The organism is Streptomyces sp. NBC_01016 (genome assembly GCF_026341035.1).
Taxonomy (GTDB): domain Bacteria; phylum Actinomycetota; class Actinomycetes; order Streptomycetales; family Streptomycetaceae; genus Streptomyces.
Genome location: NZ_JAPEOQ010000001.1, coordinates 2,497,683 through 2,555,353, shown reverse-complemented (window position 1 = coordinate 2,555,353; position 57,671 = coordinate 2,497,683). Strand labels below are relative to the sequence as shown.

Here is a 57,671-nt window from a genome sequence, read left to right as displayed (position 1 = left end):
GCCGGGGTGTCGAGCGCGGCGACCCGCCCCCTGTCGATCACGGCGATCCGGTCGCAGAGCCGCTGCGCCTCCTCCATGAAGTGCGTGACGAGGAGGACGGTGACGCCGCTGTCGCGCACCTCCTCGATGAGCTCCCAGGTGTCGCGGCGCGAGCGCGGGTCGAGCCCGGTGGTCAGCTCGTCGAGGACGACGACGCGGGGGTTGCCGACGAGGGCGAGCGCGATGAACAGGCGCTGCTTCTGTCCGCCGCTGAGCTTCGCGAAGCGGGTGCCGAGCTTGTCGGTGAGGCGGAGCCGGTCGGCGAGCGGCCGCCAGTCGAGGGGCGCGGGATAGAAGGCGGAATACAGCTCCAGCGCCTCCTTCACGGTCAGCTTCGGCTGGATCTCGCTCTCCTGGAGCTGCGCGCCGAGGATCCCGGTGACCTGTGCGTGGTCGCGTACGGGGTCGAGCCCCGCGACCCGTACGTGCCCCTCGTCGGCCGCGCGCAGTCCCTCGACGCATTCGACGGTGGTGGTCTTGCCCGCGCCGTTCGGCCCGAGGATCCCGAAGATCTCGCCCTCGCCGACGGTGAAGGACACCCCGTCGACGACGGCCCGCCCGGCGTACGTCTTGCGCAGCCCGGCGACCTCGATGAGCGGTGCTGTGGTGGTGGTCATGGCATCAAGCGTCGCCGCGCGGGCCCTGCCGGGGCATCGGCCAACGCGCTCGAGCACGCATCAACCGATCGGTTGATGGGCGGTACGACCACCGGGGCCGAGCGGTACGACCACCAGGGTCGGACGGTACGACCACCGGCCCCCGGAGTCGTACCGTCCGAAACTCGGTGGGCGTTGTCAGTGGCAAACCGTAGGCTCGCCCCTGATGCCGACGACTACACGTGCCACCACAGAGACGACCGGTCAACTCTCCGCCGTGCGGACGCTGTTGCGGCTGTGGCCGTACGTGCGTCCGGTGCGCGCGCGGTGGGCGGGCGCGGCGTTCGTGGCGGTGCTCGCGTCGTGTCTGGCGCTGGTCTTCCCGCTGGTCCTGAAGTGGATCGTGGACGGCCCGGTGACCGAGCGGGACCCGGGCGGGGTGTGGCTGGGCGCCGGGGTGCTGCTCGCGCTCGGCATCGCGGAGGCGCTCCTGTTCGGGCTGCGCAGATGGCTGGTGGCGCGGCCGCTCGCGGGGGTGGAGGCGGCGCTGCGGGCCGATCTGTACCGGCATCTGCAGCGGCTCCCGGTCTCCTTCCACGACCGGTGGGCCTCGGGCCAGTTGCTGTCGCGCGGCACGACGGACCTGATGGTGCTGCGGATGTTCCTCGCCTTCCCGCTGACGTTCCTGATCGTCAACGGGGTGACGATCCTGGCCGGCCTCTCCGTGCTCATCGTCCAGGACTGGGGGCTCGGCCTCGTGCTGCTCGCCCCGGCCGTCCCGCTGATCGCGTTCTGCTACCGCTTCGAGGGCGGGTACGCGAAGGCCTCGCGGCGCGCCCAGGACCAGGTCGGCGATCTGACGACGGTCGTCGAGGAGTCGGTCCTCGGCATCCGCGTCATCAAGGGCTTCGGTCGGCACCGCAGCCAGGCGCGCGCCTTCCGCGACCTGGCGCGCACGGTGCGCGGCACGGAACTGGTCAAGGCGCGGCTGCTCGCCGGGATCCTCACGGTGATCACGCTGCTTCCCGAGGTGGCGCTCGGGGCGGCCCTGGTGATCGGCACGATCCAGGTCTCCGACGGCTCGCTGTCCGCGGGCACGCTCGTCGCGTTCCTGTCGACGGCGCTCGCGCTGCGCTGGCCCATCGAGTCCATCGGCTTCCTGCTCGCGATGAGCCAGGAGGCGGCGACGGCGACGCGGCGGTACTTCGAGGTGATGGACTCGGATCCGGAGGACCCGCGCGTCCTCGCGGATGCGGACGCGGCCCCGGACGCGGGCCAACACGCTGACGACGGGCTGCGGTTCGAGGGCGTCGCCTTCCGCTACCCCGACGCCGCCGAGGACTCCACCCCCACCCTCGCCCGCGTCGACCTGCACATCCGCTCGGGCGAGACGATGGCGCTCGTCGGCTCGACCGGCTGCGGCAAGACCACGCTCACCGCGCTCGTGCCCCGGCTCTACGATGTGACGGAGGGCCGCATCACGCTCGACGGCCGCGACATCACGGCGATGCCGCGCGCCGAGCTGCGCGAGCTGGTGTCCGTGGCGTTCGAGGAGCCCACCCTGTTCTCCGCCTCGGTCGCGGAGAACGTCCTGATGGGCGCCCCCGCGGCCACGGAACCCGCGCAGCTGGAGCAGGCGCTCGACGTCGCGCAGGCCGGGTTCGTGAACCGGCTGCCCCACGGCGTCGACACGGAGGTCGGCGAGCAGGGCCTGAGCCTGTCCGGCGGCCAGCGCCAGCGCCTCGCCCTGGCCCGCTCCGTCGTGGGCACGCCCCGCTTCCTGATCCTCGACGACCCGCTGTCCGCGCTCGATGTGCACACGGAGGCCGCGGTGGAGGCGGCGCTGCGCCGGGTGCTCGCCGACAGCACGGCGCTCGTGGTCGCGCACCGGCCGTCCACGGTGCTGCTCGCCGACCGGGTGGCGCTGCTGTCCGATGGCCGGATCACGGCGGTGGGCACCCACCACGAACTGCTGCGCAAGAACGCCGAGTACAGACATCTGATGTCGGGCGAGCACACCGAGGAGACGGGCTCGGGGACGGAGACGGAACGCGTATGACGACGACCACGAAGCCGAACGACAAGACGGGCACGCAGGGCGAGGCCCAGGACCCGGAGAACATCCAACTCCCCTCCCCCGGCGACCCGTTCGACCAGGACGACCTGCCGACACCCGAGGGCGCGACGGGCGGCCTGCTGCGCTCGCTGCTCGCGCCCCACCGCCGCATGGTGGCCCTCACCGTCCTCGCCCTGCTCCTGCAACAGGCCGCCGTGCAGTCCGGCCCGCTGATCGTCGCGTACGCCATCGACAGCGCGGTCCCCGCGTTCCGGGCGCACGACTACGGGCCGCTGGTCGCGGTCGGCGCGGGCTTCCTGCTCTGCGCGGTCGGCTCGGCGGCCTTCGTGTACGCGTACATCCGGCTCTCCGCCGTCGTCAGCCAGAACGTGCTGGTCGACCTGCGCGGCCGCATCTTCCGGCACGCGCAGGCGCTGAGCGTGGACTTCCACGACCGGTACACGTCGGGCCGGGTCATCTCGCGGGCCACCACGGACGTCGAGGCGCTGCGCGAACTGCTCAGCGAGGGCCTCCAGGAACTGGTCAACGTCGTCGTCGGATCGATCTACATCACGGCGATGCTGCTCTGGCTCGACCTCGGCATCGGCTCGGTCGCGGCCCTGTCCTTCGCGCCGCTGTACGTCATGATCAAGCTGTACCGGCAGCGGGCGGCGCGGGCGTACGCGGAGCGCTCCTCCGCGATCGCCGCGGTCATCGTGAAGTTCGTCGAGACCATGAACGGCATCCGCCCCGTACGCGCCTTCCGCCGCGAACAGGCCAACGACGAGCACTTCGCGCGCCTCAACCACCGGCACGAGCGGTCCAACGGCACGGCGATGCTGGAGATGGCGCGCTACGTGATCGGCTCCCGGCTGCTCGCGAACACGGCGGTGGCGGGCATGGTGCTGTGGGGCGCGTACCGGGTCGCGGGCGGCACGCTCGAACTCGGCGTACTGGCGGCGGCGGTGCTCTACATCCGGCGCCTGTACGACCCGATCGACCGCCTGGCGATGTTCCTCAACGCGTACGAAAGCGCGGCCGCGTCCCTCAAGAAGATCGCGGGCCTCCTCGTCCAGGCGCCCTCGGTACCGGAACCGGCCACGCCGCGCTCCCTGACGGCCCGGGAGAGCGAACAGCCGGGCCGCGAGGTCGACTTCCGGTCGGTCTCCTTCGGCTACCGCACCGGCGGCGAGGTCCTCCCCCGCTTCGACCTGACACTGCCGGCCGGACAGACGGTGGCGGTGGTCGGTTCGACGGGAGCCGGCAAATCGACCCTCGCCAAACTCCTCGCCCGCCTCTACGACCCCTCGCACGGCGAGGTCCTCCTCGACGGCATGGACCTGCGCGAACTCTCCAACACCGAGCTGCGGCGCAGCGTGGTGATGGTGACGCAGGAGGCGTTCCTGTTCTCCGGGACGGTCGCCGAGAACATCGCGATCGGCCGCCCCGAGGCGACCCGCGAGGAGATCGAACAGGCCGCGAAGGCCATCGGCGCCCACGACTTCATCGCGGCGCTCCCCGACGGCTACGACACGGACGTCCGCAAGCGGGGCGGCCGGATCTCGGCGGGCCAGCGCCAGCTGGTGGCCTTCGCCCGCGCCCTCCTCGCCGACCCCGCGGTCCTGATCCTCGACGAGGCGACGAGCTCCCTCGACATCCCCGGGGAGCGTGCGGTGCAAAGGGCCATGCAAACGGTGCTGCACGGCCGCACGGCCGTCGTCATCGCCCACCGCCTGTCGACGGTGGAGATCGCGGACAGGGTGTTGGTGATGGCGGAGGGCCGGGTCGTCGAGGACGGGTCACCGGAGGAACTCATCGCGGGTACCGGCGAGTTCGCGGACCTACACCGGGCATGGCGCGAGAGCGTCGTCGGCTGATCTCGCCACACGTGTGTTGCGGTCTCGGGGCTCTGCCCCGGACCCCGCGCCTCAATCGCCGGCGGGGCTTGATCGGTTCAACGGTTATCGAACGGCCCCCACCGGAGACCGAACGATTTCCGGCCAACATGTTGACGGGCTCCTGACACACCCACCCGCCCAATGCCACGCTTCCGAACCGCACCACTCCGCACTGCGCTCTGCCGGGCCGGCCACCCGCCGCCCGTTCCCCACTGGCCGCACACCCAACTCGCGGCCATGCAGAAGGAGTTCAGCGTTGCGCAAGAACACAGGCTCCCTCAGACCCGGCTCACCCCGACGCCGGGCCACGGCCATCGCCGCCGGCACCGTCGCCGCCCTGCTGACGGTCACCTTCCAGACCCTCCCCGCCACCGCGGACGCGACCGGCGCCGACCCCGGCTCCCTCCCCGCCAAGCTCTCCCCCGCCGAACGCGCCGAGCTGATACGCGAGGCGAACGCCGGCAAGGCCGACACCGCGAAGGACCTCGGCCTCGGCAAGCAGGAGAAGCTCGTCGTACGGGACGTCCTCCAGGACAAGGACGGCACCACCCACACCCGCTACGAGCGCACCTACGGCGGACTCCCCGTCCTGGGCGGCGACTTGATCGTCGAAGCCACGAAGTCCGGCAAGGCCAAGGACGTCACCAAGGCCGCCAAGGCCGACCTCAAGAACGTCGACACCACCCCCGACGTGAAGCCGGCCACCGCCGAGACCCAGGCCCTGAAGCTCGCCAAGGCCGACGGTTCGAAGAAGACCGAGGCCGACAAGGCGCCCCGCAAGGTCGTCTGGCTCGGCCAGGGCGCAACCAAGGGGCAGCCCACCCTCGCGTACGAGACCGTCGTCGGCGGCCTCCAGGACGACGGCACCCCGAACCAGCTGCACGTCATCACCGACGCCACCACCGGCAAGAAGCTCCACGAGTGGCAGGCGATCGAGACCGGCACGGGCAACACCCAGTACAGCGGCACCGTCACCCTCGGCACCGCGCAGTCCGGTTCCTCGTACACGCTGAACGACACCACCCGCGGCGCCCACAAGACGTACAACCTGAACCGCGGCACGTCGGGGACGGGCACCCTCTACTCCGGCGCCGACGACGTGTGGGGCAACGGCGCCGCCACCAACACCGAGACGGCCGCCGCCGACGCGCACTACGGCGCCGCGCTGACCTGGGACTACTACAAGAACGTGCAGGGCAGGTCCGGCATTCGCGGTGACGGCGTCGGCGCATACAGCCGGGTCCACTACGGCAACGCGTACGTCAATGCGTTCTGGGACGACAGCTGCTTCTGCATGACGTACGGCGACGGCACGAGCAACACGCACCCGCTGACGTCGATCGACGTGGCCGCGCACGAGATGACGCACGGCGTCACGTCGAACACCGCGGGCCTCAACTACTCCGGTGAATCAGGCGGGTTGAACGAGGCGACGTCCGACATCTTCGGCTCCACGGTGGAGTTCTACGCCAACAACTCGACCGACGTGGGCGACTACCTCATCGGCGAGAAGATCAACATCAATGGCAACGGGACGCCGCTGCGCTACATGGACAAGCCGAGCAAGGACGGCGCGTCCAAGGACGCCTGGTACTCGGGCATCGGCGGCGTCGACGTGCACTACTCGTCGGGCCCGGCGAACCACTTCTTCTACCTGCTCAGCGAGGGCAGCGGAACGAAGACGATCAACGGCGTGACCTACAACTCGCCGACCTCCGACGGCCTTCCGGTCACCGGCATCGGCCGCGACAAGGCGGCGCTGATCTGGTTCAAGGCGCTGTCCACGAAGTTCACGTCGACGACGAACTACGCGGGCGCCCGCACCGGTACCCTCGCGGCCGCCGGTGAGCTGTACGGGACGACGTCCGCCGAGTACAAGGCCGTGCAGGACGCGTGGGCCGGGGTGGCCGTAGGCGCCCGGTCCGGCGGCGGCGACCCGGGCACCGGCAAGACGTTCACCAACGACGCGAACGTGACGATCCCCGACTCCCCGGGGGCCGCCGTCACGTCGTCCGTCGCGGTCACCGGCGTGAGCGGCGCGGCGCCCTCCACCCTGAAGGTCGGCGTCGACATCGTGCACACGTGGAGCGGTGACCTCCAGGTGGACCTGGTCGGCCCGAGCGGCCGCACATACCGGCTGCACAGCTCGGCGTACGACCCGACGCCCAACATCCAGACCACGTACACGGTCAACGCCTCCGCGGAGACCGCGAACGGCACCTGGAAGCTGAAGGTCCAGGACCTCGGCCCCCAGGACACGGGCTACATCAACAGCTTCAAGCTGACGTTCCCGTAAGCACCAATTGAGCCCCAAGGGGGGCGGGGTCCGGGGCAGAGCCCCGGGCCCCGCCCCCGTACGACCTCACCGCAACAACACCCCGGCCCCCTCCTGCGTCGCCTCCGTCGGCACGGCAACAAGCCCCGTCTCCGCCTCCGACGCGAGCAGCGGATGCGCCGGCAGCACACGGACGGTGTACCCGTAGGGGCCGCTACGGTCGAGGGCGAGCGGCCCCTCGTACGCCCAGCGCCCCTCCCCGTCCGGCCCGCCGACAGGCTTCAGCGGCACCGTCGTCGGCTCGGTGATCCGGTCCTCGGTGTCGACCCGCCCCGCCACGGCCTGCACCTCGACGTCGTCGGGGCCCAACTCACCGAGTGCGACCCGGACATGGAGACCGAGCGTGGCACCCAGTTCGGCGCCGCCCGCCGAGGCCTCCACATGGTCGACGGTGACGCGCGGCCAGGCGGCGCGGACCCGCGCCTTCCACGCTGCGAGGTCCCGTGCCGCGTCCGGGGTGAGGGCGCGCGCGGACCCGGCGGCGGGGGCGTACAGCTGGTCCACGTACTCGCGGACCATGCGCCCCGCGAGGAGCTTCGGGCCGAGGTGCGTGAGGGTCTGGCGGACCATCTCGATCCAGCGGTCGGGCAGCCCTCCGGGGCCGCGCTCGTAGAAGCGCGGCGTCACCCGGCGCTCCAGGAGGTCGTACAGCGCGGCCGACTCCAGGTCGTCGCGCCGGTGCTCGTCGGTGGCCGTTCCGTCGGCCGTCGGGATGGCCCAGCCGTAGTCGGGCGCGAACCATTCGTCCCACCAGCCGTCCAGGACGGACAAGTTGAGGCAGCCGTTGAGGGCCGCCTTCATGCCGGAGGTCCCGCACGCCTCCAGCGGCCGCAGCGGGTTGTTCAGCCAGACGTCGCAGCCGGGGTAGAGCTTCTGCGCCATCGCCATCCCGTAGTCGGGCAGGAAGACGATGCGGTGCCGCACCCGCGGGTCGTCGGTGAACCGCACCAGCTCCTGCACGAGCCGCTTGCCGCCGTCGTCGGCCGGGTGCGCCTTGCCCGCGACCACGATCTGGATCGGCCGCTCCTCGTCGAGCAGCAGCCGCATCAGCCGGTCCGGATCGCGCAGCATCAGCGTGAGCCTCTTGTACGAGGGCACGCGGCGCGCGAAGCCGATGGTGAGCACGTTCGGGTCCAACACGCCGTCGATCCAGCCGAGTTCGGCCGCGCCCGCGCCGCGCTGCCGCCAGGACGCGGCGAGCCGTTCGCGCACCTCGTCGACGAGCTGCCGGCGCAGTTCGCCGCGCAGCTCCCAGATGTCCCGGTCGGCGATCTCGCCGACGGCGTCCCAGCGTGCCGAGCCGCCGACCGACAGGGCGTCCTCGGTGCGCCGCTCCCCGATCTGCCGCGCTCCGAGCCGGTACACCTCGGGGGCGACCCACGTCGGTGCGTGCACGCCGTTGGTCACGGAGGCGATCGGCACCTCCTCGACGTCGAATCCCGGCCACAGCCCGGCGAACATGTCCCGGCTGACGGACCCGTGCAGTGTGGAGACGCCGTTGGCGCGCTGCGCGAGCCGCAGCCCCATCACCGCCATGTTGAAGACGTTCGGGTCGCCGCCCGCGTACGTCTCCATGCCGAGGTCGAGTATGCGCTGCACGTCGAGGCCCGGCAGCTCGGCCGCGGCGCCGAAGTGGCGGGCGACGAGCTCCCGGTCGAAGCGGTCGATGCCTGCGGGTACGGGGGTGTGCGTCGTGAAGACGGCGCCCGCCCGCACCGCTTCGAGCGCGGAGTCGAAGTCCGTTCCCCGCTCGGCGAGTTCGGCGATGCGCTCCACGCCGAGGAAGCCCGCGTGCCCCTCGTTGGTGTGGAAGACCTCGGGTTCGGGATGTCCGGTGAGCCGGCAGTACGCGCGGACGGCGCGGACCCCGCCGATCCCCAGCAGCATCTCCTGCAACAGCCGGTGCTCGCTGCCGCCGCCGTAGAGCCGGTCGGTCACATCCCGTTCGTGGGCATCGTTCTCCTCGACGTCCGAGTCGAGGAGGAGCAGCGGCACCCGCCCCACCTGCGCCTGCCACACGCGCGCGAACAGCCGGCGCCCGCCGGGCAGGGCGAGCGCGAGGTGCACCGCGGTGCCGTCGGGCTCCCGGAGCAGGGTCAACGGCAGCTCGTTCGGGTCGGTGACGGGATATGTCTCCTGCTGCCAGGCGTCCCGGGAGAGCGACTGCCGGAAGTAGCCGTGCCGGTACAACAGTCCTACGCCGATCAGCGGTGCCCCGAGGTCGCTCGCGGCCTTGAGGTGGTCGCCGGCGAGGATCCCGAGGCCGCCCGAGTACTGCGGGAGCGCGGCCGTGATGCCGAACTCGGGCGAGAAGTAGGCGATGCCGGCGGGCAGTTGGGACTGCCGCGCCCGCTCCTGGTACCAGCGGTCGTCGTGCAGATAGCCGCGCAGATCGTCGGCGACCTCACTCAGCCTCGCGAGGAAGTCCTCGTCGCCCGCGAGCCGGGCGAGCCGCTCGGGCGGCACGCTGCCGAGCAGCCGCAGCGGGTCGCCGTCGGACGCGGCCCAGCGGTCGGGGTCCACCGCGGCGAACAGGTCACGGGTCCCCGCATGCCAGGACCAGCGCAGATTGCGCGCCAAGTCCTGTAGCGGAGCGAGGGGTTCGGGCAGGACCGGTCGGACGGTGAATCGACGGATGGCCTTCACGTGCTCACCTCTGCGGTTGCGCGTCGTATGCCTGAGTCGCGTGTCCCCGAGACGGTAGCCGCACGGCCGCGGCGCGGGACAGGGCGCCCGGAACGCGTACGGCGGTCCGGGCACGCGCTGTGCGCGCCCGGACCGCCGTACGCGGGTGCCCCTGGGGGCCGGTGTCAGGCGATCGCCGAACCGGTGCCGCGCGCCCCACCGATGTAGTCGGTGAGTGCCGCGTCGTCGTACACCTCGATGTCGAGGGGCGTGCCCTTCGGCAGGTCGAAGTTCTTCACGACGGAGTCCACGGGGGCCTCGCTGCCGGACGCGGAGTACGTGCCCAGGTTGTGCTCGGCACCGCCCTGCGTCGAGGAGACGTGCACGTAGAACGTGTCGTCGTCGTTCTTGGTGTCCAGGACGCGGAGCTGCTGCGCGGCCGGGTCGAACTCGACCTGGCCGAGGAACGAACCGTCCTGGGTCAGCCCCACCCGGACGCCGACGCTGTCGCCGACCTCCTGATAGGTGACGGCCGCTTCGGGGTTGGGGTCAGCGGCCGCCGCCGGTGCGGCGGCCGCGCCGAGCAGCGCACCCACCGCGAGGGCCGCTCCTGTGAAGATGCGTGCCAGCTTTCGCGGACGTCGGATCGCTGTCATGCGTGTTGCCCCCCAGATCAAAAAACCACATCCAAACCATTCGGACGTCGGTGCAGGAAGTCGTCGCCACTGGTCATCGGCGACCTGCCCACGATGTCAGATTTGATGATCACCCGGAGGCACGCAACGCCCAGAGGCCCTCAGCCGGCCCGAACCACTACGAAAACCCCACGTACCCGTCGCTCGCCCTCCGCCAGCCACTCGGCGGTCACCTCGCCGACGGCGTCGTCCGGCGCCTTCGCGCCCGCCTCCAGGACGCGCACGATCTCGGGCCGGGCGTCGTCGGTGGTGACGTGGGCGTGCACGGTCGGGTCGAGCGCCCCGTCGATGCTCTGCGCGTGCGCGCGCACCTCACCCTTCAGCAGGGCGGTCAACTCCCGTACGAGCAGCGGATCCTTGGCCCCGTCGTACACCCAGCGCTTCCCGAGCACGCCGTGCTCGGTGGTGCCGATGAGCGCGTCGTCCGGGGCGCCCTCCAGCGGTGCCCCGCGGTAGGCCATCGGCACGTGGTACGTCACCGGTTCGGGGCCCGAGGTGTCCGTCGCGGCCATGAACTCGATGCCGACGTCCCCGGCCGGATCGTCGAGCCGGAACCCGCCGGCCTTGGTCAGCTCCGGGGTGCCCGCGCCCTGATACCAGGGCTGCTTCGGCAGCCAGTCCGCGAGGAGTTCGAGCTTGGTGGGCTTGAGTGTGGTGCGGTGAATGATCGACACGGCCTCATCATCGGACGCCGTCGCGCGCCGCGCCAGGGAATTGCGCGCCCCGCCCCGAAGGCCGGAAACCCCAAGCGGAAGTCCGGAATTCGCCGCAACTCAACCGCACAACCCCCACGACCGATATGGCCGATTCCGCCACCTCGTACCTCCTTGTGGTGCTTCACACCACACGAGAGGCTGCCAACTGGCGTGAGAGCGCGCCGAGTTGAGGAGGGGGACTCACCCATGGCAGGGACCGTGCGAGTGACGCGAAAGCGACGGACGCGCTGGGCCGGTGGGCTCACCGCGGTCGCCACGGTCGCGGTGCTTTCGGCCATCACCCTGCCCGCGAACGCCGCCCCCGCACAGGGGCGGATATTCGGCGCCGGCGAGCCCGGCGCCATAGCGGGCAGCTACATAGTGACACTGAAGGGGGACACCAGGGCTCCGTCCGACGAGGGCAAGCACCTCGCGGAGAAATACGGGGCGAAAATACGCCACACCTACAGCCAGGCGCTCAACGGCTACGCGGTGACGCTCGGCGCGGGGGAGGCCAAGCAGCTCGCGGCCGACGGCGACGTCGCGTCGGTCGTCCAGGACTCCCAGGTCACCGTGGACCACAACCAGAAGAATCCGCCCTCGTGGGGCCTGGACCGCATCGACCAGAACGATCTGCCGCTCGACAAGTCGTACACCTGGCCCGAGTCCGCGGGCGCCGGCGTGCACGTCTACGTCATCGACACCGGCATCCGCGCCACCCACGGCGACTTCGGCGGGCGTGCCACGAGCGGCTGGGACTTCGTCGACAACGACGCGACCGCGCAGGACGGCAACGGACACGGCACCCATGTCGCCGGGACCGTCGCGGGCGAGCAGTACGGCGTCGCCAAAAAGGCCGACGTGGTCGGCGTGCGCGTGCTCAACGACGAGGGATCCGGCACGACGGCACAGGTGCTCGCGGGCATCGACTGGGTGACCAAGCACGCCCAGCGGCCGGCCGTGGCGAACCTGAGCCTCGGCGGCTACGCGAACGCCCAACTCGACGCCGCCGTACGGAACTCCATCGCCTCCGGTGTCACCTACACGGTGGCGGCGGGCAACGACGGCATGCCCGCGGAGCTGTACTCGCCGGCCCGCGTGAAGGAAGCGATCACTGTCGGCGCGACCGACAAGAAGGACGCGCGTGCGAGCTTCTCCAATTGGGGTACTCGCCTCGACCTGTTCGCGCCCGGCGTGGACATCACGTCCGCGTCGAACGCGAGCGACTCGGGGAAGGCCACCTTCTCCGGTACGTCCATGGCATCACCGCACGTCGCGGGCGCGGCCGCGCTGTACCTCGCCGACCACGCGACGGCGTCGCCCGCCGCGGTGAGCAAGGCGCTGGCCGAGCGGGCCGTGCCGGGCAAGGTGACGGGCGCGGGCCTCGGCTCGCCGAACAAGCTGCTTCAGGTCAACAACCCTTAGAAGGAAGGTGAGTTAATGTCACGGTCCCGTCGTTTTCGGCGGGGCCGGTCTTATGTGTTCCCTTACGCGCCAGTAGTGACGAGTACTTGGTACGACACGGATTGCCCGCCGATGGAGCGTGGAAGGCTCCATCGGTACGCCCGCACTGCTTCACCGCACGGCCCTCTCCCCCGAATCTCGTTTCCGCACCCCCGATTCCCCGCGGACAGGAGCGGTCATGCCCGCAAAGCGATCTCCTTCGCACGCCTCGCGCACGCCCCGTAAGCCCGCGACACCACGCGCCACGATGGGCCGCATCCCCATCCGCGACGTCCGCCCCGTCGTCGAGGGCGGCCGGCGCCCCGCCAAGGCAGTGGCCGGCGAGACCTTCCTGGTCACGGCCACCGTGTTCCGCGAGGGGCACGACGCCGTCGCCGCGAACGTCGTGCTGCGCGGCCCCGACGGCGAGCCCGGCCCCTGGACGCCGATGCGCGAGCTGGCGCCCGGCACCGACCGCTGGGGCGCCGAGGTCACGCCGGACGCGCCAGGCCGCTGGACCTACCGGGTCGAGGCGTGGGGCGACCCCGTGACGACCTGGCGGCACACGGCGAAGATCAAGATTCCGGCGGGCATCGACTCCGAACTCGTCCTGGAGGACGGTGCGTTGCTGCACGAACGCGCCGCGAAGGGCGCCCCCGCACCTTTTCGCGAAACGATTGCGCGGGCCGCCGCCGCCCTCCGTGACACCACGCGCCAGGCCCCCGCCCGGCTCGCCGCCGCGCTCGCCCCCGACGTCCTGCGGGCCCTCGCCCGCCACCCACTGCGCGAACTGGTCACGCGCAGCGGCAAGTTGCCCCTCCAGGTGGAGCGGGAGCGGGCCCTGTTCGGGTCCTGGTACGAGTTCTTCCCGCGCTCCGAGGGCGCCGTCGTCGAGCCCGGCCGACCACCGGTGAGCGGCACCTTCCGCACGGCCGCCCGTCGCCTTCCGGCCATTGCCGCGATGGGCTTCGACGTCGTGTACCTGCCGCCCGTGCACCCCATCGGCACCACCTTCCGCAAGGGCCCCAACAACTCGCTCTCGCCCGGCCCGTACGACGTGGGCGTGCCCTGGGCGATCGGCTCGCCCGAGGGCGGCCACGACGCGATCCACCCGGACCTCGGCACCTTCGAGGACTTCGACGCGTTCGTGGACCGGGCGCGGGGGCTCGGCATGGAGGTCGCCCTCGACTTCGCGCTGCAGTGCTCGCCCGACCACCCGTGGGTGCAGAAGCACCCCGACTGGTTCCACTACCGCTCCGACGGCACCATCGCGTACGCCGAGAACCCGCCGAAGAAGTACCAGGACATCTTTCCCCTCGCCTTCGACAAGGACATGCCGGGGCTGATCGCCGAGACGACCCGGATCCTGCGCCTGTGGATGGACCACGGCGTCCGCATCTTCCGCGTGGACAACCCGCACACCAAGCCGGTCGTCTTCTGGGAGAAGGTCATCGCGGACATCAACGGCACCGACCCGGACGTGATCTTCCTGGCGGAGGCGTTCACCCGGCCCGCGATGATGCACACCCTCGCCGCGATCGGCTTCCAGCAGTCGTACACGTACTTCACCTGGCGCAATTCGAAGCAGGAACTCACCGAGTACGCCCAGGAATTGAGCGGAGAAGCGGCCTCCTACATGCGGCCGAACTTCTTCGTGAACACCCCCGACATCCTGCACGCGTTCCTGCAGGAAGGCGGCCGCCCCGCCTTCGAGCTCCGCGCCGTCCTCGCCGCGACCCTCTCACCGACGTGGGGCGTCTACAGCGGCTACGAACTCTGCGAGAACACCCCGCTGCGCGCCGGAAGCGAGGAGTATCTCCACTCCGAGAAGTATCAACTCAGGCCCCGTGACTGGGAGTCGGCCGAACGAGAGGGCCGCACGATCGCCCCGCTGATCACCGCGCTCAACGCGATACGCCGCCGCAACCCGGCCCTGCGCACCCTGCGCAACGTGCACTTCCACCACGCCGACCAGGACGCGGTGCTCGTGTACTCCAAAACCGCCGCATCCGCACAGGGCTCGAACACGGTATTGGTGGTCGTGAACCTCGACCCGCACCACACCCAGGAGGCGACGGTGTCGTTGGACATGCCGCACCTGGGGCTCGACCGGCACGCTTCCGTGCCGGTGCGGGACGAACTCACCGGCGACACCTATCACTGGGGCAGAACGAACTATGTGCGCCTAGAGCCGGGCCGCACGCCCGCGCACATCCTCGTCCTCCCGCCACCGGCCACGCCGCGATGAATTCTCAGGATCAGACGGGACATGGGATTCGGAGGGTCACCCACACCATGATGATGAATGAACCCGTCCCGGACACCTTCGAGGACACCCCTGCGAAGGACCGGGACCCTGATTGGTTCAAGCGCGCCGTCTTCTACGAGGTCCTGGTCCGCTCCTTCCAGGACAGCAACGGAGACGGCGTAGGCGACCTCAAGGGCATCACGGCGAAGCTGGACTATCTCCAGTGGCTGGGCGTCGACTGCCTCTGGCTGCCACCGTTCTTCAAGTCGCCGCTCAGGGACGGCGGTTACGACGTCTCGGACTACACGTCGGTGCTCCCCGAGTTCGGCGACCTGGCCGACTTCGTCGAGTTCGTCGACGCGGCCCACCAGCGCGGCATGCGCGTGATCATCGACTTCGTCATGAACCACACCAGCGACCAGCACGAGTGGTTCCAGCAGTCCCGCTCCGACCCCGAGGGGCCGTACGGCGACTACTACGTCTGGGCCGACGACGACAAGCAGTACGAGGACGCCCGCATCATCTTCGTGGACACCGAGGCGTCGAACTGGACCTTCGACCCGGTCCGCAAGCAGTACTACTGGCACCGCTTCTTCTCCCACCAGCCGGACCTCAACTACGAGAACCCGGCCGTCGTGGAGGAGATCCTCGCCGCCCTGCGCTTCTGGCTCGACCTCGGCATCGACGGCTTCCGCCTCGACGCGGTCCCGTATCTGTACGCCGAGGAGGGCACCAACTGCGAGAACCTCCCGCCCACGCACGAGCTGCTCAAGCGGGTCCGCAAGGAGATCGACTCCCAGTACCCGGACGTGGTGCTGCTCGCCGAGGCCAACCAGTGGCCGGAGGACGTCGTCGACTACTTCGGCGCGCCGGAAACCGGCGGCGACGAGTGCCACATGGCGTTCCACTTCCCGGTGATGCCGCGGATCTTCATGGCGGTGCGCCGCGAATCGCGCTACCCGGTCTCCGAGGTCCTCGCCAAGACCCCGCCGATCCCCTCCGGCTGCCAGTGGGGCATCTTCCTGCGCAACCACGACGAGCTGACCCTCGAAATGGTCACGGACGAAGAGCGCGACTACATGTACGCGGAGTACGCCAAGGACCCGCGGATGCGCGCCAACATCGGCATCCGCCGCCGCCTGGCCCCGCTCCTGGACAACGACCGCAACCAGATCGAGCTGTTCACGGCTCTCCTGCTCTCGCTCCCCGGCACGCCGATCCTCTACTACGGCGACGAGATCGGCATGGGCGACAACATCTGGCTCGGCGACCGCGATGCGGTGCGCACGCCGATGCAGTGGACCCCGGACAGGAACGCGGGCTTCTCCTCCAGCGACCCCGGCCGCCTCTTCCTCCCCACGATCATGGACCCGGTCTACGGCTACCAGGTCACGAACGTGGAGGCGTCGATGTCCTCCCCGTCGTCCCTGCTGCACTGGACCCGCCGGATGATCGAGATCCGCAAGCAGAACCCGGCGTTCGGCCTCGGCTCGTACACCGAACTCCCCTCCTCGAACCCGGCGGTGCTCGCCTTCCTGCGCGAGGCCCCCGCGAGCGAGGACGGAGCGGACGACCTGGTCCTGTGCGTGCACAACTTCTCCCGCTTCGCGCAGCCCACCGAGCTGGACCTGCAGTCGTTCAACGGGCGGCATCCGGTGGAGCTGATCGGCGGGGTGCGGTTCCCGGCCATCGGCGAACTGCCGTACTTGCTGACGCTGGCGGGACACGGGTTCTACTGGTTCCGGCTCCGCAAGGACTGACGACGGCACACCTGGGCACTCCACAAATACATCCGGGAAAGGACACGACGCCATGTCGGAAGCCGCAACCCGGCCCGCCGCCCCGACGGCCGGAGAATCCGAACTGCTCATGTCGCTCGATCCGTTGCTGCGCGAATGGCTGCCGCGCCAGCGCTGGTTCGCCGGCAAGGGCCGTCCGGTCACCGGCTTCACCCTGGACTCCGTCACCGAACTGCTGCCGGACGCCGCGCTGTTGCACCTCCTCGTCCGCGCCCACCAGCCACCGGCCGACGAGGAGGGGCCCGGCGACCGCTACCAGCTGCTCATCGGCACCGCAGAGGCCGCCGCCCCGCACCTCGCGCCCGCGGTGATCGGCCACATCACGCACGGACCGCTGGCGGGCCGCACCGCGTACGAGGCGCTCCTGGACCCACGCCACAGCGCCGTCCTCCTGGAGCGGCTCCGAATACCCGGGGCGCTCGGCGCCCTCCGCTTCCACCGCGGGCCGCACGGCGAGGTGCCGCGCGATCTCGCGCCCCGCCCGCTGACCGCGGAGCAGTCCAACTCCTCGGTCGTGTACGGCGACACACTCATAGCCAAGCTGTTCCGCCGGGTCGTTCCCGGCCTCAACCCCGACCTCGAACTGCCGCTGGCACTGGCCCGCGAGGGCTGCGACCGGGTGCCCGCGCCCGTCGCCTGGTTCGAGACGGCCGGAACGCAGCACTCGGAGCCCTCGACCCTCGGCGTCGTCCAGCCCTTCCTCAAGGGCGCGGCCGACGGCTGGGACCTCGCCCTCAAGCACGTCACCAACCAGCAGGACTTCACGGCGCAGGCCCGCGAACTCGGCCGCGCCACCGCCGAGGTGCACACCGCCCTGGCCCGCGCGCTGCCCACGGTCACGTACACGCGCGCCCACATCGACCAGCTCGCCGGGTCGATGACGCGCCGCCTGGAGGCGACGGCCCAGCAGGTCCCGGCCCTGCTCCCCTACGTGGACAGCCTCCGCACCGCGTTCGAAGCACTCGCCCAGCTCGGCGCGGAAGGCCGCACCTGGCAGGCCCAGCGGGTCCACGGCGACCTTCACCTGGGCCAGTGCCTGCGCGAGCCGTCCGGCACCTGGAAACTGATCGACTTCGAGGGCGAACCGTCCCGCCCCCTCGCGGAACGCCGCCTGCCGCACCCCGTCCACCGCGACATCGCCGGCATGCTCCGCTCCTTCGACTACGCCTCCCCTCAAGGCGATTGGTCCCTCTCCTGCCGCGCCTCATACTGCGCCGGCTACGCGGAGGTGGCAGGCACCGACCCCCGCACGGCCCCGGTCCTCCTCCGCGCCTACGAAACCGACAAGGCCATCTACGAGACGTTGTACGAGGCCCGCCACAGGCCGGACTGGCTAGAGGTCCCCCTAACAGCACTAAAACGCCTGGCCTCTTAGGGGCGCGAGGAACTGCGCAATCTTTTTGGGGGGCTAGGGGGCGCAGCCCCCAGGTCTTTTGGGAGGGCCAGGGGCGCAGCCCCCAGGTTTTTGGGGGGGCCAGGGGGCGCAGCCCCCAGGGTTCGGGACGGGAAGGGGAGGAGGGGGCGACCTTCCAAGAACAGCACCACACGAGATCCGACACACATCACCCGGCACACGAGATGGCCACCCAAGGAGGCCCCAACCGTGACCCGCCGCCCAACCCCGACCCCGCCAACACCCTCACCCACACCCCCGTCCCTCGTCCCCGCGGACGACCGCACACGGCTGCTGACCGCAACCCACCACAACCCCCACGGAGTACTCGGCGCACACCCCACCCACACCGGCATCGCCTTCCGCACCTGGCGCCCCTACGCCCAACACGTCACCGTCACCACCCCGGAGGGCCTGCACGCCGAACTCCACGACGACGGCGACGGCTTCTTCACCGCCCTGCTCCAACTCCGCGAGGTCCCACCCGCGTACGAGCTGGAGATCACGTACGGCGACACCACTCAACGGATCGCGGACTCCTACGCCCTGCTCCCCTCCCTCGGCGACCTCGACCTGCACCTGATCAACGAGGGCCGCCACGAGCAACTCTGGAAGGCGCTCGGCGCGCACCCCATGGAGCACCAGGGCATCCAAGGCACCCGCTTCACGGTGTGGGCGCCCAACGCCCGGGGCGTCCGCGTCGTCGGCACCTTCAACTACTGGGACGGCGCGGCCCACAGCATGCGCTCGCTCGGCTCATCGGGCATCTGGGAACTCTTCGTCCCCGACATCGGCGAGGGCGAACTCTACAAATTCGAGATAACCCGCCCCGACGGCAGCAAAACGATGCGCGCCGACCCGCTGGCCACCCGCACCGAGGTGCCCCCGGCCAACTCCTCGATGGTGCACGCCTCCCACCACACGTGGGGCGACGAGGCCTGGCTGGAGCGACGCACCGCGCACCCCGCCCACGAGTCCCCGTTCTCGGTGTACGAGGTGCACCTCGCGTCCTGGCGCCCCGGCCTCACCTACCGGCAACTGGCCGAACAACTCCCGGCCTATGTAACGGACTTGGGCTTCACGCACGTCGAGCTGCTCCCGGTCGCCGAGCACCCCTTCGGCGGCTCCTGGGGCTACCAGGTCACCGGCTTCTACGCGCCGACGGCCCGCCTCGGCAGCCCCGACGACTTCAAGCACCTGATCGACAAGCTCCACCAGGCAGGCATCGGCGTCCTCATGGACTGGGTCCCCGCCCACTTCCCACGCGACGACTGGGCATTGGCGGAATTCGACGGCCGCACGCTCTACGAACACGAGGACCCACTCCGCTCAGCCCACCCCGACTGGGGCACCCTCGAATTCGACTACGGCCGCAAGGAGGTCCGCAACTTCCTTGTGGCGAACGCCCTTTACTGGTGCCAGGAGTTCCACATCGACGGCCTGCGGGTCGACGCGGTCGCCTCGATGCTCTACCTCGACTACTCACGCGAGGAGGGCCAGTGGACGCCGAACCAGTTCGGCGGCCGCGAGAACCTCGACGCCGTCGCCTTCCTCCAGGAGATGAACGCCACCCTGTACCGGGAGGTGCCGGGCGTGGTCACGATCGCCGAGGAGTCGACGGCCTGGGACGGCGTCACCCGCGCCACCCACCACATCGGGCCTGGCGGCTTCGGCGGCCTCGGCTTCGGCCTGAAGTGGAACATGGGCTGGATGCACGACTCGCTCGACTACATGAGCCACGAGCCGGTGCACCGCAAGTTCCACCACAACGAGATGACGTTCTCGATGGTGTACGCGTACAGCGAGAACTACGTGCTGCCCATCTCCCACGACGAGGTCGTGCACGGCAAGAAGTCCCTGGTCTCCAAGATGCCCGGCGACTGGTGGCAGCAACGCGCCAACCAGCGCGCGTACATGGGCTTCATGTGGGCCCACCCGGGCAAGCAACTCCTCTTCATGGGACAGGAGTTCGCGCAGGGCGCCGAATGGTCGGAGGCGCACGGCCCCGACTGGTGGCTGCTCGATCCCGCGTACGGCGCCGAGCCCGACCACCGCGGCGTACGGGACCTCACCCGCGACCTCAACAAGATCTACCGCGAGGCCCCGGCCCTCTGGGAACGGGACACCGACCCGGCCGGCTTCTCCTGGATCACCGGCGACGCGGCCGAGGACAACGTCTTCGCGTTCCTCCGCCACGCAGCCGACGGCACCCCGCTCCTGTCGGTCTCGAACTTCTCCCCGGTGGTCCGCCACGAGTACCGCCTCGCCGTCCCCGACGACGTACCGGCCTGGCACGAAATCCTCAACACGGACAACGCCCGCTACGGCGGCGGCGACATCACAAACCGCGACCCGATCAAACCGGAAGCCGACCAGGGCCCAACCATCCACCTCACACTGCCCCCCTTGGCAACAATCTGGCTCAGCCCCTGATGATCAGGGGCGCGGGGAACTGCGCAATCTTTTAGGGGGGTCCGGGGGCGCAGCCCCCGGTTTCGGGAAGGGGCGGGGTGGGGGAATTCAACCCGCCCCACCCCACCGCACCCCTCTACCGCAACGCCTCCCCCAACGCCCCCGGCAGCGCACCCCCATGCACAACCCCCAGATCCTGCGTGGCCCGCGTAAGCGCCACATACAAATCACTCACCCCGAACTCCCCGGGCTCAACCACGATCACCCGGTCGAACTCGAGCCCCTTGGCCTGCCGCGGATCAAGCAACACAAGATGCCGCGTGAGATCAGGCTCACCCCCGACCTCCACCCCGGGAAGCCGCGCAGCCAACGCCTCACACAGCCTCCGCGGCGCGATCACCGCAAGCCGCCCCTCCTCAGGAACCCGCTCGACCGCCGCCTTGGCCGCCGCCTCCACCACGTCATCCGCCCGCAGCACCCACGGCCGCTCCCCGGTCGACCGCACGGACGACGGCGGCTCGTACCCCGGATACACACCCCGCAGCACCGCCGCCGCAACATCCATGATCTCCGACGGCGTGCGGTAGTTGACGCCGAGCCGGGTGTGCTCGAACCGGTCCTCGACATACGGCTCAAGGATGTCCGCCCACGCGCCGACGCTGCCCTCCTCCGAGGTCTGCGCAGGATCCCCGACGAGCGTCATCGACCGCGTCGGCGACCGCCGCATCAGCAGCCGCCACGCCATGGGCGACAGCTCCTGCGCCTCGTCGACGATGATGTGCCCGAACGCCCAGGTCCGGTCCGCGGCGGCCCGCTCCGCGGCGCTGCGGTGGTCGTCCTCCTCGTACCAGCCGGCGACCCGGTCCGCGTCCACGATGTCGTGCGCGGCGAGCACCTCCGACTCGTCCTCGTCCTCGAACTCGTACGTCTCCGAGCCCTTGGAGAGGTCGAGCACGCCCTGCGCGTACGCGATCCGCTCCTGCTGCGCCGCCTCCGCGGCGGCCCGCTCGGCGCTGTCGTCGTACCCGAGCAGCTCGGCGGCCTCATCGAGCAGCGGCACATCCCCGACCGTCCACTCACCTTCACCCGGCCGGGCACTGCGGATCGCGTCCGCATCCTCCTCCGACACATGGGTGGGCTCGGCCAGATAGTCGGCGAGGAACCCCTGCGGAGTCAGCTGCGGCCACAACTCCTCGATCGCCGCGTGCACTTCGGCACTCGACGCGACGGCCTTGCCCAGCTGGGCGATGTCGTCGGGCCCGAGGAAGTTCGGACCGCCGTACGGGTCCGCGCCGATCCGCTCGGTGAGCTGCTCGGTGAGCGCGTCGATCACCTGGAAGGCGAAGTGCGGACGGGCCAGGTTGTGCGGCAGCTTGGTGTCACGGGCCGCCTGCCGCGCCTCGTAGGCGATCTCCCAGTCAAGAATGAGATCACCGTCGTCGTGCGGAATCACCAGCGGGGCGCCGGGCTCGGGCAGCCGCTGCCGGTCCTCGATGGCCAGCGCGAGGCTCTCGGCCATCGCCGCCGAGCCCTTCACGGTGGCCGCGCGCGGCGTGTCCTTGAGCGTGGCGTGCACGCCGGGGAACAGCTCGCCGACCGTGGAGAGCAGCACCCCGGTCTCGCCGAGGCCCGGCAGCACCTCCCCGATGTACTTCAGGAACGCCGGGTTCGGGCCGACGATCAGCACGGCCCGCTTGGCGAGCAGCTCCCGCTGCTCGTACAGCAGGAACGCGGCGCGGTGCAGCGCCACGGCCGTCTTGCCGGTGCCGGGCCCGCCCTCGACGACGAGCACGCCCGGGTGCGGGTGACGGATGATGCGGTCCTGCTCGGCCTGGATCGTCTGCACGATGTCGCCCATGCGGCCGGTACGCGCCGAGTTCAGGGCGGCGAGCAGCACGGCGTCGCCGGTCGGGTCCTCGTAGCCGGTGCGCTCCGAGTCGTCCAGGTCGAGGATCTCGTCGTGCAGCTCGGTGACCGTGCGCCCGTCGAACGTGAGATGGCGGCGCCGGCGAAGACCCATCGGCGTATGACCGGTGGCGAGATAGAAAGGCCGGGCGACGGGGGCCCGCCAGTCGATCAGCATCGGCGTGCGCTCGGAGTCGTCGGCGCGAATTCCGATACGGCCGATGTGGTGCGCCACACCGAGTTCTTGATCATCGTCGCCCTTGAGGTCAATTCGACCGAAGCAGAGCGAACCCTCGACCGCATTCAACGCGGCAAGCAGCCCCGAACGCTCGACGACCAACAGATCCCGCTCGAGGAGGGCCTGCTGGCCGGTCCCCACCGGGGTGATCGCATCCCGGACGGAGTCCGCGGTGACGCCACGCAGCTCATCGACGCGCCTGTAGAGCGCGTCGATGTATTCCTGCTCTTTCTGCAATTCCAGGCTGTCCCGGCTTGACAAAACAACTCCCTGCCCGGTACCGTGGTTTTTGTTGGCCCCCACTGTGGGGCCTTTTCTGTGGGCACACAGAAACACCGAATATACCCCGGGCGGGGCTGAATTCCAATTACGGGATCGGGACCGGCTGGTGCGGGATCGGTGCTATCGGCTCACGGGCTCCAGCTCGGTCTCCAGCTCCTCCAGCAGCTTCCGCTTCGACCGGGCCCCGACGCGCGACCACACCGGCTCGCCGCCCTTGAAGACCATCAGCGTCGGCATGGACATCACTCCGTATTTCACGGCCGTGTCCGGATTGACGTCGACGTCGATCGCCACGACGTCAAGGCGCTCCCGCTCCTCCTCCGCCACCGCCTTCAGCACCGGCGCCAGCTGCTTGCACGGCCCGCACCACTCGGCCGTGAACTCCACGAGCACCGGCCGGTCGGCCTTGACGACCTGCTCCTCGAAGTCCGCATCGGTCACGTCCCGAAACGCCATCGTGATCACTCCCCTAGTTCACAGCGCGGCGCGGAGTCCTGCTCCGTCGCCAGCGCCTCCATGGCCCGCTCGGCGCGCGCCAACTGCCCGCCGACCTTCTCCCGTACGGCGGTCAACTCACCGATCAGCGCATCGAGTTCGGCCACCTTGCTCCGGTACACGGCCAGCGACGCGGGACACGAATCACCCTCCGGATGACCGGCCCGCAGACACTCCACGAACGGCCGGGTCTCCTCGAGCTCGAACCCGAAGTCCTGCAACGTACGGATCTGCCGCAGGGCCCGCAGGTCGTCCTCGTCGTACGTCCGGTAGCCATTGCCGCCGCGCCGCGCGGGCAGCAGCCCGCGCGACTCGTAGTACCTGAGCGCCCGCGTCGTCGTACCGGCGCGGGCGGCGAGCTCTCCGATGCGCATGTGGAAGACGTTAGACCTTGCCGCTGACGTCAAGGCCAGTCGACGAGTGCGAGGTACAGCACGAACGTCGCCACGACGGCGAACGGCGCCGCCACCGAGAACCCCCGCCTGCGGGCCATGAACCGCTCCTCCCACGGCAGCAGCCAGGCGGTGGCGAGCGTGAGCAGCGCGACGGTCAGCCCCCACCCGAAGACGGTGAACGCCCACTCCGCACCCGCCTCGAACCGCACGGCCGCCGCGTTCACATACGCGAGGAGCGCGACGGGCAGCGTGACCACGCTGGACATCAGCGGGGCGACCCACGTACGGGGACGCGGCGCGGCCGCTGCGACGGAGTCGTCCACGAGTTCGGAGATCATGTCCCCATCCAAGTCGGACAGCCGTTCCCCTACCTGAGTGCGCGTACTCAGCTCACATACTCAGCTCGTGTGCTCGACTCACACGGTCGCCCCGGCCGACTTGATCGGGCACAGAATGTTGGGTCCGCCCATGTGCACCGCGCCTAGCGTTCAAGACGTCAACAGCAGGAACCGGAAGGAGGGGTCGGGTTGCTGGACCGGCTCAATCAGGTCATGGACCACATCGAGCAGCGCCTCGACGAGCCCCTGGACATCGCGGAACTGGCGCGCATCGCCACCACGTCCGAGTACCACCTGCGCCGGATGTTCTCGGCGCTCGCGGGCATGCCGCTGTCGGAGTACGTCCGGCGGCGCCGGCTCACGGTGGCGGGCGCCGAGGTCCTCGCCGACCAGGAGTCGCTCCTGACCATCGCCGTGCGCTACGGATACGGCTCGGGCGAGGCGTTCGCCCGGGCATTCCGCGCCCTGCACGGTGTCGGCCCCGGCGAGGCCCGCCGAACAAAACCGGCACTGGTCTCCCAGCCCCGCCTCTCCTTCCGGCTCACCGTCGAAGGGAACAGCAGCATGCGCTACCGCGTAGTGGACCGCCCCGACTTCAGCGTCGTCGGACCGAAGGCCCGGGTGCCCCTGGTGTACTCGGGCCCGAACCAGGCGATCATCGACTTCGTCCGGTCCGTCCCGCCCGAAACCGTCTCGGCCCTGGAACAGCTCTCGAAGGGCTCCGGCGAGGCCCCCGAGGGCATCGTCGCGGTCTGCGACGACCTGGACCCCGGCCGCGCCGAGGGCAGCGAACTCGACTACTACCACGGGGTCGTGGCCGGCCCGGACGCCCCGGCCCCCGAGGGCTCCACGGCCCTCCCCGTCCCCGCCGGCACCTGGGCGGTCTTCACCACCTCTGGCCCGGCCCCGGAGGCCATCCAGGCACTCTGGGCGACGGTGTACACGGAGTGGTTCCCCGCCAACCCGTACCGCACCCGCCCCGGCCCGGAGATCCTGCGTACGCGCATGTCCCCGGACGGCAAGACGGCGGACGCGGAACTGTGGCTGCCAGTGGAGCGGGAGCCCTCCTGACCTGACGCACCCGTAAATCCCCGGCCGATTGTCAGTGCCTGCCGCTACGTTGCGTCCATGAGCCACGATGCAGGCACACCTCTGTCCGTCGCCCGGTATCTCGACTGCCTGGCCGCCGACTTCGAGCGGCTGAGGGCCGCCGCCACGCCGGCCCCGACGGCACAGGTGCCGAGCTGCCCCGACTGGACCGTCACCGACCTGGTGCACCACGTCGGGCAGGTCTACGCACACAAGACGCAGGCCGTACTGGCGGCCACTCCGGGCACCGAACCGGAGTGGCCGCCGAAGGGCACTGCCGACGAGGAACCGTTCGCCCTCCTGGACCGCGCCTACGCCGAACTGCGGACGGCCCTCGCAGCACACGCGCCGGAGGATCCGTCGGGCACGTGGTACGCCCCGGACCAGACCGTCGGCTTCTGGATCCGCCGCATGGCGCAGGAGACGGTCATCCACCGCATCGACGCCGAACTCGCGGCGGGCGGGCCGATCTCCCCCGTCCCGGACGACCTCGCCGTCGACGGGATCGACGAACTCCTGAAGGTGTTCACGGCCTACGCGGTCACCGAGTGGTCCGACTATTTCCGGGAGCCACTGGCCGCGTCCCCGGGCCGGACGTACGAAGTACGCGCGGAGGCCGAGCACGGCGCGACGTGGCGGATCCGTACGGGACCCGATCCCACCTTCACCGTCGAGGCCGGCACGGCCACAGGCTCCCCGGACGTCATCCTGAGCGGCACGCCTGAGGCACTGCTCCGCGATCTGTGGAACCGCGCGGGCGCTGACGAGATCTCACAGGTGCGGGTCACCGGGGCTCCGGAGGCAGTCGAGGAATTGCGGATCTGCCTCCGAATTTCCACGCAGTAGAAAAGGCCTGAAACGCAGAAAAGCCCCGGACCGTATCCCGGTCCGGGGCTTTTCTTCAAAATTTGTTCGGCGGCGTCCTACTCTCCCACAGGGTCCCCCCTGCAGTACCATCGGCGCTGTGAGGCTTAGCTTCCGGGTTCGGAATGTAACCGGGCGTTTCCCTCACGCTATGACCACCGAAACACTATGAAACTGTCAACCGCACCGTAGTCGTGGCCCGACATACGGGGTTGTTCGTGGTTTCAGAACCAACACAGTGGACGCGAGCAACTGAGGACAAGCCCTCGGCCTATTAGTACCGGTCACCTCCACACCTTGCGGTGCTTCCAGATCCGGCCTATCAACCCAGTCGTCTACTGGGAGCCTTAACCCCTCAAAGGGGGTGGGAATACTCATCTCGAAGCAGGCTTCCCGCTTAGATGCTTTCAGCGGTTATCCTTTCCGAACGTAGCCAACCAGCCATGCCCTTGGCAGGACAACTGGCACACCAGAGGTTCGTCCGTCCCGGTCCTCTCGTACTAGGGACAGCCCTTCTCAATATTCCTACGCGCACAGAGGATAGGGACCGAACTGTCTCACGACGTTCTAAACCCAGCTCGCGTACCGCTTTAATGGGCGAACAGCCCAACCCTTGGGACCGACTCCAGCCCCAGGATGCGACGAGCCGACATCGAGGTGCCAAACCATCCCGTCGATATGGACTCTTGGGGAAGATCAGCCTGTTATCCCCGGGGTACCTTTTATCCGTTGAGCGACGGCGCTTCCACAAGCCACCGCCGGATCACTAGTCCCGACTTTCGTCCCTGCTCGACCCGTCGGTCTCACAGTCAAGCTCCCTTGTGCACTTACACTCAACACCTGATTACCAACCAGGCTGAGGGAACCTTTGGGCGCCTCCGTTACTCTTTGGGAGGCAACCGCCCCAGTTAAACTACCCATCAGACACTGTCCCTGATCCGGATCACGGACCCAGGTTAGACATCCAGCACGACCAGAGTGGTATTTCAACGACGACTCCACAACCACTGGCGTGGCCGCTTCAAAGTCTCCCACCTATCCTACACAAGCCGAACCGAACACCAATATCAAACTATAGTAAAGGTCCCGGGGTCTTTCCGTCCTTCTGCGCGAAACGAGCATCTTTACTCGTAGTGCAATTTCACCGGGCCTATGGTTGAGACAGTCGAGAAGTCGTTACGCCATTCGTGCAGGTCGGAACTTACCCGACAAGGAATTTCGCTACCTTAGGATGGTTATAGTTACCACCGCCGTTTACTGGCGCTTAAGTTCTCAGCTTCGCCACACCGAAATGTGACTAACCGGTCCCCTTAACGTTCCAGCACCGGGCAGGCGTCAGTCCGTATACATCGCCTTACGGCTTCGCACGGACCTGTGTTTTTAGTAAACAGTCGCTTCTCGCTGGTCTCTGCGGCCACCCCCAGCTCATGGAGCAAGTCCAATCACCAGGAATGGCCCCCCTTCTCCCGAAGTTACGGGGGCATTTTGCCGAGTTCCTTAACCATAGTTCACCCGAACGCCTCGGTATTCTCTACCTGACCACCTGAGTCGGTTTAGGGTACGGGCCGCCATGAAACTCGCTAGAGGCTTTTCTCGACAGCATAGGATCATCCACTTCACCACAATCGGCTCGGCATCAGGTCTCACCCTCATGTCTCCCGGATTTACCTAGAAGACGGGCTACACCCTTACCCCGGGACTACCATCGCCCGGGCTGGACTACCTTCCTGCGTCACCCCATCGCTCACCTACTACCAGCTTGGGCCGGCGGCTCCACCACTTTCCATTCCCCGAAGGGTCCGGAACGGCTTCACGGCCTTAGCATCACTGGATTCGATGTCTTTCGCGTCACAGCGGGTACCGGAATATCAACCGGTTATCCATCGACTACGCCTGTCGGCCTCGCCTTAGGTCCCGACTTACCCTGGGCAGATCAGCTTGACCCAGGAACCCTTAGTCAATCGGCGCACACGTTTCTCACGTGTGTATCGCTACTCATGCCTGCATTCTCACTCGTGAACCGTCCACAACTACCTTCCGGTGCTGCTTCACCCGGCACACGACGCTCCCCTACCCATCCATACAGGCGTTGGCCCTGTTGTATGAATGACACGACTTCGGCGGTACGCTTGAGCCCCGCTACATTGTCGGCGCGGAATCACTTGACCAGTGAGCTATTACGCACTCTTTCAAGGGTGGCTGCTTCTAAGCCAACCTCCTGGTTGTCTCTGCGACTCCACATCCTTTCCCACTTAGCGTACGCTTAGGGGCCTTAGTCGATGCTCTGGGCTGTTTCCCTCTCGACCATGGAGCTTATCCCCCACAGTCTCACTGCCGTGCTCTCACTTACCGGCATTCGGAGTTTGGCTAAGGTCAGTAACCCGGTAGGGCCCATCGCCTATCCAGTGCTCTACCTCCGGCAAGAAACACACGACGCTGCACCTAAATGCATTTCGGGGAGAACCAGCTATCACGGAGTTTGATTGGCCTTTCACCCCTAACCACAGGTCATCCCCCAGGTTTTCAACCCTGGTGGGTTCGGTCCTCCACGAAGTCTTACCTCCGCTTCAACCTGCCCATGGCTAGATCACTCCGCTTCGGGTCTTGAGCGCGCTACTAAATCGCCCTATTCGGACTCGCTTTCGCTACGGCTTCCCCACACGGGTTAACCTCGCAACACACCGCAAACTCGCAGGCTCATTCTTCAAAAGGCACGCAGTCACGACGCATTGAGTAAACTCAATGCGCGACGCTCCCACGGCTTGTAGGCACACGGTTTCAGGTACTATTTCACTCCGCTCCCGCGGTACTTTTCACCATTCCCTCACGGTACTATCCGCTATCGGTCACCAGGGAATATTTAGGCTTAACGGGTGGTCCCGCCAGATTCACACAGGATTTCTCGGGCCCCGTGCTACTTGGGTGTCTCTCAAACGAGCCGTTAATGTTTCGACTACGGGGGTCTTACCCTCTACGCCGGACCTTTCGCATGTCCTTCGCCTACATCAACGGTTTCTTACTCGTCTCACGGCCGGCAGACCGTAAAAGAGAGATCCCACAACCCCGCACACGCAACCCCTGCCGGGTCTCACACGTATACGGTTTGGCCTCATCCAGTTTCGCTCGCCACTACTCCCGGAATCACGGTTGTTTTCTCTTCCTGCGGGTACTGAGATGTTTCACTTCCCCGCGTTCCCTCCACACTGCCTATATATTCAGCAGCGGGTGACAGCCCATGACGACTGCCGGGTTTCCCCATTCGGAAACCCCCGGATCAAAGCCTGGTTGACGACTCCCCGGGGACTATCGTGGCCTCCCACGTCCTTCATCGGTTCCTGGTGCCAAGGCATCCACCGTGCGCCCTTAAAAACTTGGCCACAGATGCTCGCGTCCACTGTGCAGTTCTCAAACAACGACCAACCACCCGTCACACACCAAGAACCTTGGTGCTTCACCGGGGCCGGCACTGAAGGCGACCTCACGGCCGTACCTTCAGATACCCAACAGCGTGCCCGACACCCTCGCCACTCGTGATCAGCTTTCCACGCTCCGAAGAGCAGTACTTGCAGCCCGAGATGACTGACGGTGCCGAATAATCAACGTTCCACCCATGAGCAACCACCGTCGAACGTTTGCCGACGTAATGGCCCTGGACCACCAAACAATGTCTGGCGGCCTAGATGCTCCTTAGAAAGGAGGTGATCCAGCCGCACCTTCCGGTACGGCTACCTTGTTACGACTTCGTCCCAATCGCCAGTCCCACCTTCGACAGCTCCCTCCCACAAGGGGTTGGGCCACCGGCTTCGGGTGTTACCGACTTTCGTGACGTGACGGGCGGTGTGTACAAGGCCCGGGAACGTATTCACCGCAGCAATGCTGATCTGCGATTACTAGCAACTCCAACTTCATGGGGTCGAGTTGCAGACCCCAATCCGAACTGAGACCGACTTTTTGAGATTCGCTCCACCTTGCGGTATCGCAGCTCATTGTATCGGCCATTGTAGCACGTGTGCAGCCCAAGACATAAGGGGCATGATGACTTGACGTCGTCCCCACCTTCCTCCGAGTTGACCCCGGCGGTCTCCTGTGAGTCCCCATCACCCCGAAGGGCATGCTGGCAACACAGAACAAGGGTTGCGCTCGTTGCGGGACTTAACCCAACATCTCACGACACGAGCTGACGACAGCCATGCACCACCTGTACACCGACCACAAGGGGGCGCCTGTCTCCAGACGTTTCCGGTGTATGTCAAGCCTTGGTAAGGTTCTTCGCGTTGCGTCGAATTAAGCCACATGCTCCGCTGCTTGTGCGGGCCCCCGTCAATTCCTTTGAGTTTTAGCCTTGCGGCCGTACTCCCCAGGCGGGGCACTTAATGCGTTAGCTGCGGCGCGGACAACGTGGAATGTTGCCCACACCTAGTGCCCACCGTTTACGGCGTGGACTACCAGGGTATCTAATCCTGTTCGCTCCCCACGCTTTCGCTCCTCAGCGTCAGTAATGGCCCAGAGATCCGCCTTCGCCACCGGTGTTCCTCCTGATATCTGCGCATTTCACCGCTACACCAGGAATTCCGATCTCCCCTACCACACTCTAGCTAGCCCGTATCGACTGCAGACTCGGGGTTAAGCCCCGAGCTTTCACAATCGACGTGACAAGCCGCCTACGAGCTCTTTACGCCCAATAATTCCGGACAACGCTTGCGCCCTACGTATTACCGCGGCTGCTGGCACGTAGTTAGCCGGCGCTTCTTCTGCAGGTACCGTCACTTTCGCTTCTTCCCTGCTGAAAGAGGTTTACAACCCGAAGGCCGTCATCCCTCACGCGGCGTCGCTGCATCAGGCTTTCGCCCATTGTGCAATATTCCCCACTGCTGCCTCCCGTAGGAGTCTGGGCCGTGTCTCAGTCCCAGTGTGGCCGGTCGCCCTCTCAGGCCGGCTACCCGTCGTCGCCTTGGTGAGCCATTACCTCACCAACAAGCTGATAGGCCGCGGGCTCATCCTTCACCGCCGGAGCTTTTAACCCCCATCCAGGAGAATGGGAGTGTTATCCGGTATTAGACCTCGTTTCCAAGGCTTGTCCCAGAGTGAAGGGCAGATTGCCCACGTGTTACTCACCCGTTCGCCACTAATCCACCCCGAAGGGCTTCATCGTTCGACTTGCATGTGTTAAGCACGCCGCCAGCGTTCGTCCTGAGCCAGGATCAAACTCTCCGTGAATGTTTCCCCGTAATCGGGGTGACACCACGAGAGCGGAACAGTCGGAGGAATAATCCGACCGTTCACAGCGTCCTCGCTGTGCGCCTGCCGACCAATTAAGGTCTGCAGGACTTTTCAAAGGAACCTCGCCCCAGCAGATGCTGGAGACGGGGTATCAACATATCTGGCGTTGATTTTTGGCACGCTGTTGAGTTCTCAAGGAACGGACGCTTCCTTTGTACTCACCCTCTCGGGCTTTCCTCCGGGCGCTTCCCTTCGGTCTTGCTGTTTTGCGTTTCCGACTCTATCAGACCGTTTCACCGGCCGATTTCCTCGGGGTCTTGCTCTTCGCTTTCCGGCCTTTCGGCTTTCCGGCGAGTCCGACTCTATCAGATCCTTTCGGGCCTGATTCCCAGTCAGCGGGGCTTGCCTTCCCGGCTGTTGGGCCGTTCCGACGTTCCAAACTTTAGCGGATTCCCGGCCCCCGAGCGAATCGGGGGTTCGGAATTGAATTCGGGCACGCCGAATAGAATCCCGGCTGGGAGATCGTGCATGTGGTTGGAGGTGCCGCCCTGTGGGCAACTCGAAGGACTCTACGCCACCTGCCCCTGCGGCACAAAAGCGGGGCCCAGTGCGACGCATCGCACCGGGCCCCGCTCCTACGGAGGCGCTGAGAGGTCAGGCTCCGACCGGCTCCTTCGCTCCGCCGTCGCGCGGCGTCGGAACGTCCGAGTCGGCGTCGGAGGCGTCCGAGGAGGCACCGGAGTCGAGCAGCGTGCGCTCGTCGAAGGGCAGGTCGCCGGCGAGGACCTTCTTCACGCGGTCCCGGTCGACCTCTCCGGTCCACGTGCCGATGAGCAGCGTGGCCACCGCGTTGCCCGCGAAGTTGGTGAGGGCGCGGGCCTCGCTCATGAAGCGGTCGATGCCGATGATCAGGCCGACGCCGTCGACCAGGCCCGGCTTGTGGGACTGGAGGCCCGAGGCGAGGACCGCGATGCCGGATCCGGAGACGCCCGCCGCGCCCTTCGACGCGATCATCATGAACAGGAGCAGGCCGATCTGCTGGCCGACGGACATCGGCTGGTCCATGGCGTCGGAGATGAAGAGGGACGCCATGGTCAGGTAGATCATGGTGCCGTCGAGGTTGAAGGAGTATCCGGTCGGGACGGTGATGCCGACGACCGGGCGGCTCACGCCCAGGTGCTCCATCTTCGCGATCAGGCGCGGCAGCGCCGACTCGGAGGAGGAGGTCGAGAGGATGAGCAGGAACTCCCGGCCCAGGTACTTCAGCAGCATGAAGATGTTGAAGCCCGCCGCCAGGCGCATGATCGCCGCCAGCACGATGCCGACGAACAGGGCACAGGTGACGTAGAAGCCGACCATGATCGTGGCGAGGGCCTTGAGGGCGTCGACGCCCGTTTCGCCGATGACCGCGGCCATCGCGCCGAAGGCGCCGACCGGGGCGGCCCACATGATCATGCCGAGGACGCGGAAGACGAGCTTCTGGATGTGCTCGACGCCGCGCAGGACCGGCTCGCCGGAGCGGCCCATGGCCTGGAGGGCGAAGCCGACGAGCAGCGCGACGAGCAGGGTCTGGAGGACCGAGTCGCCGGTGAAGGCGGAGACCATCGTCGTCGGGATGATGCCGAGGATGAAGTCGACGGGGCCTTCGTTGGCCTCTGCGGCCGCCGTGTGGCCCGCGCCCTTCACGGCCTCGGTGAGGTGCATGCCGTCGCCGGGGTGCAGGAAGTTGCCGACGAGCAGGCCGATGGCGAGGGCCACGACCGACATCACGATGAAGTAGCCGAGGGCGAGGCCGCCGACCTTGCCGATCTTCGCGGCCTTCCGGACGGAGCCGACGCCCAGGACGATCGTGCAGAAGATGATGGGCGAGATCATCATCTTGATCAGGTTCACGAAGCCCGTACCGATGGGCTTCAGTTCCTTGGCGAAGTCGGGCGCGGCGAAGCCGACTGCGATACCGAGCAGCACGGCCACGATCACGGCGATGTAGAGATAGTGAGTGCGGTCCCGCTTCGCTGGTGCGGCTGGTTTCGCGGTCTCTGTATCGGCCACGGTTCCTCCTGACGACGACGTCGGCGTACCAGGTCGTGCGGCTCACGTCCTGCGAATCCTGGCGACTATCTCTCCCCCCGGTGAGGACCGTCACCCTTCCGTTCATTTAGTTCGTGCTTATACGAAGAGGCAGACTGTTCCGCATGCGTCTCCCCCGTCCCCGCAGCCTGGCGGGCCAGCTCTTCGCGATGCAGGTCGTGCTGGTGGCCGTCGTGGTGGCGGGGTGTGCGCTCTTTACGTATGTGAGTGACCGGGGACAGGCGGAGAACAGCGCGCGGCGCCAGGCCACGGCCACGGCGCGGGCCGTGGCCGACGCGCGGTCCGTGCGTGAGGCGGCCTCCGGCGCGCAGGATCCGACCGTGCGCCTTCAGCCGTACGCGCGCGAGGTGCAGCGGCACACCGGCGTCGACTTCGTGACGATCATGGATCCGGACGGAATCCGCTGGACGCATCCCGACGAGCGGCAGATCGGGGAGCGCTACCTCGGGCACATCGGGCCCGCTTTGAAGGGACATACGTTCTCGGAGACGTACACGGGGACGCTGGGGCCCTCGGTGCGGGTGGTCACGCCCGTGTACGACGAGGGGCGGCACCGGGTCGTCGGGCTCGTCAGCGCCGGCATCACGATCGATGTCATCACCGCTCAGGCGCAGGGGCAGGTCCTTGCCGTGGCGGGGGTCGCGCTCGCCGCGCTGGTGCTCGGGGGCATTGGTACGTACGTCATAAACGCTCGTCTACGTCGGCACACCCACGGGATGAACGCGACCGAGCTGAGCCGGATGCACGCCTATCACCAGGCCGCGCTGCACGCCGTGCGCGAGGGGCTCGTGATGCTGGACGGGCAGCGGCGGATCGCGCTCATGAACGACGGGGCGCGGGTGCTGCTCGGTGTCGCGGAAGGGGATGACGCCGTCGGGCGGTCCGTCGCCGAGCTCGGGCTGCCCGCGCCGCTCACCGGTGCGCTGCTGGCCGCCGAGCCGCGGGTCGACGAGGTGCATCTGACGGTCGACCGTGTCGTGGTGGTGAATACGTCGCCGGTGGCGAGCGGGGATCGGCGCGGCACGGTCGTGACTCTCAGGGACCACACCGAACTGCAGGCCGTGATGGGCGAGTTGGACTCCGAGCGGGGGTTCACGCGGGCGCTCAGGTCGCAGGCGCACGAGGCGGCGAACCGGCTGCACACCGTCGTCTCGCTGATCGAGCTGGGGCGGGCGGACGAGGCGGTGGAGTTCGCGACCGCCGAGCTGGAGCTGGCGCAGGCGCTGACCGATCAGGTCGTGGGCGCGGTGCACGAGCCTGTGCTGGCCGCCCTGCTGCTCGGCAAGGCGGCGCAGGCCAATGAGCACGGTGTGGAGTTGGTGGTGTCGGCCGATACGCGGATCGACGACGGGCTGCTGCCGCAGGTGCTGCCCGCGCGTGATCTGGTCACCGTGCTGGGCAACCTCGTCGACAATGCGGTGGACGCGGCGCAGGGGTCGCCCGGCGCGCGGGTCACGGTCACGGCGCGGACCGAGGACGACGTCCTGTTGTTGCGGGTGGCCGACACGGGTCCGGGGGTCGACCCGGCGCATGTCGACTCCGTCTTTGAGCGTGGTTGGTCGACGAAACCGAAGCCCTCCGGGGCGGGTGGGCGGGGGCTCGGTCTGGCGCTTGTGCGGCAGGCCCTTGCCAGGTGCGGTGGGGTGTTGGACCTTGGGCGGTCGGCGGACGGCGGGGCGGAGTTCACGGTGCGGGTTCCCATTGCTGCGGTGCCGCCAAATCAAGCCCCTGCGGCGATTGAGGCGCGGGGTTCGGGGCAGAGCCCCGAGTCCCCAGCCCCGGACGGGGTTACGGCCGCGGGGCTCTGCCCCGGACCCCGCGCCTCAATCGCCGGCGGGGCTGAAATTGGCGGAACCGCCGACGGGGCTAGAAGTGGCGAGGCCGGAAATGTCGGAACCGTAGGAAGAGGACCCCATGAGTGACCTCGACCGCAGCATCCGGGTCCTCGTCGTCGAAGACGACCCCGTCGCTGCGGACGCGCACGCGCTGTACGTCGGCCGGGTCCCCGGCTTCACGGCCGTGGGCAAGGTGCACTCGGCGGCGCAGGCCAGGCGGTTCCTGGACCGCAACCCCGTGGACCTGCTCCTGCTCGACCTGCACCTGCCGGACGGCCACGGGCTCTCGCTCGCCCGCTCGCTGCGCGCGGCCGGGCATCAGGCGGACGTCGTCGCGGTCACGTCCGCGCGCGATCTCGCGGTGGTCCGGGAGGGGGTGTCGCTCGGGGTCGTGCAGTACGTGCTGAAGCCGTTCACGTTCGCGACGCTGCGGGACCGCCTGGTGCGCTACGCCGAGTACCGCGCGACGACCGGCGAGGCGTCCGGGCAGGACGAGGTCGACCGGGCGATCGCGACCCTCCGCTCGCCGGCGCCCGCCGCGCTGCCCAAGGGGCTGAGCGCGCCCACCCTCGAGCGGGTCACGCACACGCTGCGCGAGGCGCCCGAGGGCCTGACGGCGGCGGCCGCCGCGGAGACGGTGGGCATCTCGCGGATCACGGCCCGCCGGTACCTGGAGCACCTGGTCGACTCCGGGCGGGCCGTGCGCAGCCCGCAGTACGGGCAGGTGGGCCGCCCGGAGCTCGTCTACACCTGGAAGTAGCCGAGCCGGGCAACCAGAAGAGCTGCAACCAGGAGAACTAGCGGACGCGGAAGCGCGTCAGCACGTCCTCGCCCGCCGGCCCCGTGCCCGACTTGTCCACCACGTACGCCGTGCCGCACGCGATCTCGACGTGGTTGGGGTTGGCCCCCGTGGTCACGGACTTGACGACGGCCCCGGACCGCGGGTCGACGACGGTGGCGGTCGCGTCGGTGCGGTTGACGGCGACGACCTTGCCGGAGCGGTCGTCGGCGGCCACGGACAGCGTGCCCGCGCCCGTCGGCACCGACTTGGTGACCAGGCCCTTGTCCAGGTCGACGACGGAGACGGTGCCCGCGGCGTTGTCGGCGGTGTAGGCGGTGCGGCCGTTCTTCGACAGGGTCACGGACAGGGGCCCGTCGCCGGCGGGGACGAGCCGCGGCTTCGTGGATTTCCGCGTGACCTCGATCAGCTGGTCGTTGGTCATGTCGGCGGCGTAGACCGTGCCGGTGCGCTCGTTGACGGTGAGGCCGGTCGGGCCCGCGCCCTCGACGGTGACGCGCTTCTTCTCCTTGAACGTGCGGCTGTCGAAGCCCACGACGCTGCCGTCGCCGAAGCCGCTCGCCCACACGGTGTCGTGCTTCTCGTCCACCACGACCTCGCGGGCGTGGGCGACGTTCGGGAGCGTAGCGAGGTGGGCGCCGTTGCGCTGGCTGTAGACGGCGACCGAGTTGTTGCGGGTGTTGGTGACCCACACGGTGTTGTGCTCGTCGTCGACCGCGATGCCGTAGACCGCCTCGACGGCGCCGGTGGCGGCGTCGGTGACCGGCGGCGTGTACGTCGCCTCGACCTTGAGCGTGACCGGGTCGAGCTTGGTCAGCGCCGAGGTGGTCACCGGTGGACGGCCCACCGCGGACGTGGTCCACAGAGCGTGATTCCGCTCCGAGTACGCCGACTGGTAGAGGCCTTTGGTGACGGGGGCGGAGGCGGAGGTGGATTCGGCGGCGTGGGTGTCGGCGTGCGCGGCGGGGGCCGTCGCGGCGCCCGCGACGAGGGCCACGGCGACGGCCGCGGAACGGCGGATCCTGGGCGTGATTCGAGGCATGCTGCGTCAATCTCCTTCGCGGAAGGGGGCGTTGTGACGCCACCCGAAGATTAACTTAGCTTAGCCTTACCTAAGTAGCGAAATCCGGAACTCGCTCCGTCGCACACCCATTGACCCTGATCGGCACCGCCCTTACGTTCACGGGCAGCCCCGCGAGGCAACGAAGCCCGCGATGCTCCGTAGGAGGTCGTGCCCGTGCGCCCCACCGCCCCGCTCCTCACCGCCACCGTCCTCCTGGCCGCCGCCACGCTCACCGCGTGCGGCGGCGGCTCCGGAAGCGACTCGGACACCATCAAGGTGTCCTTCAAGCAGTCCACGGACAACAAGGTCAAGGTCATGGACGACTACCTGGCCGCGATGAAGAAGAAGTTCGAGAAGGCGCATCCCGGCAAGAAGGTGAAGTTCGTCCCGATCAAGGCGCCGGACGCGGAGTACTACACAAAGCTCCAGCAGATGCTGCGCTCCCCCAGGACGGCCCCCGACCTCGTCTACGAGGACACCTTCCTCATCAACTCCGACATCGCCAGCGGCTATCTGAAGCCCCTCGACTCCTATCTGGGGAAGTGGTCGGACTGGGGCCAGTTCATCGGCACGGCGAAGACCGCGGCGAAGGCCCGGGACGGGAAGACGTACGGCGTCCCGGACGGCACCGACACCCGCGGCCTCTGGTACGACAAGGCGATCCTGAAGAAGGCCGGCATCAAGGTGCCCTGGCAGCCGAAGAACTGGGACGAGGTCCTGGACGCCGCCCGCACCATCAAGCAGAAGGTCCCCGGCGTCACCCCGCTGAACGTCTACACCGGAAAGCCGGCCGGCGAGGCCTCGACGATGCAGGGCTTCCAGATGCTCCTGTACGGGACCGGGGCCGGCTCCGCGGACCCGCTCTACGACAAGACCACGGGCAAGTGGGTCACGGGCTCGAAGGCGTTCAAGGACAGCCTGAAATTCGTGGAGACGGTCTCCAAGGAGAAGCTCGGCCCCGAGGTCTCGGACTCCCTCGACCCGAACTTCCCCACGCAGGTACGCGGTGAGCTGCTGCCCGAGGGCAAGCTCGGCATCAACCTCGACGGCTCCTGGCTGCCGCAGGACTGGATCAAGGGCAGCGGGCACGAGTGGCCCGAGTGGTCACAGAAGCTCGGCCTCGCCCACATGCCGACGCAAGAAGGCCAGGCGCCCGGCAAGGTCTCCATGTCCGGCGGCTGGACCTGGGCGATCCCGGCCAAGTCCGCCAACCCCGACCTCGCCTTCGACTTCATCAAGACGATGCAGACCAAGGAGAACGCGAAGCGCTGGTACATCGCCAACTCCGGCATCGCGGTCCGCAAGGACGTGGCCGCCGACCCCGCGTACGTGAAGGCGCAGCCCGGCATCAAGTTCTTCACGGACCTCGTGGCGAGCACCCACTACCGCCCGGCCTACCCCGCGTACCCGAAGGTCTCCACGGCGATCCAGGAGGCGATGGAGTCGGTGACGACCGGGGACGCCTCGGTCGACAAGGCGGCATCGACGTACGACGAGCAGGTAAAGACGGCGTCGGACGGGAAGGTTGTCAAGAAGCCTTAGCCGTACGGGAGTTCAGGGAGAGGGCAGCGCCACAGTGAACCGTCGCAGAAGCGCCTTCCGGCTCGTACCGATCGCCCCCGCGACCATCCTCATGGCCCTCTTCCTCGCGGGGCCGATCGCGTACTGCGCCTATATCGCCTTCACCGATCTTCAGCTGACCGGGCAGGCGGAGTCGTCGTTCGTCGGCTTCGACAACTTCACGGCGGCGTTCAAGGACCCCGCGTTCCTGAACGCCGTCTGGCTGACGCTCGTCTTCACGTTCCTGTCGTCGATCGTCGGCCAGAACACGCTGGGGCTCGCGCTCGCGGCACTGATGCAGCGCGCGTCGAAGCCGGTCAGGACCATCACCGGGGCCGTCGTGGTGACGGCGTGGGTGCTGCCGGAGGTCGTCGCGGGCTTCCTGATGTACGCCTTCTTCCGCCGCGAGGGCACCCTCAACGCGATCCTCGACTGGCTCCAACTCCCGCACCAGAACTGGCTGTTCACGCTTCCGATCCTGGCCGTGTCGTTCGCGAACGTGTGGCGCGGCACCGCCTTCTCGATGCTCGTGTACTCGGCGGCGCTCGCCGAGATCCCCACGGAGGTCACCGAGTCCGCCCAGGTGGACGGCGCGAACGCCTGGCAGCGGCTGTGGCACATCACGCTGCCGATGATCCGCCGCTCCATCGGCACGAACCTGATGCTGAACACCCTGCAGACCCTGTCGGTCTTCGGGCTGATCTGGGTGATGACCCGCGGCGGGCCCGGCAACGACAGCCAGACCCTGCCCCTGTTCATGTACGAGCAGGCCTTCCAGAAGAGCATGATCGGCTACGGCACCGCGGTCGCGCTGCTGCTGCTCGTGGTCGGCTCCCTGTTCTCGCTGGTCTATATGCGTCTGCTGCGTACGGAGGACTGAGTGAAGACCCGTATCCGTACCCGTGTCCGTAGACGGCTTTCGGCGGACGCGGCGCTGCTCCTCGTCGCGCTCACCTTCGTGCTGCCGCTCGCCTGGGTCGTCCTGTCGTCGGTCGACGCGGACGCGAATCTGCGGGTGAAGTGGCCCTCGCAGCTGACGTTCGGCAATTTCGACGACGTCCTGAAGCCCGACGTCACCTTCACGCCGCTGCTCAACTCGCTGATCCTGTGCGGCTGCGCGACGGCCCTCACGGTCGGCTGCGCCGCGCTCGCCGCGTATCCGCTCTCCCGCTACCGCTCGCGCCTGAACAACCCGTTCCTCACGACGACGCTGTTCGCGACCTGTCTGCCGATCACGGCGGTCATGGTCCCGGTGTACGCGCTGTTCGTCCAGGTGAACCTGATCGACACCATGGCGGGCACGATCTACTTCTTCGCGGCGTCCCAACTCCCGTTCGCCGTATGGCTGATGAAGAACTTCATGGACGGCGTACCGAAGGAGCTGGAGGAGGCGGCCTGGACGGACGGCGCGAACACCTTCCAGGGTCTTGTGCGGATCGTGCTGCCGCTGATGGGGCCCGGCGTCGCCGTCGTCACCGTCTACTCGTTCGCGATGATGTGGGGGAACTTCTTCGTCCCGTTCATGCTGCTGCTCTCCCCCGACCAGATGCCGGCCTCGGTCAGCATCAACGACTTCTTCGGCAACCGGGGCACCGTCGTGTACGGGCAGCTCGCCGCGTTCTCCATCATCTACTCGACGCCCGTGGTGCTGCTGTACGTCCTGGTGTCGCGGCGCTTCGGCGGCGGTTTCGCGCTGGGCGGCGCGGTGAAGGGGTGATCCGTCTCGTTCATGTGCATGAGGCGGGTGGGCCACAAGTTCCGTCAACAGGTACCAAGTTGTCACGCAGGACGCACAGACCGTAGCCAAACGCCCCGTGACCCCCTACTTTGTGGCCGTGCAGCCCCACGCCACGCCCAACCAGCCGACACCACCGTTCAACGCCCCCGCCGCCCGGCGCCTGCGAGAAGCGCTCGGGATGGCGCCGGGGCACGTCGCGTACGGCATGCGCGCCTCGTTCGGGATCGCCCACATCACGCCGGAGATCGTCATCGCCTGGGAACGCGGCGAAGGCGCCCCGACGTCCGGTGAACTCACCGCGCTCGCCGGGGCGTTGTGGTGCTCACCGAGCGAACTCATCGGTGTGCCGCGGACCTTGCGCGAGTACCGGCTCGCGCTGGGGCTCGCCCCCGAGGACGTGGCCCGCTCCGTGGGCCTGGAGATCCACTCGTATCTGCGGATGGAGGAGACCGGCGACTGGCAGGGCAACGACCGGCAGTCGACGGCGCTCGCCGAGACGCTGCGGCTCACCCCGCGCGCGCTCGCGACCGTGACCGGGCGGGACGCGCACCTCGCGGAGCTGCTGCGGGACGCGGCGCGGACGCGCTGGCAGGGCTCGGTGCGGCCGATCTCCCGGCTCGTGCCGGTGCAGCGCCGCGAGCTGGAGGACGTACTGCACGAGATGCACCTGGAGTACCAGGCGCTGATGGCCGCCACGCTGAGCTGGGGCGGTGGCATGTCCTCCGGGTCGGGGGACGCGGGGCGGCAGTTCCTGGAGCGGATCCTGGACGAGTTCTGGTCCAGGATCCGTCATCCGTAAGGGCTGTACCGCGGGCCTAGAAGACCGACTCCGCCTCGTCCATCCGGTCCTTCGGGACCGTCTTCAGCTCGGTGACCGCCTCGGCGAGCGGCACCATCGCGATGTCGGTGCCGTACAGCGCCGTCATCTTGCCGAACTCGCCGCGGTGCACGGCCTCCATGGCGTGCCAGCCGAACCGGGTGGCGAGCACGCGGTCGTACGCGGTGGGGGTGCCGCCGCGCTGCACATGGCCGAGGATGACCGGGCGGGCCTCCTTGCCGAGGCGGCTCTCCAGCTCGTAGGAGAGCGCGGTGCCGATGCCCTGGAAGCGCTCGTGGCCGAACTGGTCGATCGCGCCCGTGCCGTAGTCCATGGTGCCCTCGGCGGGGTGAGCGCCCTCGGCGACACAGATGACGGCGAACTTCTTGCCGTTCGCGAACCGCTGCTCGACCATCTTGACCAGGTCGGCCGGGTCGAAGGGCCGCTCGGGCAGGCAGATGCCGTGGGCGCCGCCCGCCATGCCGGACTCCAGGGCGATCCAGCCCGCGTGCCGGCCCATGACCTCGACGACCATGACGCGCTGGTGCGACTCGGCGGTCGTCTTGAGCCGGTCGATCGCCTCGGTGGCGACACCGACGGCGGTGTCGAAGCCGAAGGTGCGGTCGGTGGAGGAAATGTCGTTGTCGATCGTCTTCGGTACGCCGACGACCGGCAGGCCCGCGTCGGACAGCATGCGGGCCGCCGTCAGCGTGCCCTCGCCGCCGATCGGGATGAGGGCGTCGAAGCCGATCTCCTCGGCGAGCTGCTTGGCGTTCTCGCAGGCCGCGCGGAAACGGTCGCGCTCCAGGCGGGAGGAGCCGAGAATGGTGCCGCCACGGGCGAGGATGCCGCTGACCGCGTTCAGATCGAGCGGGCGGTAGCGCCCGTCGAGCAGACCCGCGTAGCCGTCCTCGAAACCGAGCACCTCGTCGCCGTAGTGCGTGACGGCGCGGTGCACGACCGACCGGATCACGGCGTTCAGGCCAGGGCAGTCGCCGCCTGCGGTGAGAACTCCGATACGCATCGTGCTGTGTCTCCTGCTCGCTACTGGTACGTCGGTGAGCGATGTCGATTGTTCCACGCTCTTGGGGGCGACGCGCTCGCGCTCGACTGTGCAGGGAGCTTCGACAGGGGTTCCATGGGCACTTGGACCCATGCGAAAAGGCCTTCTGTCCGGCGGGCGACTTAACCACCGCCAGAGGTATTGTCAAGGGGGCACGGCTTCCATTGCGCGCCTTTTTTTGAACCGAAAGAGACCGAATCGACCCGTAAAAGTCGGGTTCGACGAGAAGCACCACACCGAGAAGAACCACGAGGGAAACGGAGAGCACGCGTGACGCGCAGCGTGTACGTGACCGGGATCGATCGCGGCGACGGCCGCCAGGTCGTGGAGCTGGGGGTCATGGAGCTCCTGACCCGCCAGGTCGACCGGGTGGGGGTATTCCGTCCGCTCGTCCACGACGGCCCCGACCGGCTCTTCGACCTGCTGCGATCCCGTTATCGGCTGTCGCAGGACCCGGCGACGGTGTACGGCCTCGACTACCACGAGGCCTCCGCGATCCAGGCCGAGCAAGGCACGGACGAGCTGGTCTCGCGCCTGGTCGACCGCTTCCACCAGGTGGCCCGCGACTTCGACGTCGTGCTCGTGCTCGGCACCGACTTCGCCGACACCCAGCTCCCGGACGAGCTGGCCCTCAACGCCCGCCTCGCCAACGAGTTCGGCGCCTCCGTGATCCCGGTCGTCGGCGGCAAGAAGCAGACGGAGGAATCGGTCCGCGCCGAGGCCCGCAACGCCTACCGCGCCTACGACGGCCTCGGCTGCGACGTCCTCGCGATGGTCGTCAACCGCGTGGCTCCGGCCGACCGGGACGACGTGAACGAGCGGCTCGCGGGGCGGCTGCCGGTCCCCTGCTACGTGCTGCCCGACGAGCCCGCACTCGCCGCGCCGACCGTCGCCCAGATCACCCACGCGCTGGGCGGCAAGGTGCTGCTCGGCGACGACTCGGGCCTCGCCCGCGACGCCCTCGACTTCGTCTTCGGCGGCGCCATGCTGCCGAACTTCCTCAACGCCCTGACCCCCGGCTGCATGGTCGTCACGCCCGGCGACCGCGCGGACCTGGTCGTCGGCGCGCTCGCCGCGCACAGCGCAGGGACCCCGCCGATCGCGGGCGTGATCCTGACCCTGAACGAGCGGCCCGGCGAGGCGATCCTCAAGCTCGCCGAGCGCCTCGCGCCCGGCACCCCGGTCATCGCGGTGGCCGGCGGCTCCTTCCCCACGGCGGCCGAACTCTTCGCCATGGAAGGCAAGTTGAACGCGGCGACGCCGCGCAAGGCGGAGACCGCCCTCGGCGTCTTCGAGAAGTACGTCGACACGGCGGGCCTGCTGAAGACCATCCAGGCGCCGTCCTCCGACCGCCTCACGCCGATGATGTTCGAGCACAAGCTCCTGGAGCAGGCCCGCTCGGACAAGCGCCGCGTCGTGCTGCCCGAGGGCACCGAGGAGCGCGTGCTGCGCGCCGCCGACGTGCTCCTGCGCCGCGGCGTCTGCGACCTCACCCTGCTCGGCCCGGTCGAGCAGATCCGCAAGAAGGCCGCCGACCTCGGCGTCGACCTCGCCGACAGCGACATCATCGACCCGCAGACCTCGGCGCTGCGGGAACGCTTCGCCGACGCCTACGCGGCGCTGCGCGCCCACAAGGGCGTCACGCCGGAGCTGGCCCACGACGTGGTCGCCGACGTGAACTACTTCGGCACGCTCATGGTCCAGGAGGGCCTCGCCGACGGCATGGTCTCCGGCTCCGTGCACTCCACGGCCGCCACGATCCGGCCCGCCTTCGAGATCATCAAGACCAAGCCGGAGGCCGCGATCGTCTCCTCGGTCTTCTTCATGTGCCTGGCCGACAAGGTCCTCGTCTACGGCGACTGCGCCGTGAACCCGGACCCGAACGCCCAGCAGCTCGCCGACATCGCCACGCAGTCGGCCGGCACCGCCGCCCGGTTCGGCGTCGAGCCGCGGATCGCGATGCTGTCGTACTCCACCGGCACCTCGGGCTCCGGCGCCGACGTCGACAAGGTCCGCGAGGCCACGGAGATCGTCAAGGAGGCCCGCCCCGATCTGAAGATCGAGGGGCCGATCCAGTACGACGCCGCCGTCGAGCCGACCGTCGCGGCCACCAAGCTGCCCGACTCCGAGGTCGCGGGCCAGGCCAGCGTGCTGATCTTCCCCGACCTCAACACCGGCAACAACACGTACAAGGCCGTGCAGCGCTCGGCCGGTGCGATCGCCGTCGGCCCGGTCCTTCAGGGCCTGCGCAAGCCGGTCAACGACCTGTCCCGCGGCGCGCTCGTGCAGGACATCGTCAACACGGTCGTCATCACGGCGATCCAGGCGCAGACGCCCGCCAACTGAGCTCCCCCACGAACCCCCACCGAAAGCAGCATCCGTGAGTGCCACCCGCATCCTCGTCCTCAACTCCGGCTCCTCGTCGGTGAAGTACCAGCTCCTCGACATGGCGGATCACTCCCGCCTCGCCGTGGGCCTGGTCGAGCGGATCGGCGAGGAGACCTCCCGCCTCAAGCACACGCCGCTCACCGGCGGCGGCGAGAGCCGTGAGCAGAACCGGCCGATCGCCGACCACGAAGAGGCGCTCAAGGCGGTCGCCGCGGAACTGACCGAGGACGGGCTCGGCCTGGACTCCCCCGAGCTGGCCGCGATCGGCCACCGCGTGGTGCACGGCGGCAAGCTGTTCACGCAGCCGACCGTGATCGACGACGCGGTGCTCAAGGAGGTGGAGCGGCTCATCCCGGTGGCGCCGCTGCACAACCCGGCGAACCTGACCGGCATCCGCACCGCCCAGGCCCTGCGCCCGGACCTCCCGCAGGTCGCCGTCTTCGACACGGCGTTCCACACGACGATGCCGGAGTCGGCCTCGCGCTACGCGATCGACGTGAAGACCGCCGACGAGCACCGCGTCCAGCGCTACGGCTTCCACGGCACCTCGCACGCGTACGTCTCCCGCAAGACGGCGGCGCTCCTCGGCAAGCGGCCGGAGGACGTCAACGTCATCGTGCTGCACCTGGGCAACGGCGCCTCCGCGTCCGCGGTCCGCGGCGGGCAGTGCGTCGAGACGTCGATGGGTCTCACCCCGCTTGAGGGGCTCGTGATGGGTACGCGTTCGGGAGATGTCGACCCGGCCGTCATCTTCCATCTGATGCGGGTGGGCAAGATGTCGGCGGACGAGATCGACGATCTGCTCAACAAGAAGTCCGGCCTGATCGGGCTGTGCGGGGACAACGACATGCGGGAGATCCGTCGCCGCATCGACGAGGGCGACGAGGAGGCGAAGCTCGCCTTCGACATCTACGTGCACCGTCTGAAGAAGTACATCGGCTCCTACTACGCGGTGCTCGGCCGGGTGGACGCGATCGCGTTCACGGCCGGGGTCGGCGAGAACGCGGCGCCGGTGCGCGAGGCTGCGGTCGCGGGCCTGGAGGAGCTGGGCCTCGCGGTCGACGGCGAGCTCAATTCCGTACGTTCCGACGAACCGCGGCTCATCTCCCCCGAATACGCCCGTGTGGCCGTGGCAGTGGTGCCGACCGACGAGGAGCTGGAGATCGCGCAGCAGACCTACGCGCTGGTCCAGAACCGCAACGACTGAGCGCCCGCCCGCCCATTTGTAGATTCCACCAGACGGAATATTCCGTAGCGAAACAAACCGATAGGATCGCCCCCATGCGCCGTTCCAAAATCGTCTGCACGCTGGGCCCCGCCGTCGACTCCGAAGAGCAGCTCGTCTCGCTGATCGAGGCCGGCATGAATGTGGCCCGATTCAACTTCAGCCACGGCACCCACGCCGAACACCAGGGTCGCTACGACCGTGTTCGCGCCGCCGCCAAGAAGACGGGCCGCGCCGTGGGTGTGCTCGCCGACCTCCAGGGCCCGAAGATCCGCCTGGAGACCTTCGCCGAGGGCCCCGTCGAGCTGGTGCGCGGTGACGAGTTCACCATCACCACCGAGGACGTTCCCGGTGACAAGTCGATCTGCGGCACGACCTACAAGGGTCTGCCCGGCGACGTCTCCAAGGGCGACCAGGTCCTGATCAATGACGGCAACGTCGAGCTGCGCGTCGTCGAGGTCGACGGCCCGCGCGTGAAGACGGTCGTCATCGAGGGCGGTGTCATCTCCGACCACAAGGGCATCAACCTGCCCGGCGCGGCGGTGAACGTCCCGGCCCTGTCCGAGAAGGACATCGAGGACCTGCGCTTCGCCCTGAAGATGGGCTGCGACATGGTCGCCCTGTCCTTCGTGCGCGACGCCAACGACGTCAAGGACGTCCACAAGATCATGGACGAGGAGAGGCGTCGCGTCCCCGTCGGCGCCAAGGTCGAGAAGCCGCAGGCCGTCGCCAACATGGAGGGCGTCGTCGCGGCGTTCGACTGGATCATGGTGGCCCGTGGCGACCTCGCCGTCGAGTACCCGCTCGAGAAGGTCCCGATGGTGCAGAAGCGCCTCGTGGAGATGTGCCGCCGAAACGCCAAGCCGGTGATCGTCGCGACCCAGATGATGGAGTCGATGATCACCAACTCGCGCCCCACGCGCGCCGAGGCCTCCGACGTCGCGAACGCGATCCTCGACGGTGCCGACGCGGTCATGCTGTCCGCCGAGTCGTCCGTGGGCGCGTACCCGATCGAGACCGTCAAGACGATGTCGAAGATCGTCACGGCGGCCGAGGAGGAGCTGCTCTCCAAGGGCCTGCAGCCGCTCGTGCCCGGCAAGAAGCCGCGTACGCAGGGTGGTTCGGTGGCCCGTGCCGCGTGCGAGATCGCGGACTTCCTGGGCGGCGAGGCGCTGGTCGCCTTCACCAAGTCCGGTGACACGGCCCGCCGGCTCTCCCGCTACCGCGCGACCCAGCCGATCCTGGCGTTCACCACGGACGACGAGACCCGCAACCAGCTCTCGCTGAGCTGGGGCGTCGAGGCGCACGTCGTCCCGCACGTGGACTCCACGGACGCGATGGTCGACCTCGTCGACGCCGAGCTGGTGAAGCTCAACCGCTTCAACGACGGCGACACCGTGGTCATGACGGCCGGCTCGCCCCCCGGCGTCCCCGGCACCACCAACATGGTCCGGGTGCACCACCTGGGCGGCGGCGAGCGCGACTGACGCGCCGCCACACCGCCTTCGGTCTTCGGCCCGAGCGCATGACAAAGGGCGCCCCCTTGAGGGGGGCGCCCTTTGTCATGTGCGGCTCCCGAACGGGCCTTGTGACTACGGTCAGCTGTCCTCGACCGTGGTGTGCAGACCGGGCACGTGCAGGGTCCCGCCGAACTGCGAGGCCTGCGTGACCTTGACGTTCGTGAAGAACAGGGTCGGCAGGTTGAGCGGCGGCGGGTTCTTGGCGTTGAACGTCAGCGGAACGAGCCCGAACAGATTGCCCGAGATCTCCTCCGTGTACATCGTCGTCTGCCCGTCGCGGATGGTGGACGTGGAGCCCTTGTCCGAACGGATGTGGAAGAACTTCCCGTTCGGGCCCGGGGCGATCTGGTGCAGATCACCGATGTCCGTGCCCTTGGAGATGACGTACTTCATGACGCGCTTGGTCGACCCGTCGGCCATCCGGACGTCCACAAGGCCCTTGTAGTCCGCGCCCTTGAGCAGGAGCGAACTGGCCTGCAGCTTCCAGGACTTGTCCGGAAGCTGGGCCGGGGTGTCCTCGTCGGCGCCCGACGCGTCCGTGGCCGCCGGGCAGTTCTCCGGCACATCGCCGGAACCCTGCGGGTTGCCCACGTTCTTGGTCGCGTCCTTGGCCGCGTCCCCCACCTTGTCGGTCGTGTCCTTGACCTTGTCGGTGGTGTCCTTGACCGTGTCGCCGAGCTTGTCGGTGGTGTCCTTGACCGACCCGGTCGTGTCCTTGACCGTGTCGTCCACCTTGTCGGTGGTGCCACCGAGCAGGCCGCCGGAGGATTCCGACGCCGACGGCGAAGGAGTCGCGCTCTCCGACTCCTTGTCGTCGGGCGTGAACGCCTTCTTCAGGGCGTCGCCGACGCCCAGCGGGTCCAGGGGGTTCTTGGTCTCCGAAGCCGAGGGCGACGGCGTGGCCGCATCCTTGTCTTCGGAGTCCGTGGACTCGGAGGCGGACGGCGAAGGAGTCGGGGTCGCCTTCTCCTTCTTCTCCGCGGAGCTGTCCTTGGAGGCCGAGGCGGACGGCGTCGGGGTCGGCTTCGCCGACTCCTTGGCCTTGTCCTTGGCCTCGTCGGACCCGTCGTCCTTGTTCGCGTCGACGGCGTCGGCGCACGCCTTGTAGTCGTCGACGGAGAACTTCGTCGGGTTGTCCTTGGCCGACGCGAGCGTCGGCGTCAGACCAAGTCCCATGAGCACGGCCGTGGGCATGGCCGCGATCGCCACCGCCTTGCCCGCAGGCATGTGAATCTTGGTGAAGAGATGCTTCTTTGGTGCCGCATGCCGCCGCGCCGCATGCCGCGGCCCGGTTCTCGCACGGGGCTCAGCGGAGCCCTCGTGGTGCACCTCGTCAGCCGGCACGGTGCCTCCCGTTCGTCCCGTTGTTCGGGCTCGTCCCTGACACGTCGTCGTTTACGCCCGCGACCTGATAGGTGGCTCCCGCAACCGGCGGCACGACCGGCGCCGCGTCCTGGGAGGACGTGGCGTGGTCACCGCCCTTCCCTGCCGAGTCGTCCTGCCGCTCCGCGGGCGCCCAGGAAATACCGAGGCCACCACCGACGAGGGCGAGCAGGAAACCGATGACGAAGCCGCCGAAGTTCGAAACCACGAGGGAGACCAGGGCGAGAAGAATCGCCGCGACACCCGCGAACACACGGGAGTGCGGCTGGAACCACATCGTCAGGCCGAGCACGACCAGCAAGACGCCGATGATGAGCGAACCGGCACCGGCCGTGGTCGCCATCTTGATCGTCATATTGCCGATCGCGAGGTTCGCGTACGGGAAGTACATGATCGGGAGGCCGCCGAGGATTGACAGCAGACCGCCCCAGAACGGGCGCTGACCGCGCCACCCTCGGAACGATTGGCGCATCTGACCAAGCTTGGGGCCCAGTCCTGCGTGCGCTTCGGCGCTCATGTCGTACAGCTCCTCGGGAAAGGCGTTGATCTGTGGTGATGGTGGCTGTCCGGAAACGGGCACGGGGACGACCCCACGTGACTGCGAGTGCCCCCGCGCCCGGCCGTTCAGCACATCAAGTGCCAAGACCCCGGCCCCTTACGGGCCCTGTGGGCCTAGTAGCACTCGTGCTTGCCCTTCTGGACCTTCATCTTGAGGCCGGAGAGCTTGAAGGTGCCGGCCGTCGTGGCCCACGCACGCTGCTGGACGTGCTCGAAGTGCACCGAGTCGGCCTGCTGGGCGAACGCGTTGGGGTCGGCCTTGTCGCCCTGGTGGATACCGGGGCCCTTCTTGGCGTCACCCGCCGCCACACCGATGTCGATGTTCTTGAAGGTCGCATCGGCCTTCAGGTCATCGGCGTCGATGTAGAGGGTCTTGGCCTCGACCGGGGCGCTCTTGTCCGCACCGGCCGACAGCTTCATCGACACATCGCCGAAGACCGGGACGGGGACAACCACCGACTGGCAGAGGTTGTTGATCGTCGCGGTCTTCATGCCGACAACGGCGACCGGGTGGTTACCCGTCTTGCCGGAGTCGACGGCGCCGTACTGGACAAAGCCCTGGCCGTCGAGGGAGTCCGCCGTCACCTTGAACGACTGACCCGACACACTGAACGATGCCGCGAGCGCACCCTGGGACAGGGCCACGCCTATCGCGGCAGTCGCCGCGACGCTCGGCACCATGACTACGGCGAACCGCTTCCATCTGGTTCCGCCACGAGTCACGGACTTCATGACTGTTCCTCCTTCTCGGACGTACATCTCCGGCCCTGACTGCCCCTAGAGGCGGCTCAGCCGGGCAGGGATGGGAGAAGTGCTACGTCCTCGGGAAGGAGAGCGCCCGCATCGGAAGTGCTTGGTCTGTACCGCACCCTGATCACCGGCGATCACCCCCGAGCGACAACCACTGGTCGCACCTGAGCCATCACGCGCAACCTGCTGGACAGGCCCAGCCGGATGGCTGAGACCCCCCTGTCCTTGGACCGCCGGCGCTCCCCTTGGTTCGCCGTCGACCACCCGGTGGGGACCCAAAAACCCCGCCGCACGATTGGCTGTCGGACGGTGGGGAGAGGACCGAGCGTGCCCGATCGTGGTGCATTCGAGGCGCTGACACAAGGGGGTTCGTTACTGGCGGGTAACGGACGGATAACCGAACGCGGACGGAGAGAGTCCGAACAACAACTGAGGGTGCAGTCAACCGAGTTTTTATACAGGTTGAATACGGGACGGAATCGGACAGAAGATCGAGTCCGACTTACTCCAAGTAACAGCGGCCGCGATTGCCAAGTTTTGGCAAAACGCGGCCGCTGTGCGCCTCCGGCGACAGAACTTTCACTCCGGCATCACAAGCCGCAGCGTTTAACAACTGGTCACTGACGACTCAGAAGAGAACTCGGGCCAGAGCTGTACGCGCCGTCGTCACGCGCGGATCGTCGGCCCCCACGACCTCGAACAGTTCGAGCAGTCGCACACGCGCCGCATCGCGGTCCTCGCCGGCCGAGCGCCCCACCGTCTCGACGAGCCGCCCGAAGGCGTCCTCGACATGACCGCCGATCAGGTCCAGGTCGGCCGCCGCGATCTGCGCCTGCACATCGGCGGGCTTCTCCGCGGCGTCCCTGCGGACCTGCTGCGGGTCGAGCCCCTGCACGCGCTGGAGGAGCTGCGCCTGGCCGAGGCCGAGCTTGGCCTCGGTGTTGCCCGGGTCGTCGGACAGCACGTTCTTGTAGGCCTGCACGGCGCCGTCGAGGTCGCCGGCGTCCAGGGCCTGCACGGCCGCTTCGAGGAGAGCGTCGTAGGGGCCCGCCGGGGCCTCCTCCACGACCGGCGCCTCGCCCTCCGCTTCCGGGTCGACCGCGATGCCGGTGAGCCCGAAGCGCTCCTCGGCGACCTGGATCAACTGGTCGAGCGTGCCGCGGATCTGCTCCTCGGGGGCGGCCCCCTGAAAGAGGGGCAGAGCCTGCCCGGCGACGACGGCGAAGACAGCCGGGATCCCCTGGACCCCGAACTGCTGCATCAGCATCTGGTTGGCGTCTACGTCGATCTTGGCGAGCACGAAGCGGCCGCTGTACTCGGCGGCGAGCCGCTCGAGCAGCGGGCTCAGCTGCTTGCAGGGCTCGCACCACTCGGCCCAGAAGTCGATGACGACGGGCACCTCGGCGGAGCGCTGCAGGACGGCGCTCTCGAAGTCCGCCTCACTGACGTCGATGACGAGACTGGACGGGGACACGGCCCCGCCCCCGCCGTTCCTGGCCGCTTCGGCGCGGGCCTGCTCCGCCTTCGCCTTGGCCTCCTGGGCCGCCTTCACCGCGGCGAGATCGACGACTCCGCTCATGGACATGTTCCGTGGCTGCATGCGTACAGTCTCCCCCTTCCGCGGACAGTTGTGGGCCGGGTCCTGCCCCGTGCACCTCCCGCCGGAATGCGAGACGCATCTGGAGGCACGGAGCGGACTCGGCCTGGTGTGCTTTCGGCACCGGGTCCCCACCCGGCGCCTTGTGGTTGCCGCTCGTCCCGGCCGCCCCGGGGTGCAGATCCGAGGCACTCGTACGAGATCGAGCTTCCGCAGCTTTCGCTACGACTCGTAGCGTAACTGCCATGGGCGGGACGCGGGAACAGGGCCCCGGTGATCAACCGGTGATCTGCCTCACGCGATCTTTCCTCCGTACCCGCCGGTATGGTCGACGACCATGCAGAGCCGCACGCCGTCTCCCTCGTCCCCTTCTTCCCGCCCCTCTCCCCCCTCCAACGTCCGGACGGGGCGTCCGCGTTCCGCCGCGGCGGACGAGGCGATTCTCGAGGCGACCCGGGCGGCGCTCGTGGAGCTCGGCTGGTCGAAGCTGACGCTCGGGGACGTGGCCACGCGCGCGGGTGTCGCGAAGACGACGCTGTACCGCCGCTGGCCGGGCAAGAGCGAGCTCGTCGTGGACGCGGTCGCGGTCCTCTTCGACGAGCTCGAACTGCCGGACCGGGGCTCGCTCGCCGCCGATGTGGAGGGCGTGGTGCGGCAGTTCGCGGCGATCCTGGACCGGCCCGAGACGAAGACGGCGCTGATGGCCGTGGTCGCCGAATCCACCCGCGACGCCCCGCTGCGGGACCGGATCCGTACGTCGATCGTCGACCGCCAGAAGCGGCTCGTACTGGAGGGGCGGGCGCGGGCCGAGCGCCGCGGCGAACTCCCGCCGGCCCCCGACCCGGCCGCCGCCGCGGCCACGGCGGATCTCATCTACGACGTGGCGGCGGGGGCGGTCGTGCACCGCACCCTGGTGAGCGCGGAGCCGGCCGACGCGGAGTGGGTGCGGCGGTTCACGGCCCTCCTGCTGGGAGGGCTCGCGGCCGCCGCGACCGATTAGTGGCTCCTAGGGCCTATGGGTGGGCCCTACTTGTTCCAGGCGCAGCTGCCCAGCGTGGCCCGCTTCTTGGCGACCAGGGCGTCCGCCTCGCCCGCCGGCAGGGCGCGCGTGCGCTTGTCGTGGCAGACCACCGTGCGGTCGGCGCGGCCCGCAAGGTCGACCAGGATCTGGTCCCAATGGCGGTACTGGACGTCGTGCCCGGTGTCCGCGTACGTACGGGTCTTCACGGGCGCCGTGTCGGGCAGGTTGTCGCGCCAGGCCTTGAGCGTGCTCGCGGGCACGGTCGTGTCCTTGTCGCCGTGGTAGAGGAACACCGGCGCCTTCAGCTTCGCCAGGTCCGGTCCCGGACGGTCGCAGTACAGCCGCTGCTCGTGCACCTGCGGCGCCGGATCGGCCTGCTGGCCGCGCTGGTTGTAGGTCCGCGCGCCCTCCTCGTACGCGGTGTCGGCGAAGCCGGGGATCGACTTGACCGGGCTGTCGTCGGGGAAGGCCCACCACTTGCGCGGGTCCTTGATCTCGTCCTTGACGGCGGCCGCCATCTGGTCGTCCGTCAGGTCGCAGGAGGCGGGCTTCTCGCCGTACGGCGGGAGGGCGGCGGCGAGGTGCAGGGCGCTGATCCGCTCGGGGGCCTTGGCGGCGATCTCGGCGGCGTACGGGCCGCCGCCGGATATCGCGATCACCTTGAACTTCTTGACGCCGAGCTTGTCGAGGACCTCGAGGGCGTCCTTGGCGTAGTCGGCCTTGCCGAGCTTCGGGTCGTAGTCGGAGTCGCCGAACCCGTTGCGCTCGACCGTGATCATGCGCAGGTCCAGGTTCGCTCTGGTGGTGCGCATGAAGTCGGTCATGTGGACGGCGCGGGCGCTGGTGCCGGTGCCGCCGATGTAGAGCACGGGGGTGCCGTCGGACGGGCCGGAGTCCGTGTAGTGCGCGGTGCGGCCGGAGGACAGGTCGGCCGCGTGCACGTCGGCGCCGAGCGAGTCGAAGCTGTTCTGCACCTTCGGCTCGGCGGGCGGGCTCGCGCTCACCGCGCCGGTGCCGCCGATGGCGATGCCGCCGAGGAGGGCGGCGGTGGCGATGCCGACGGTGGTGGTTGTGGTGCGGTTGAGCGCGAGGCGCACGGGGGCTCCTGGGGTTGGCGGGGCACTTGGCGTGTCCGCGCCTACCCCAAGATCACGCGGTGACACCTGTCACCGACCCGGCGGACGCCCTCGCCCTTACGCCACGGGCTCCGCCCCGGACCCCGCGAGTCTCGTCCCAGAGCGGGGCTTAAATTTGCGCACCCGCCGCAGAGACTTGATTTTGCGCACCCGCCGCGGGGCGAGGACATGAGATGCCGCCCCGCGCCTTGGGCAATCTGCCGCCTTGGGCGGCAGGGTGGGCAAGGCGGCACCCCGGTGCAGGCCGCACGTCACGGAGGCGCCGGCCCCGGCCGAGCAAGCAGCCCCGGTGCCGCGCAACAGCACGCAGGGCCCCGCCCCGGCGGACCTCAGAACCCCGGCGGCTCCGTATACACGCCCCACTCATCGCGGAGCACCCCGCAGATCTCGCCGAGTGTGGCCTCCGCCCGGGCCGCGTCCAGCATCGGCCCGATCATGTTGGAGCCGTCCCGCGCCGAGGCCAGCATCCGCTCCAACGCCTCCCGCACCGCCCCGTCGTCCCGCCCCGCCTTCCGGTCGCCGAGCACCCGCACCTGATCCCGCTCGACCTCATGACTGACCCGCAGGATCTCCAGGTCACCCGTGACGGACCCTTCCGCCACGTTCACCCCGACGACCCTCTTCTCGCCCTTCTCCAGGGACTGCTGGTACTGGAACGCCGACTCCGCGATCTCGCCCGTGAACCAGCCGTCCTCGATCCCGCGCAGAATGCCGGAGGTCACCGGCCCGATCGGGTGCTGCCCGTCCGGGTGCGCCCGCAGCCCCCGTTCCCTGATCTGCTCGAAGATCTTCTCGGCGTCCGCCTCGATCCGGTCCGTGAGCTGCTCCACGTACCAGGAACCACCCAGCGGGTCGGCCACGTTGCCGACACCCGTCTCCTCCATCAGCACCTGCTGCGTCCGCAGCGCGATCTCCGCCGCCTGCTCGCTCGGCAGCGCGAGCGTCTCGTCGAGCGCGTTCGTGTGCAGGGAGTTGGTGCCGCCGAGGACCGCCGCGAGCGCCTCCACCGCCGTACGGACGACGTTGTTGTAGGGCTGCTGGGCCGTCAGCGACACACCCGCCGTCTGCGTGTGGAAGCGCAGCCACTGCGCCTTCTCGCTCTGCGCCCCGTACACGTCCCGCATCCAACGCGCCCAAATGCGCCGCGCCGCCCGGAACTTGGCGATCTCCTCGAAGAAGTCCACGTGTGCGTCGAAGAAGAAACTCAAGCCCGGGGCGAAGACGTCCACGTCAAGCCCGCGGCTCAACCCCAGCTCCACGTAACCGAATCCGTCGGCCAGCGTGTACGCCAGCTCCTGCGCGGCCGTCGAGCCCGCCTCGCGGATGTGGTACCCGGAGACCGAGAGCGGCTTGTACGCGGGGATGTCGGCGGCGCAGTGCTCCATCAGGTCGCCGATCAGGCGCAGATGCGGCTCGGGCTGGAAGAGCCACTCCTTCTGCGCGATGTACTCCTTGAAGATGTCGGTCTGGAGCGTGCCGTTGAGGACGGCCGGGTCCACTCCCTGGCGCTCCGCCGCCACCAAGTACATGCAGAACACCGGCACGGCCGGGCCGCTGATCGTCATCGACGTCGTGACGTCGCCCAGCGGGATGTCCCGGAACAGGACCTCCATGTCGGCCGCCGAGTCGATGGCGACACCGCAGTGCCCGACCTCGCCGAGCGCACGCGGGTCGTCGGAGTCCCGCCCCATCAACGTAGGCATGTCGAAGGCCACCGAGAGCCCGCCACCGCCGTTGCGGAGGATCATCTTGTAGCGCTCGTTGGTCTGCTCGGCGTTGCCGAACCCCGCGAACTGGCGGATCGTCCACGCGCGCCCCCGGTACCCGGTCGGGTACAGGCCGCGCGTGAACGGGTACTCGCCCGGCCACCCGATCCGCTCGAAGCCCTCGTACGTGTCCCCGGGCCGCGGCCCGTAGGCCGGCTCGACCGGATCCCCGGAGAGCGTGGTGAAGTCCGCGTCACGCTTGCGGGCCTTGTCGTAGCGGGCCTGCCAGCGTCGGCGGCCTTCCTCGATCGCGTCAGCGTCCATGCTTCAAATTTACTTGGACGTCCTACTAAATGTCGATGGCCCACGGCGGCCGATCGCCGGGAAACCGGGCAGGATCAGCCCCGCAGCGCCGCCAGATGCGCCGCCCTCACCTCCGCCGTCTGCCCCTGCACCACCAGGAACAGCCCCTCCCGCGCGAGCCGCTGCGCCGGCGCGGACAGAGCGAACGCGCGCCCGCCCCCGGCCACGATCGCCGCCGTCGTCGCCGCCCGCATCAGGTCGTACGCCCGCGTCTTCACCGCGAGCCGGTCCGCCAGCCGCTCCCCCGCCGGAACCTCGTCCACCAGCGCGTACGCGTCCCGGCGCGCGGCATCGAGGCCCTCGCGCAGCACGCCCGCCGTCTCCTTGGCCTCGGCGTCACCGGACGCGTCGAGCAGGTCCAGGGCGGCGCGCGCGACACCGAAGACGGCCGGGTTGGTGTTGGTGTTCTTCGGCCGGTCGGCGCGCGCCCACTCCTCGTACGGCTGGCGCCCGACGATGTCCTCCTCGGCCACCGTGAGCCCGTCGAGGACCAGGCCGACGGTGCGGGTGCCGGTGAGCGCGGCGAGCTGGAGCGGTTCGGTGGGAGTGAGGCCGGGCTGCTCACGCGGCTCCGCGACGGCGAAGACGACCTCACCGTCCTCGGTCGCGCCACCGAGCAGGAACACCTCGTTGAGGCCCCAGCCCGTGTACCAGGGCACCCGTCCGTCGAAGCGCACCCCGCCGCCCGCCAGCGGCGTCGCCCGCACCGGCAGCTTCGGGAACGCCCGCAGGTGCGAGAAGGCGATGCCCGCGAGCGCGGCGCCCTCGGCCAGCGGGCGCAGCCACCGCTCGCGGACCGCCTCGGCACCCGCGATCAGGTCGCGGACCGGCGAGTGGTGCTGCGCCTGCACGAAGAACGTCGAGCAGCACGCGCCCGCCAGGATCTCCGCGATCTCCCGCCCGACGGCGGCCGGCGCCCCCGAACCCCCGTACGCCACAGGCGCGTTGACGCCCAGCACGCCCGAGGCCTTGACCGCGGCGATCGCCTCGGGCGTGACCCCGGTGCGGTCGTGGGCCTCGGCGGCGGGCGCGAGGACGCCGTCGGCGAGCCGCCGGGCGGCGGCCACCAGCGGGTGGTCCTCAAGGCGGGCTGCGGTGGCGGTCATGCGGGTGCTCCTCGGGGCCGTACGTGCCTGTGGGGACACGGTGTCAGGTCCGTGCCCCCACAGGCGGTCTACATGACCGTGAGGCGCCGCACCGCCTCACCGGTCAGTTCACGGGTGTACGGCTCGGCCCCGCCAAGCGCCCGGTGCAGGGCGAGGCCCTCGATGAGGGCGTCCAGCTGACGCGTCGTGGCCGGGTCGAAGTGCCGCTCCAGCAACTGCCTGCTGCGCGCCATCCATGCCCGCGTCAGCTCCCGGTATTCCGGGCGGCGGGCGGCGAGGGTGTACAGCTCCTGAGTGAGGACCAGGTCGCGCCGGGGACCTTCGGAGAGCGCGTGGATCAGCTCCGTGACGGCCTCCCGCGCCTCGTCCGGGCTGTCCACGCCCGCCAGGTGGCGCTCGAAGACGGCCACGATGTGGTCGGCGAACCCCGTGAACGCCTCGCGCAACAGGTCGTCGATACCGGCGAAGTGGTACGTCATCGAGCCGAGCGGCACCCCGGCGCGCGCGGCGATCTTCCGGTGCGAGACCCCCGCGACGCCCTCGTCCGCGATGTGGTCGAGCGTCGCGGCGAGAATGCGCTCGCGGCGCTTCGGGTCCGCATGTCCTGTGGCCATGCCGCGCGCCTCAGATGTCGCGGACCGGGCGGGCGGGGTTGCCCACCGCGACGACGTTCGCCGGTACGTCCTTCACGACCACGGCGCCCGCGCCGATCACGCTGTTGTCGCCGATGGTCACGCCCGGGCAGACGATGACGCCGCCGCCGAGCCAGACGTTGTCCCCGATGGTGATGGGCAGTGCGGCCTCCAGCTTGTCGCGCCGCGGGCCCGGCTCCACCGGGTGGATGGGCGTGAGCAGTTGGACGCCGGGGCCGATCTGGCAGTCCTCGCCGATG

General features: G+C 68.7%; 40 protein-coding genes and 3 rRNA genes (2 of these 43 cut by a window edge). 20 read left to right on the top strand and 23 right to left on the bottom strand.

The window, feature by feature from the left end; genetic code table 11:
* Nucleotides 1-656: the 5' portion of an ABC transporter ATP-binding protein gene (locus tag OG746_RS11950; RefSeq protein WP_266714279.1), read on the bottom strand. Its footprint begins 265 nt before the window's first position; only the first 656 of its 921 coding nucleotides appear in the window; it begins with the start codon at nt 654-656; its stop codon lies beyond the left edge, outside the window.
* A 205-nt stretch (nt 657-861) separates the two neighbouring features.
* Here OG746_RS11950 and OG746_RS11945 point away from each other — a divergent pair, with 205 nt between their 5' ends.
* From OG746_RS11945 to OG746_RS11935, 3 genes are all read left to right on the top strand, one after another.
* A complete protein-coding gene (locus OG746_RS11945) occupies nt 862-2,694 on the top strand; it encodes an ABC transporter ATP-binding protein (protein ID WP_266714277.1) in 1,833 nt (610 codons plus the stop codon).
* On the top strand, nt 2,691-4,568 hold the full coding sequence (locus tag OG746_RS11940; RefSeq protein ID WP_266714275.1) for an ABC transporter ATP-binding protein: 1,878 nt from the start codon (nt 2,691-2,693) through the stop codon (nt 4,566-4,568). Before OG746_RS11945 ends, OG746_RS11940 begins: the two co-directional genes overlap by 4 nt.
* 277 nt (nt 4,569-4,845) lie before the next feature.
* A complete protein-coding gene (locus tag OG746_RS11935; protein ID WP_266714273.1) occupies nt 4,846-6,885 on the top strand; it encodes a M4 family metallopeptidase in 2,040 nt (679 codons plus the stop codon).
* A 66-nt stretch (nt 6,886-6,951) separates the two neighbouring features.
* Here OG746_RS11935 and glgP read toward each other — a convergent pair whose 3' ends face one another.
* The 3 genes from glgP to OG746_RS11920 form a co-directional block, all read right to left on the bottom strand.
* On the bottom strand, nt 6,952-9,570 hold the full coding sequence (gene glgP / locus OG746_RS11930) for an alpha-glucan family phosphorylase (protein ID WP_266714271.1): 2,619 nt from the start codon (nt 9,568-9,570) through the stop codon (nt 6,952-6,954).
* A 164-nt stretch (nt 9,571-9,734) separates the two neighbouring features.
* Entirely contained in the window at nt 9,735-10,205 is a 471-nt protein-coding gene (locus OG746_RS11925; RefSeq protein ID WP_266714269.1) for a hypothetical protein, read from the bottom strand.
* Nucleotides 10,206-10,345: 140 nt separating this feature from the next.
* The gene (locus OG746_RS11920; protein WP_266714267.1) at nt 10,346-10,918 is read right to left on the bottom strand and encodes a maltokinase N-terminal cap-like domain-containing protein; all 573 of its coding nucleotides are present in this window, start codon (nt 10,916-10,918) and stop codon (nt 10,346-10,348) included.
* A gap of 228 nt (nt 10,919-11,146) precedes the next feature.
* Between OG746_RS11920 and OG746_RS11915 the strand changes: the two genes are divergently transcribed.
* The 5 genes from OG746_RS11915 (at nt 11,147) to glgB (ending at nt 20,255) form a co-directional block, all read left to right on the top strand.
* On the top strand, nt 11,147-12,364 hold the full coding sequence (locus OG746_RS11915; protein WP_524540401.1) for a S8 family peptidase: 1,218 nt from the start codon (nt 11,147-11,149) through the stop codon (nt 12,362-12,364).
* Between the two features lie 217 nt (nt 12,365-12,581).
* Entirely contained in the window at nt 12,582-14,630 is a 2,049-nt protein-coding gene (locus OG746_RS11910; protein ID WP_524540400.1) for a maltotransferase domain-containing protein, read from the top strand.
* 47 nt (nt 14,631-14,677) lie between these two features.
* On the top strand, nt 14,678-16,390 hold the full coding sequence (gene treS, locus OG746_RS11905) for a maltose alpha-D-glucosyltransferase (RefSeq protein WP_266714265.1): 1,713 nt from the start codon (nt 14,678-14,680) through the stop codon (nt 16,388-16,390).
* A gap of 52 nt (nt 16,391-16,442) precedes the next feature.
* Nucleotides 16,443-17,804, top strand: a complete 1,362-nt coding sequence (locus tag OG746_RS11900; protein ID WP_266714263.1) for a maltokinase N-terminal cap-like domain-containing protein — start codon at nt 16,443-16,445, stop codon at nt 17,802-17,804.
* A 228-nt stretch (nt 17,805-18,032) separates the two neighbouring features.
* Nucleotides 18,033-20,255, top strand: a complete 2,223-nt coding sequence (glgB, locus tag OG746_RS11895) for a 1,4-alpha-glucan branching enzyme (RefSeq protein ID WP_266714261.1) — start codon at nt 18,033-18,035, stop codon at nt 20,253-20,255.
* A 115-nt stretch (nt 20,256-20,370) separates the two neighbouring features.
* Here the strand turns inward: glgB and OG746_RS11890 are convergent, their stop codons facing one another.
* The 4 genes from OG746_RS11890 to OG746_RS11875 all read right to left on the bottom strand — a co-directional run bounded on the left by OG746_RS11890 (nt 20,371) and on the right by OG746_RS11875 (nt 23,887).
* Entirely contained in the window at nt 20,371-22,614 is a 2,244-nt protein-coding gene (locus OG746_RS11890) for a HelD family protein (protein WP_266718882.1), read from the bottom strand.
* A gap of 165 nt (nt 22,615-22,779) precedes the next feature.
* Nucleotides 22,780-23,115 (bottom strand): thioredoxin, encoded by a 336-nt coding sequence (gene trxA, locus OG746_RS11885; protein ID WP_266714259.1) that lies wholly within the window; start codon nt 23,113-23,115, stop codon nt 22,780-22,782.
* 5 nt (nt 23,116-23,120) lie between these two features.
* Nucleotides 23,121-23,528 (bottom strand): MerR family transcriptional regulator, encoded by a 408-nt coding sequence (locus OG746_RS11880; RefSeq protein ID WP_266714257.1) that lies wholly within the window; start codon nt 23,526-23,528, stop codon nt 23,121-23,123.
* 29 nt (nt 23,529-23,557) lie between these two features.
* The gene (locus OG746_RS11875; RefSeq protein ID WP_266714255.1) at nt 23,558-23,887 is read right to left on the bottom strand and encodes a hypothetical protein; all 330 of its coding nucleotides are present in this window, start codon (nt 23,885-23,887) and stop codon (nt 23,558-23,560) included.
* A 189-nt stretch (nt 23,888-24,076) separates the two neighbouring features.
* On the opposite strand from OG746_RS11875, the gene OG746_RS11870 reads away from it, so the two are divergent.
* Nucleotides 24,077-24,958 (top strand): AraC family transcriptional regulator, encoded by an 882-nt coding sequence (locus tag OG746_RS11870; RefSeq protein ID WP_266714253.1) that lies wholly within the window; start codon nt 24,077-24,079, stop codon nt 24,956-24,958.
* A gap of 57 nt (nt 24,959-25,015) precedes the next feature.
* Nucleotides 25,016-25,822: a maleylpyruvate isomerase family mycothiol-dependent enzyme gene (locus OG746_RS11865; protein WP_266714251.1), complete on the top strand. Its 807-nt coding sequence runs from the start codon at nt 25,016-25,018 to the stop codon at nt 25,820-25,822.
* Nucleotides 25,823-25,886: 64 nt separating this feature from the next.
* Here the strand turns inward: OG746_RS11865 and rrf are convergent.
* From rrf to OG746_RS11845, 4 genes are all read right to left on the bottom strand, one after another.
* A 5S ribosomal RNA gene (rrf, locus tag OG746_RS11860) occupies nt 25,887-26,003 on the bottom strand.
* 91 nt (nt 26,004-26,094) lie between these two features.
* Nucleotides 26,095-29,217, bottom strand: a 23S ribosomal RNA gene (locus OG746_RS11855).
* Nucleotides 29,218-29,531: 314 nt separating this feature from the next.
* Nucleotides 29,532-31,057 (bottom strand): 16S ribosomal RNA (locus tag OG746_RS11850).
* The 16S, 23S and 5S rRNA genes sit together here, the layout of an rRNA operon.
* A 657-nt stretch (nt 31,058-31,714) precedes the next feature.
* The gene (locus tag OG746_RS11845) at nt 31,715-33,112 is read right to left on the bottom strand and encodes a cation:dicarboxylate symporter family transporter (RefSeq protein ID WP_266714249.1); all 1,398 of its coding nucleotides are present in this window, start codon (nt 33,110-33,112) and stop codon (nt 31,715-31,717) included.
* Nucleotides 33,113-33,255: 143 nt separating this feature from the next.
* Here OG746_RS11845 and OG746_RS11840 point away from each other — a divergent pair, with 143 nt between their 5' ends.
* Nucleotides 33,256-35,073, top strand: a complete 1,818-nt coding sequence (locus OG746_RS11840) for a sensor histidine kinase (protein WP_266714247.1) — start codon at nt 33,256-33,258, stop codon at nt 35,071-35,073.
* Entirely contained in the window at nt 35,066-35,746 is a 681-nt protein-coding gene (locus OG746_RS11835; RefSeq protein ID WP_266714245.1) for a response regulator, read from the top strand. Before OG746_RS11840 ends, OG746_RS11835 begins: the two co-directional genes overlap by 8 nt.
* 37 nt (nt 35,747-35,783) lie before the next feature.
* Here OG746_RS11835 and OG746_RS11830 read toward each other — a convergent pair whose 3' ends face one another.
* Nucleotides 35,784-36,827, bottom strand: a complete 1,044-nt coding sequence (locus OG746_RS11830; RefSeq protein ID WP_266714243.1) for a YncE family protein — start codon at nt 36,825-36,827, stop codon at nt 35,784-35,786.
* Nucleotides 36,828-37,022: 195 nt separating this feature from the next.
* On the opposite strand from OG746_RS11830, the gene OG746_RS11825 reads away from it, so the two are divergent.
* The 4 genes from OG746_RS11825 to OG746_RS11810 all read left to right on the top strand — a co-directional run bounded on the left by OG746_RS11825 (nt 37,023) and on the right by OG746_RS11810 (nt 40,945).
* A complete protein-coding gene (locus OG746_RS11825; protein ID WP_266714241.1) occupies nt 37,023-38,390 on the top strand; it encodes an ABC transporter substrate-binding protein in 1,368 nt (455 codons plus the stop codon).
* A gap of 91 nt (nt 38,391-38,481) precedes the next feature.
* Nucleotides 38,482-39,288 carry a carbohydrate ABC transporter permease gene (locus OG746_RS11820; protein ID WP_266718881.1) on the top strand — a complete coding sequence of 269 codons (807 nt, stop codon included), beginning with the start codon at nt 38,482-38,484 and terminating at the stop codon, nt 39,286-39,288.
* Nucleotides 39,289-40,125: a carbohydrate ABC transporter permease gene (locus tag OG746_RS11815; protein WP_266714239.1), complete on the top strand. Its 837-nt coding sequence runs from the start codon at nt 39,289-39,291 to the stop codon at nt 40,123-40,125.
* Between the two features lie 97 nt (nt 40,126-40,222).
* Nucleotides 40,223-40,945, top strand: a complete 723-nt coding sequence (locus tag OG746_RS11810; RefSeq protein WP_266714237.1) for a helix-turn-helix domain-containing protein — start codon at nt 40,223-40,225, stop codon at nt 40,943-40,945.
* Nucleotides 40,946-40,961: 16 nt separating this feature from the next.
* Here the strand turns inward: OG746_RS11810 and OG746_RS11805 are convergent, their stop codons facing one another.
* The gene (locus OG746_RS11805; protein WP_266714235.1) at nt 40,962-41,987 is read right to left on the bottom strand and encodes an ATP-dependent 6-phosphofructokinase; all 1,026 of its coding nucleotides are present in this window, start codon (nt 41,985-41,987) and stop codon (nt 40,962-40,964) included.
* Nucleotides 41,988-42,296: 309 nt separating this feature from the next.
* Between OG746_RS11805 and pta the strand changes: the two genes are divergently transcribed.
* The 3 genes from pta to pyk all read left to right on the top strand — a co-directional run bounded on the left by pta (nt 42,297) and on the right by pyk (nt 47,126).
* The gene (gene pta / locus OG746_RS11800) at nt 42,297-44,372 is read left to right on the top strand and encodes a phosphate acetyltransferase (RefSeq protein WP_266714233.1); all 2,076 of its coding nucleotides are present in this window, start codon (nt 42,297-42,299) and stop codon (nt 44,370-44,372) included.
* A 34-nt stretch (nt 44,373-44,406) separates the two neighbouring features.
* Complete coding sequence (locus OG746_RS11795; protein ID WP_266714231.1) at nt 44,407-45,621, top strand: acetate kinase; 1,215 nt, start codon at nt 44,407-44,409, stop codon at nt 45,619-45,621.
* A 74-nt stretch (nt 45,622-45,695) separates the two neighbouring features.
* Nucleotides 45,696-47,126, top strand: a complete 1,431-nt coding sequence (gene pyk / locus OG746_RS11790; RefSeq protein ID WP_266714229.1) for a pyruvate kinase — start codon at nt 45,696-45,698, stop codon at nt 47,124-47,126.
* 111 nt (nt 47,127-47,237) lie between these two features.
* Here the strand turns inward: pyk and OG746_RS11785 are convergent, their stop codons facing one another.
* The 4 genes from OG746_RS11785 to OG746_RS11770 form a co-directional block, all read right to left on the bottom strand.
* Nucleotides 47,238-48,386, bottom strand: a complete 1,149-nt coding sequence (locus OG746_RS11785) for a hypothetical protein (RefSeq protein WP_323179582.1) — start codon at nt 48,384-48,386, stop codon at nt 47,238-47,240.
* A 106-nt stretch (nt 48,387-48,492) separates the two neighbouring features.
* On the bottom strand, nt 48,493-49,059 hold the full coding sequence (locus tag OG746_RS11780; RefSeq protein ID WP_266714225.1) for a DUF6114 domain-containing protein: 567 nt from the start codon (nt 49,057-49,059) through the stop codon (nt 48,493-48,495).
* Between the two features lie 155 nt (nt 49,060-49,214).
* Complete coding sequence (locus tag OG746_RS11775) at nt 49,215-49,832, bottom strand: DUF6230 family protein (protein ID WP_266714223.1); 618 nt, start codon at nt 49,830-49,832, stop codon at nt 49,215-49,217.
* A gap of 646 nt (nt 49,833-50,478) precedes the next feature.
* Complete coding sequence (locus tag OG746_RS11770; protein ID WP_266714221.1) at nt 50,479-51,450, bottom strand: tetratricopeptide repeat protein; 972 nt, start codon at nt 51,448-51,450, stop codon at nt 50,479-50,481.
* Between the two features lie 334 nt (nt 51,451-51,784).
* On the opposite strand from OG746_RS11770, the gene OG746_RS11765 reads away from it, so the two are divergent.
* Nucleotides 51,785-52,447 carry a TetR/AcrR family transcriptional regulator gene (locus OG746_RS11765; protein WP_266714219.1) on the top strand — a complete coding sequence of 221 codons (663 nt, stop codon included), beginning with the start codon at nt 51,785-51,787 and terminating at the stop codon, nt 52,445-52,447.
* A 26-nt stretch (nt 52,448-52,473) separates the two neighbouring features.
* On the opposite strand, the gene OG746_RS11760 is transcribed toward OG746_RS11765, so the two are convergent.
* From OG746_RS11760 to OG746_RS11740, 5 genes are all read right to left on the bottom strand, one after another.
* A complete protein-coding gene (locus OG746_RS11760) occupies nt 52,474-53,565 on the bottom strand; it encodes an alpha/beta fold hydrolase (protein WP_266714217.1) in 1,092 nt (363 codons plus the stop codon).
* Nucleotides 53,566-53,933: 368 nt separating this feature from the next.
* Nucleotides 53,934-55,634 (bottom strand): coenzyme B12-dependent isobutyryl-CoA mutase large subunit, encoded by a 1,701-nt coding sequence (icmA, locus tag OG746_RS11755; RefSeq protein WP_266714215.1) that lies wholly within the window; start codon nt 55,632-55,634, stop codon nt 53,934-53,936.
* A 74-nt stretch (nt 55,635-55,708) separates the two neighbouring features.
* Nucleotides 55,709-56,779 carry an acyl-CoA dehydrogenase family protein gene (locus OG746_RS11750; RefSeq protein ID WP_266714213.1) on the bottom strand — a complete coding sequence of 357 codons (1,071 nt, stop codon included), beginning with the start codon at nt 56,777-56,779 and terminating at the stop codon, nt 55,709-55,711.
* Nucleotides 56,780-56,847: 68 nt separating this feature from the next.
* Complete coding sequence (locus OG746_RS11745) at nt 56,848-57,393, bottom strand: TetR/AcrR family transcriptional regulator (RefSeq protein ID WP_266714211.1); 546 nt, start codon at nt 57,391-57,393, stop codon at nt 56,848-56,850.
* A 10-nt stretch (nt 57,394-57,403) separates the two neighbouring features.
* Nucleotides 57,404-57,671: the end of a sugar O-acetyltransferase gene (locus tag OG746_RS11740; protein ID WP_266714209.1), read on the bottom strand. 314 nt of this gene lie beyond the right edge of the window; the window shows 268 of its 582 coding nt (coding positions 315-582); its start codon lies off the right edge, out of view; its stop codon occupies nt 57,404-57,406.

Coding starts and splice junctions, on each gene's coding strand:
- OG746_RS11770 (WP_266714221.1), bottom strand. CDS start 51,450: ATGCAGCCACGGAACATGTCCATGAGCGGAGTCGTCGATCTCGCCGCG.
- OG746_RS11750 (WP_266714213.1), bottom strand. CDS start 56,779: ATGACCGCCACCGCAGCCCGCCTTGAGGACCACCCGCTGGTGGCCGCC.
- pyk (WP_266714229.1), top strand. CDS start 45,696: ATGCGCCGTTCCAAAATCGTCTGCACGCTGGGCCCCGCCGTCGACTCC.
- OG746_RS11910 (WP_524540400.1), top strand. CDS start 12,582: ATGCCCGCAAAGCGATCTCCTTCGCACGCCTCGCGCACGCCCCGTAAG.
- OG746_RS11900 (WP_266714263.1), top strand. CDS start 16,443: ATGTCGGAAGCCGCAACCCGGCCCGCCGCCCCGACGGCCGGAGAATCC.
- OG746_RS11835 (WP_266714245.1), top strand. CDS start 35,066: ATGAGTGACCTCGACCGCAGCATCCGGGTCCTCGTCGTCGAAGACGAC.
- OG746_RS11840 (WP_266714247.1), top strand. CDS start 33,256: ATGCGTCTCCCCCGTCCCCGCAGCCTGGCGGGCCAGCTCTTCGCGATG.
- OG746_RS11765 (WP_266714219.1), top strand. CDS start 51,785: ATGCAGAGCCGCACGCCGTCTCCCTCGTCCCCTTCTTCCCGCCCCTCT.
- OG746_RS11820 (WP_266718881.1), top strand. CDS start 38,482: ATGGCCCTCTTCCTCGCGGGGCCGATCGCGTACTGCGCCTATATCGCC.
- OG746_RS11805 (WP_266714235.1), bottom strand. CDS start 41,987: ATGCGTATCGGAGTTCTCACCGCAGGCGGCGACTGCCCTGGCCTGAAC.
- OG746_RS11745 (WP_266714211.1), bottom strand. CDS start 57,393: ATGGCCACAGGACATGCGGACCCGAAGCGCCGCGAGCGCATTCTCGCC.
- OG746_RS11875 (WP_266714255.1), bottom strand. CDS start 23,887: ATGATCTCCGAACTCGTGGACGACTCCGTCGCAGCGGCCGCGCCGCGT.
- treS (WP_266714265.1), top strand. CDS start 14,678: ATGATGATGAATGAACCCGTCCCGGACACCTTCGAGGACACCCCTGCG.
- OG746_RS11865 (WP_266714251.1), top strand. CDS start 25,016: ATGAGCCACGATGCAGGCACACCTCTGTCCGTCGCCCGGTATCTCGAC.
- OG746_RS11925 (WP_266714269.1), bottom strand. CDS start 10,205: ATGACAGCGATCCGACGTCCGCGAAAGCTGGCACGCATCTTCACAGGA.
- OG746_RS11945 (WP_266714277.1), top strand. CDS start 862: ATGCCGACGACTACACGTGCCACCACAGAGACGACCGGTCAACTCTCC.
- OG746_RS11880 (WP_266714257.1), bottom strand. CDS start 23,528: ATGCGCATCGGAGAGCTCGCCGCCCGCGCCGGTACGACGACGCGGGCG.
- OG746_RS11830 (WP_266714243.1), bottom strand. CDS start 36,827: ATGCCTCGAATCACGCCCAGGATCCGCCGTTCCGCGGCCGTCGCCGTG.
- OG746_RS11915 (WP_524540401.1), top strand. CDS start 11,147: ATGGCAGGGACCGTGCGAGTGACGCGAAAGCGACGGACGCGCTGGGCC.
- OG746_RS11775 (WP_266714223.1), bottom strand. CDS start 49,832: ATGAAGTCCGTGACTCGTGGCGGAACCAGATGGAAGCGGTTCGCCGTA.
- OG746_RS11940 (WP_266714275.1), top strand. CDS start 2,691: ATGACGACGACCACGAAGCCGAACGACAAGACGGGCACGCAGGGCGAG.
- icmA (WP_266714215.1), bottom strand. CDS start 55,634: ATGGACGCTGACGCGATCGAGGAAGGCCGCCGACGCTGGCAGGCCCGC.
- OG746_RS11785 (WP_323179582.1), bottom strand. CDS start 48,386: ATGCCTGCGGGCAAGGCGGTGGCGATCGCGGCCATGCCCACGGCCGTG.
- OG746_RS11780 (WP_266714225.1), bottom strand. CDS start 49,059: ATGAGCGCCGAAGCGCACGCAGGACTGGGCCCCAAGCTTGGTCAGATG.
- trxA (WP_266714259.1), bottom strand. CDS start 23,115: ATGGCGTTTCGGGACGTGACCGATGCGGACTTCGAGGAGCAGGTCGTC.